Source organism: Aquabacterium soli (assembly GCF_003933735.1).
GTDB classification, from domain to species: Bacteria; Pseudomonadota; Gammaproteobacteria; order Burkholderiales; family Burkholderiaceae_C; genus Aquabacterium; species Aquabacterium soli.
Genome location: NZ_RSED01000010.1, coordinates 170840 through 213934, shown reverse-complemented (window position 1 = coordinate 213934; position 43095 = coordinate 170840). Strand labels below are relative to the sequence as shown.

General features: G+C 67.5%; 41 protein-coding genes and 1 pseudogene. 13 read left to right on the top strand and 29 right to left on the bottom strand.

Going from position 1 to position 43095, the window contains the following annotated elements:
- Positions 1–47 precede the first annotated feature (47 nt).
- The 10 genes from EIP75_RS14510 to EIP75_RS14465 form a co-directional block, all read right to left on the bottom strand.
- A complete protein-coding gene (locus EIP75_RS14510) occupies positions 48–983 on the bottom strand; it encodes an alpha/beta hydrolase (RefSeq protein WP_233584868.1) in 936 nt (311 codons plus the stop codon).
- A 23-nt stretch (positions 984–1006) separates the two neighbouring features.
- Positions 1007–2428 carry an FAD-binding oxidoreductase gene (locus tag EIP75_RS14505; RefSeq protein ID WP_125243991.1) on the bottom strand — a complete coding sequence of 474 codons (1422 nt, stop codon included), beginning with the start codon at positions 2426–2428 and terminating at the stop codon, positions 1007–1009.
- A gap of 105 nt (positions 2429–2533) precedes the next feature.
- Entirely contained in the window at positions 2534–3616 is a 1083-nt protein-coding gene (locus tag EIP75_RS14500; RefSeq protein ID WP_125243990.1) for a porin, read from the bottom strand.
- Between the two features lie 134 nt (positions 3617–3750).
- Entirely contained in the window at positions 3751–5037 is a 1287-nt protein-coding gene (locus EIP75_RS14495) for an MFS transporter (protein WP_125243989.1), read from the bottom strand.
- A 53-nt stretch (positions 5038–5090) separates the two neighbouring features.
- Positions 5091–5861: an enoyl-CoA hydratase-related protein gene (locus EIP75_RS14490; protein ID WP_125243988.1), complete on the bottom strand. Its 771-nt coding sequence runs from the start codon at positions 5859–5861 to the stop codon at positions 5091–5093.
- 18 nt (positions 5862–5879) lie between these two features.
- The gene (locus EIP75_RS14485; protein WP_125243987.1) at positions 5880–6689 is read right to left on the bottom strand and encodes a crotonase/enoyl-CoA hydratase family protein; all 810 of its coding nucleotides are present in this window, start codon (positions 6687–6689) and stop codon (positions 5880–5882) included.
- 13 nt (positions 6690–6702) lie between these two features.
- Positions 6703–7908, bottom strand: coding sequence for a 3-oxoadipyl-CoA thiolase (gene pcaF / locus EIP75_RS14480; RefSeq protein ID WP_125243986.1), 1206 nt, complete (start codon positions 7906–7908; stop codon positions 6703–6705).
- A gap of 136 nt (positions 7909–8044) precedes the next feature.
- Positions 8045–8887, bottom strand: coding sequence for an amidohydrolase family protein (locus EIP75_RS14475; RefSeq protein WP_125243985.1), 843 nt, complete (start codon positions 8885–8887; stop codon positions 8045–8047).
- A gap of 38 nt (positions 8888–8925) precedes the next feature.
- Entirely contained in the window at positions 8926–10599 is a 1674-nt protein-coding gene (locus tag EIP75_RS14470) for a (2,3-dihydroxybenzoyl)adenylate synthase (RefSeq protein WP_125243984.1), read from the bottom strand.
- 19 nt (positions 10600–10618) lie between these two features.
- Positions 10619–11386 carry an SDR family NAD(P)-dependent oxidoreductase gene (locus EIP75_RS14465; RefSeq protein WP_125243983.1) on the bottom strand — a complete coding sequence of 256 codons (768 nt, stop codon included), beginning with the start codon at positions 11384–11386 and terminating at the stop codon, positions 10619–10621.
- A gap of 329 nt (positions 11387–11715) precedes the next feature.
- On the opposite strand from EIP75_RS14465, the gene EIP75_RS14460 reads away from it, so the two are divergent.
- Positions 11716–12621 carry a LysR substrate-binding domain-containing protein gene (locus EIP75_RS14460; protein WP_125243982.1) on the top strand — a complete coding sequence of 302 codons (906 nt, stop codon included), beginning with the start codon at positions 11716–11718 and terminating at the stop codon, positions 12619–12621.
- A 49-nt stretch (positions 12622–12670) separates the two neighbouring features.
- On the opposite strand, the gene EIP75_RS14455 is transcribed toward EIP75_RS14460, so the two are convergent.
- Positions 12671–13741 carry a ProQ/FINO family protein gene (locus tag EIP75_RS14455; protein ID WP_199758595.1) on the bottom strand — a complete coding sequence of 357 codons (1071 nt, stop codon included), beginning with the start codon at positions 13739–13741 and terminating at the stop codon, positions 12671–12673.
- Between the two features lie 72 nt (positions 13742–13813).
- Complete coding sequence (locus EIP75_RS14450) at positions 13814–14068, bottom strand: DUF1289 domain-containing protein (protein WP_125243981.1); 255 nt, start codon at positions 14066–14068, stop codon at positions 13814–13816.
- A gap of 58 nt (positions 14069–14126) precedes the next feature.
- Between EIP75_RS14450 and EIP75_RS14445 the strand changes: the two genes are divergently transcribed.
- Positions 14127–14969, top strand: a complete 843-nt coding sequence (locus EIP75_RS14445) for a hypothetical protein (protein WP_125243980.1) — start codon at positions 14127–14129, stop codon at positions 14967–14969.
- A gap of 584 nt (positions 14970–15553) precedes the next feature.
- Complete coding sequence (fusA, locus tag EIP75_RS14440; RefSeq protein WP_125243979.1) at positions 15554–17617, top strand: elongation factor G; 2064 nt, start codon at positions 15554–15556, stop codon at positions 17615–17617.
- A 72-nt stretch (positions 17618–17689) separates the two neighbouring features.
- Here fusA and EIP75_RS14435 read toward each other — a convergent pair whose 3' ends face one another.
- Positions 17690–18859: an HAF repeat-containing PEP-CTERM protein gene (locus EIP75_RS14435; protein WP_125243978.1), complete on the bottom strand. Its 1170-nt coding sequence runs from the start codon at positions 18857–18859 to the stop codon at positions 17690–17692.
- Between the two features lie 162 nt (positions 18860–19021).
- Positions 19022–19447 (bottom strand): hypothetical protein, encoded by a 426-nt coding sequence (locus EIP75_RS14430; protein ID WP_476561141.1) that lies wholly within the window; start codon positions 19445–19447, stop codon positions 19022–19024.
- Here EIP75_RS14430 and EIP75_RS14425 point away from each other — a divergent pair.
- Positions 19373–19582 (top strand): annotated as a pseudogene (locus EIP75_RS14425) (3-oxoadipyl-CoA thiolase); the annotation flags it as partial. The gene EIP75_RS14430 and the pseudogene EIP75_RS14425 sit on opposite strands and share 75 nt — an antisense overlap.
- Positions 19583–19591: 9 nt before the next feature.
- Here the strand turns inward: EIP75_RS14425 and EIP75_RS14420 are convergent.
- The gene (locus tag EIP75_RS14420) at positions 19592–20926 is read right to left on the bottom strand and encodes a glycerate kinase type-2 family protein (RefSeq protein WP_125243977.1); all 1335 of its coding nucleotides are present in this window, start codon (positions 20924–20926) and stop codon (positions 19592–19594) included.
- 232 nt (positions 20927–21158) lie between these two features.
- On the opposite strand from EIP75_RS14420, the gene EIP75_RS14415 reads away from it, so the two are divergent.
- From EIP75_RS14415 to EIP75_RS14405, 3 genes are all read left to right on the top strand, one after another.
- Entirely contained in the window at positions 21159–23873 is a 2715-nt protein-coding gene (locus EIP75_RS14415) for a hybrid sensor histidine kinase/response regulator (protein ID WP_125243976.1), read from the top strand.
- A gap of 249 nt (positions 23874–24122) precedes the next feature.
- Complete coding sequence (locus EIP75_RS14410) at positions 24123–25913, top strand: lipase family protein (RefSeq protein WP_125243975.1); 1791 nt, start codon at positions 24123–24125, stop codon at positions 25911–25913.
- A 115-nt stretch (positions 25914–26028) separates the two neighbouring features.
- Positions 26029–26709, top strand: coding sequence for a hypothetical protein (locus EIP75_RS14405; RefSeq protein WP_125243974.1), 681 nt, complete (start codon positions 26029–26031; stop codon positions 26707–26709).
- Positions 26710–26723: 14 nt separating this feature from the next.
- On the opposite strand, the gene EIP75_RS14400 is transcribed toward EIP75_RS14405, so the two are convergent.
- The 4 genes from EIP75_RS14400 to EIP75_RS14385 form a co-directional block, all read right to left on the bottom strand.
- The gene (locus tag EIP75_RS14400) at positions 26724–27395 is read right to left on the bottom strand and encodes a DUF799 domain-containing protein (protein WP_125243973.1); all 672 of its coding nucleotides are present in this window, start codon (positions 27393–27395) and stop codon (positions 26724–26726) included.
- A gap of 12 nt (positions 27396–27407) precedes the next feature.
- The gene (locus tag EIP75_RS14395) at positions 27408–27773 is read right to left on the bottom strand and encodes a DUF4810 domain-containing protein (protein WP_125243972.1); all 366 of its coding nucleotides are present in this window, start codon (positions 27771–27773) and stop codon (positions 27408–27410) included.
- A gap of 72 nt (positions 27774–27845) precedes the next feature.
- Positions 27846–28523, bottom strand: coding sequence for a CsgG/HfaB family protein (locus tag EIP75_RS14390; RefSeq protein WP_125243971.1), 678 nt, complete (start codon positions 28521–28523; stop codon positions 27846–27848).
- 94 nt (positions 28524–28617) lie between these two features.
- Complete coding sequence (locus tag EIP75_RS14385; protein WP_125243970.1) at positions 28618–30093, bottom strand: DHA2 family efflux MFS transporter permease subunit; 1476 nt, start codon at positions 30091–30093, stop codon at positions 28618–28620.
- 123 nt (positions 30094–30216) lie between these two features.
- On the opposite strand from EIP75_RS14385, the gene EIP75_RS14380 reads away from it, so the two are divergent.
- The 4 genes from EIP75_RS14380 to EIP75_RS14365 are packed head-to-tail and all read left to right on the top strand — an operon-like array spanning position 30217 to position 31880.
- Positions 30217–30819 (top strand): lipocalin family protein, encoded by a 603-nt coding sequence (locus tag EIP75_RS14380; RefSeq protein ID WP_125243969.1) that lies wholly within the window; start codon positions 30217–30219, stop codon positions 30817–30819.
- A 54-nt stretch (positions 30820–30873) separates the two neighbouring features.
- On the top strand, positions 30874–31245 hold the full coding sequence (locus tag EIP75_RS14375; RefSeq protein ID WP_125243968.1) for an iron chaperone: 372 nt from the start codon (positions 30874–30876) through the stop codon (positions 31243–31245).
- A 21-nt stretch (positions 31246–31266) separates the two neighbouring features.
- Positions 31267–31683 carry a DUF1801 domain-containing protein gene (locus EIP75_RS14370; protein ID WP_125243967.1) on the top strand — a complete coding sequence of 139 codons (417 nt, stop codon included), beginning with the start codon at positions 31267–31269 and terminating at the stop codon, positions 31681–31683.
- A gap of 17 nt (positions 31684–31700) precedes the next feature.
- Entirely contained in the window at positions 31701–31880 is a 180-nt protein-coding gene (locus EIP75_RS14365; RefSeq protein ID WP_125243966.1) for a hypothetical protein, read from the top strand.
- Between the two features lie 269 nt (positions 31881–32149).
- Here the strand turns inward: EIP75_RS14365 and EIP75_RS24885 are convergent, their stop codons facing one another.
- Positions 32150–32278 (bottom strand): hypothetical protein, encoded by a 129-nt coding sequence (locus tag EIP75_RS24885; RefSeq protein ID WP_274379814.1) that lies wholly within the window; start codon positions 32276–32278, stop codon positions 32150–32152.
- A 177-nt stretch (positions 32279–32455) separates the two neighbouring features.
- On the opposite strand from EIP75_RS24885, the gene EIP75_RS14360 reads away from it, so the two are divergent.
- Complete coding sequence (locus tag EIP75_RS14360; RefSeq protein ID WP_125243965.1) at positions 32456–32680, top strand: hypothetical protein; 225 nt, start codon at positions 32456–32458, stop codon at positions 32678–32680.
- A 586-nt stretch (positions 32681–33266) separates the two neighbouring features.
- On the opposite strand, the gene EIP75_RS14355 is transcribed toward EIP75_RS14360, so the two are convergent.
- The 3 genes from EIP75_RS14355 to EIP75_RS14345 all read right to left on the bottom strand — a co-directional run bounded on the left by EIP75_RS14355 (position 33267) and on the right by EIP75_RS14345 (position 36261).
- Positions 33267–33626, bottom strand: coding sequence for a hypothetical protein (locus EIP75_RS14355; RefSeq protein ID WP_125243964.1), 360 nt, complete (start codon positions 33624–33626; stop codon positions 33267–33269).
- 124 nt (positions 33627–33750) lie between these two features.
- A complete protein-coding gene (gene mnmE, locus EIP75_RS14350; RefSeq protein ID WP_125243963.1) occupies positions 33751–35202 on the bottom strand; it encodes a tRNA uridine-5-carboxymethylaminomethyl(34) synthesis GTPase MnmE in 1452 nt (483 codons plus the stop codon).
- Between the two features lie 81 nt (positions 35203–35283).
- A complete protein-coding gene (locus EIP75_RS14345) occupies positions 35284–36261 on the bottom strand; it encodes a sterol desaturase family protein (protein ID WP_125243962.1) in 978 nt (325 codons plus the stop codon).
- Between the two features lie 232 nt (positions 36262–36493).
- On the opposite strand from EIP75_RS14345, the gene EIP75_RS14340 reads away from it, so the two are divergent.
- Positions 36494–37180 carry a PEP-CTERM sorting domain-containing protein gene (locus EIP75_RS14340; protein ID WP_125243961.1) on the top strand — a complete coding sequence of 229 codons (687 nt, stop codon included), beginning with the start codon at positions 36494–36496 and terminating at the stop codon, positions 37178–37180.
- 23 nt (positions 37181–37203) lie between these two features.
- On the opposite strand, the gene EIP75_RS14335 is transcribed toward EIP75_RS14340, so the two are convergent.
- From EIP75_RS14335 to EIP75_RS14310, 6 genes are all read right to left on the bottom strand, one after another.
- Positions 37204–37911 (bottom strand): aspartate/glutamate racemase family protein, encoded by a 708-nt coding sequence (locus EIP75_RS14335; RefSeq protein ID WP_125243960.1) that lies wholly within the window; start codon positions 37909–37911, stop codon positions 37204–37206.
- Between the two features lie 5 nt (positions 37912–37916).
- On the bottom strand, positions 37917–38744 hold the full coding sequence (locus tag EIP75_RS14330; RefSeq protein ID WP_125243959.1) for a GntR family transcriptional regulator: 828 nt from the start codon (positions 38742–38744) through the stop codon (positions 37917–37919).
- 35 nt (positions 38745–38779) lie between these two features.
- Positions 38780–39676 carry an ABC transporter permease gene (locus tag EIP75_RS14325; protein ID WP_125243958.1) on the bottom strand — a complete coding sequence of 299 codons (897 nt, stop codon included), beginning with the start codon at positions 39674–39676 and terminating at the stop codon, positions 38780–38782.
- 1 nt (position 39677) lies between these two features.
- A complete protein-coding gene (locus tag EIP75_RS14320) occupies positions 39678–40544 on the bottom strand; it encodes an ABC transporter permease (RefSeq protein WP_233584867.1) in 867 nt (288 codons plus the stop codon).
- 16 nt (positions 40545–40560) lie between these two features.
- Positions 40561–41583, bottom strand: a complete 1023-nt coding sequence (locus tag EIP75_RS14315) for a porin (protein WP_125243956.1) — start codon at positions 41581–41583, stop codon at positions 40561–40563.
- Between the two features lie 105 nt (positions 41584–41688).
- The gene (locus EIP75_RS14310) at positions 41689–42990 is read right to left on the bottom strand and encodes an ABC transporter substrate-binding protein (RefSeq protein WP_125243955.1); all 1302 of its coding nucleotides are present in this window, start codon (positions 42988–42990) and stop codon (positions 41689–41691) included.
- Positions 42991–43095 lie beyond the last annotated feature (105 nt).

Here is a 43095-nt window from a genome sequence, read left to right as displayed (position 1 = left end):
TTGTCTCCTCCTGGCGCGCAATCCTGTTTGCGCTTTCAACGGGCCCCTCAACGGGGCCCGTTTTTTATGGGCGCCTCGGGCATGGTCTGCACGAAGGCCGCCACGTCGTCGAGCACGGGGGCCATGCGGTGCAGCGGGCGCGAAAAGGCACCGATCAGGGTGAGGTGGTCGACGCCCCCGTAGCGCTTGAACACCACGGGCACGCCCTGGGATTCCAGCCTGGTGGCCAGGTGGCCGCTGTTGGTGTCCGGGTTGACCTGGGCGTCGAAGTCGGCCACGCCCAGGAAGGTGGGCGGCGACTGGGCCGAGACATGGGCAACGGGCTGCGAGTCAGGCGGCACATCGGGGTGATGGAACACCGGCTGAACCGACCTGTCCTTGATGGGAATGAAGTCGTACGGGCCGGCCAGGCCCACCCAGCCGGCGAGTTCGGTGATGTGGTGGCCCTGCTGCGCCAGCCAGCGGTCGTCCAGCGCCACCATGGCCGCGTTGTAGGCGCCGGCACTGTGGCCCATCACCAGCACCTTGCGCGGGTTGCCGCCATGGCGGCCGGCGTGCCCGAGCGCATAGGCCACAGCCCGAGCGCTGTCGGGCAGGAAATCAGGGTAGCGCACCTCGGGGTAGAGGCGGTAGCTGCTGGCCATCAGCACGATGCCGCGCGAGGCCAGCGCCTCGCCCAGGAACTTGTACTGATCGCGCCCGCCCGTCTGCCAGGATCCGCCATGGATGAAGACGACCACCGGCCAGCCGCCTGGAGGCGGCGTGCCGAGCGGGCGGTAGACATCCACCTGGTTGGCCGGCAGGGGCCCGAAGGACACGTCGCGGGTGAGCGCGAAGGTGTCGTCGGGCGTGATGGCGTTGATCAGCTTGACGGGCGAGCAGCCGGCCAGCAGGGCCAGGGCCGCGAGGGCCATGCCCACCGGGGCACGGCGCCAGGCGCCGACATGGTGCTGGAAGCGGGACGGTGTTCTCTGTGAAGGCATGAGCCACAGCGTAGCCGCTGGGCTCAGAGATAGCGCGCCCAAAGGGCATTCGAGAATCGGTTGAAGGGATCGTGCCGGCGCTTGAGTTCGCGAAGGACCGCCGCCTCCGGGTAGGCCTGGTCGAACTGGGCCCGGCTGGCGTGCAGCTGGTAGGGCAGGTAGTAGCGGCCTTCATGTCGCAGCGCCAGGTCGATCAGGCTGCGGGTCCAATCACCCACGGCGCGGCAGGTGGGCTCGCTCGTGCCCTGCTTGTAATAGACGACGAAGGAGAAGACCTCTTCGCGTGCCCACGGGAGCAGGGCGTCCGCATCGGCCGGTGAATGCCGGATCGACACGTTGAGCACCTCGGCACACGGCGTGTGGAGCAAGGGCGCCAAGGCGCGGGTGTAGGCCAGGAAGTGGCGCGGCGGGATGAAGTATTCCTGCAGCACGTAGGTGGCGGCTGCGCGCGAGCGGGGCTCCAGCTCGGCCACATCCAGGCTGGCTTCTCGGTTGCGCCAGATGACGCGCTCGCCGCCCATGCGCAGGGGCTGGACCACACTGCGGCGCAAGGTGCTGCCGCCGGGCAGCTCGGTCATGGCCCAGATCACGCCGCGCTCCAGCGTGTAGCGGCGATCCCGTGGCACCAGGCGTTCCGGATCGGTCAGGGGCTTGTCGCTGCGCCGCCAGGTGACCGCCACAGGCGCGTCGAACAGGGGCGGCATCAGGTCGGCGTTGTGCATCACGGTGCGCGCATGGCCACGCACTTCGCGGTTGAAGAAGTCCACGTAGCCGCTCAGGGGCACGGCGCGAACCTCACGCTCGATGCGGGTGTTGTCGACCAGGTCCAGCTCGACCTCGGTGATGGCGGCGAGCGCACCATAGCCGCCCACGGCGGCACGGAACAGCTCGGCATGGTGCTGGCGGCTGGCCTCGGCCACACGGCCATCGGGCAGCACCAATTGCAGCGCGCGCACCGAGCCGGACACCGGGCCATTGCCCACGTAGCGCCCATGTGCGTTGACCGACACCGCCCCACCCACGGTGAAGCTGGCGTAGCTCTGCATGGTCTTGATGGCCAGGTGGTGCGGATCGACCAGATCCTGCAGATCACGCCAGCGCATGCCGGCCTGCACGCGCACGCGCTTGGCCGCAGGGTCCAGCCACACCAGGCGGTTCAGGCCGCGCATGTCCAAGTGCAGGCCACCTTCGATGGCCACCTGGCCGCCCATGCTGTAGCGGCCGCCACCGACCGACACCTGGCCGGGCCAGCCGGTGACGGCCTTGATCACCTCGGCCGTGTTCTGGGGTGAGGCGATGCGGGCCACGCGCACGTTGTACAGGCGCGTGACATTGGCAATGGCGAGCGAGTCGCTGTTCGGCAAGGCCAGCGCACGCAGTGGCTGGGCCACGGCCAGGCCGGCGGTGAGCAAGGCCTGCTGCAAAACGGTGCGGCGGGTCGGCATGCGGGATGTCCTCTGAATTTTTGAATGTTCAGAGACGCATCCTAGCCGGCCTTGAGGCCGGCATTGCAGCCCGGCGTCGTGCGGCGGGCCATGCCCGCATGCAGGTCAGAACCTGTGCGCCAGGCCCAGGCCCACCGTCGATTGCGACTGTCCCGCCACCGGGGCCAACGCCCCTGCCGCGAACAGCGAGCTCACACGGCTGCCACCCTGGTTGTCCACATAGGTTCCGAACGCGTACAACATCGTGCGCTTGGAGAAGTGGTACTGCGCCACCAGGTGCGAGAGCGTGGGGTGGCCATCGGAATCACTGTAGTCGTAGACACCCGCCTCGCCGATCAGCGTCCAACTGGTGCTGGGACGCCAGCTCACGCCGCCCTGCAGCAGGCGGCCGCGCGGGGTAAGGCGCAGGTCGCCATTGATCCAGGCGGCCTCGCCGAAGAAGGAGACGCTGCTCAGGTCATAACGGGCGGCCAGGGTACTGCGCTTGTCCTGCAAGGACGATTGATTCAGCGCGCTGCTGTAGCTGCCATGCGTAACCTCGTGCGTGACACGGGTCTTGAACGCGCCGCTGGCGTATTCCACCGCGAGGCCTGAGTAGCGGCCCGCCGAGCTGGCCTCGGCGGCCTCCTGGCCGGTGCTGGTCATCAGCGTGGCGCGCACCGGGCCCAGCCGCGGTGTTTCATACTTCACCGCATTGTTGATCTTGAGGTTGACGAAAGGCACGGCACCCAAGGCAGCGATGCCATAGGTGTCCAGGTTGGTGAGGTCATAGCCCAGCACCGTGTAGTCGAAGCCGATGCTGCCCAGGCGGCCCAGGCTGACCGCGCCCCAGCTGTCGCTGCGCAGGCCCAACACGGCAAAGCGGTTGAAGAACGAGCTCGACAGGGACACGGCCCCGGTGTCGGCGTTGAAGCTGTTCTCCAGGCGGAAGAAGGCCTTCAGCCCACCGCCCAGGTCTTCCTGCCCCATCAGGCCCCAGACGGACAATTGATAACCGCCCGAGGCCACGCTGGTGGTCGACTGGCCCTGAGCGTTGGTGTTGCTGGACCAGATCAGCGCGGTGTCGATGTTGCCGTACAGCGTGAGCTGCGATGTGGGCAAGGACTGCGCCTGGGCGCTGGACATGAAGGTGGCCAGGGCCGTCAGCGGCAGCGCCACGCAGGCAGAGAGGACGCGAAACTTCTTCATGGTGTGGGCTCTTGTTTGAAAAGTGCAGGCAAGGCTCCGCCCGTCCACGGCCCGATGCGGGATCGGGGTGGAACGCAACAGAGAAGGGATCGACGAGCCGCCACAGCGGCTCGGGCATCAGCCGATCAAGGTGATCAGGTGGCCATGGACGGCTGCTTGTCAGCCTCCGGCGCCGCACCACCGCGTGCGGGCGCGGGCCGGCTGGCCGGCTGGTAGGTGTAGGGCCCCAGGCGCGCCATCAACAGACACGCCACCACCAGTGCCGCGCTCAACAGCATCAAGGCCGGCTGGTAGCTGTGCAGCTTGGCAAAGCTCTGCCCCATCACGAAGGGCCCCAGGCCCGATCCCAGCATGAAGATGGCGAACAGGTAGCCATAGATCTCGCCGAAGGCCTTCATGCCCAGGTAGCGCGACTGCAGGTAGGCGATCAGGTCGACCTCGGCGCCCAGGCCCAGACCGACCAGCACGGCCGCGGGGATGCCGAAGCTGGCATCGGTCGTGCCCAGCAGCAGGCCGATGCCGATCAGCGGCAGGCTGAAGAAGGCCAGGGCCACGCGCGGGGCATGCACCCGGTCGAGCAGCCAGCCGGCGATCAGGCGGCCCACGACCAGCGCCACGCCCGCCGCCCCCAGGGCCTTGGTGGCCGATGCGGCCGGCACGCCGCGGTCGCTCATCAAGGGCACGATGTGGGCCATGACGCCGGAAGCGGCCAGGGCCACGCAGAAGAAGGCCAGGGCCAAAGCCCAGAAGCAGCCGCTGGTGCGGGCCTGTGCGGCGGTCATGCCGGGCGCGTCCAGCGGCTTGGCCGATGCCTGGCCCGATGCCGTGGCTTGTCGAGCTGCTTCACCGCGCGTCACCAGGCCCGCCATGGCCGGCAAGGCCACGACCAGGGTCAGCAGACCCAGGCCCACGTAGGCGCCCCGCCAGCCCACGCTGCCGATCAGGTGCTGCGCGAACATCGGCATCAGCATGGTGCCCAGGCCCACCCCGGCGGTGGCGATGCCCAGGGCCAGGCCTCGCCGGTCGTCGATCACGGCGGCGATGGCCTTGCTGTAGGGCAGCGGGGTCTGGCCGCTGGCCACGATGCCGCACAGCGCATACATCACGATCAGCGCGGCGGGTGACTGCACCAGCAGGCCCATGGCGGCCATGCCCAGGGCGAACAGCACGATGGCCGGCAGGCTGATGCGGCGGATGCCGTGCCGGTCGATCAGGCGCCCGATGAAGGGCGTGGCGATGCCGGTGGCCACCAGGCCCGCGAGCAGCGCGCCGGAGATCGCCCCGCGGTCGGTGTTCAGCGCCTCGCTCAGGGGTTTGACGAAGACGCCGAAGGTGAATTGCATCACCGGCCCGTTGCCGACCGTCAGGCCCAGCAGCGATCCGACAACGACCCACCAGGGGCTGGACAGGGGCTTGCTCATCTCTGAAATCTCCTCGGTCAGGCACCATCATGAGGTGCTTTTGGGGTGGTCGATCAATCGAAGCGAGGTTCCTGTTTCGCCAGGCGGGCCGCGATGCCGGTGTGCTTGTCCTGTGTGGCGAACAGCAGCTGGAAGGATTTGCGCTCGAACTGCAGGCCCAGCGCCAGCGGACTGCTCATGCTTTCCAGCACGGCCTCCTTGATGAACTGCTGCGCCAGGCGCGGGCCTTGCGCCAGTTCCGCCGCGAGCGTGAGCGCGCGGTCTTCCAGCTCGGCATCGGGCACGACCTCGCTGGCCAGGCCCATCGCGAAGGCCTCGGCCGCGCCGATGCGCTCACCCGTGAGCAGCAGCTTCATCGCGCGGAACTTGCCCACGGCCCGGCTCAGGCGCTGGGTGGCGCCGCCGCCGGGCATCAGGCCCAGGCGCACCTCGGGCTGGCCGAAACCGGCCGTGTCGCCTGCCAGCAGGATGTCGGCGTGCATGGCCAGCTCGCAGCCACCGCCCAGAGCGTGGCCACGCACCGCCGCGATCACCGGCTTGCGGCAGGCACTGATGGCGCCCCACAGCCGGTCCATCTGGCGTCCGATGATCTCGGGCGCCGTGGCATCGAGGTACTCGTTCAGGTCGGCGCCCGCGCAGAAGGCACGCGCGCCGCCGGCCAGCACGATCACGCGCACGGTGTCGTCGGCATCCAGCCGGGCAAAGGCTTCGGCCAGCGCCTGGCGCAGGGCCAGGTTCAGGGCATTGAGCACCTCGGGGCGGTTCAGGCGCAGCACGGACACGCCGGGGTGAGGGCGTTCTTCGAGCAGGATGTCTTGTGTCATGGCGAGGCTCCTGTACGGTCAGCGGCCAGAGAACACCGCGGGGCGCTTCTCGAAGAAGGAGGCCACCGCTTCGGTGTGGTCGGCCGTGTGGTGGGCCAGGCCCTGGAACTGGCCGGCCTGGTCCAGCGCTTCATCCAGTGAGGCATCGCGCGCCTGCTGCAGCAGCTGCTTGGTCCAGCGCAGCACCTGCGGCGGGTTGGCGGCGATGCGGTGGGCCAGCGCGAAGGCTTCGTCCAGCAGCGATTCGGGCGGCGCCACGCGCGTGACCAGGCCGATGCGCAAGGCTTCGTCTGCATCGATGGTGTCGCCCGTGAAGGCCAGCTCCGAGGCCTTGCCCAGGCCCACGATGCGCGGCAGGAACCAGCAACCGCCGTCGCCCGGCACGATGCCGACCTTGACGAAGCTCTCAGCGAAGCGCGCGTTGCTGCTGGCGATGCGGATGTCGCACATGCAGGCCAGGTCGTTGCCCGCGCCCATGGCAGGCCCGTTCACCGCCGCGATGATCGGCACGTGCAAGGTCTGGAAGGCTCGCGGGATGCGCTGGATGCCGGCGCGGTAGTTGGCCACGATCTGCTCGGGCGAGCCGCCGAACATGCCCTGGCGGTCGCGCATCTCGGCCACATTGCCGCCGGAGCAGAAGGCCGTGCCGGCGCCTGTGAGCACGGCAGCGCGGATGTCCAGATCCTCGTTGAGGCGTGCGAACACGGTTTCAAAAGCCGCGAACAGCTCTTCGCCGTCGAGCGCGTTGCGCGTGGCCGGGCGGTTCAGCGTGAGCAGGGCGACATGGCCGCGCCGCTCGATCAGGATGGGGTCGTTGGGGTGGCTCATGGTGTCCTTGAAATCAAACCAGCTCGATGGCCAACGCGATGCCCTGCCCCACGCCGATGCACATGGTGCACAGCGCGCGGCGCCCGCCGGTGCGCTGCAGCTGGCGCACCGCGGTCAGAGCCAGGCGCACGCCGGACATGCCCAGCGGGTGGCCGAAGGCGATGGCACCGCCGTTGGGGTTCACGTGCTCGCCATCGTCGGGCAGGCCGAGCTGGCGCAGCACGGCCAGGCCTTGCGCCGCGAAAGCCTCGTTGAGCTCGACCACATCGAAGTCACTGATCTTCAAGCCCGTTTGCGCCAGCAGCTTGCGCACGGCCGGCACCGGGCCGATGCCCATCACGCGCGGGGCCACGCCAGCGGTGGCGATGCCGATCACGCGGGCCAGCGGCGTGAGGCCGTTGCGCGAGGCACCGGCTTCGCTGGCCAGCAGCAGGGCGGCCGCGCCATCGTTCACGCCCGACGCGTTGCCCGCGGTGACCGTGCCGTTGGGGCGGAAGGCGGGCTTGAGCCTGGCCAGGGTGTCCAGCGTGGTGTCGGGGCGCGGGTGCTCGTCCTGGCTGAACAGGCGCGTCTCGCCCTTCTGGGTGCTGCCGGGCACGGGCACGATCTCGGTGTCGAACAGGCCAGCCGCGATCGCCTTGGCCGCACGCTGCTGGCTGCGCAGCGCGAAGGCATCCTGGTCGGCACGCGAGATGCCGTGCTCGTCGGCCACGTTCTCGGCCGTCTCGCCCATGGCGTCGATGCCGTAGAGCTGTTCCATGCGCGGGTTGACGAAGCGCCAGCCGATGGTGGAATCGTGGATCTCGGCATGGCGGCTGAAGGCGGTGGCGGCCTTGGGCATGACCAGCGGGGCGCGGCTCATGCTTTCCACCCCACCGGCCATCGCCAGATCCAGCTGGCCCAGGGCGATGCCCCGCGCCGCGCTGGCAATGGCCTCCAGGCCCGAGCCGCACAGGCGGTTCACCGTGGCGGCCGCCGCCGTGACGGGCAGGCCGGCCAGCAGCGCGCTCATGCGGGCCACGTTGCGGTTGTCTTCACCGGCCTGGTTGACACAGCCGAAGTACACCTCTTCGAGCTGCCCCCAGTCCAGGCGCGGGTGGCGGGCCATCAGGGCCTGCAGCGGGATGGCGCCCAGGTCATCCGTGCGGATGCCCGAGAGCGCGCCGCCGTAGCGGCCGATGGGCGTGCGCAGGCCGTCAATGATGAACGCTGAGGTCATGCGAAATGGTCTCCAGAGTGAAGCAGAGGTGGCAGCACGCCACACCGATCAAGCGGCTGCCGGGGAGCCGGCTTTGCCGGGCCCAAGGCAGCGCCCCCTTGAGGGGGAGCGGTCCTGGCCGCTGGGGGGTGGGCCGTCACAATCCCAGTACGCGCTCGGCGTTGCCGTGCATGACCTTGTCCATCACCGCATCGCTGTAACCCAGCTCGGCCCATTCGCGCAGGATGCGTTCATACGGCAGGCTGGGGTAATCGCTGCCGAACATGATCTTGTCCTGCAGGCGGCCACGGATGTCGACCTTCAGGTTGCCCGGGAAGTGCTTGGGCGCCCAGCCCGACATCTCCCAGTACACATTGCCCTTGTGCAAAGCCACGGCGGTGGTCTCGTCGACCCAGGGCCAGCCGGGGTGGGCCATGATGATCTTGAGGTTCGGGAAATCCGCCGCCAGGTCGTCGATGGAGCCAGGGTGGGCATGGCGGATGCGTGCACCGTGGCCACCCGCCATGCCCGCGCCCATGCCGGTGGTGCCCACGTCGATCATCACGGCCGCGCCCAGCGCATTGATCTCTTCGAACAGTGGGTAGTAGCGCCGGTCGTTCACCGCGAAGTGCTGCATGATCGGGTGGAAGTGAAAGCCGATGAAGCCCAGCTCGGTCACGGCCTTCTTGACCTGGCGGATGGCGATCTCGCCCTTGGCGGGCTCCACCGCGCCCCAGCATTGCAGGATGCGATCGGGGTGGCGTTTCCAGATGCCATGCACGTACTCGTTGGTGCAGGGCGGGCTGGCCACGGTGGTCTCCAGGTCCAGGGCCACCAGACAGGCTTCGACGCCGGCCGTGGCGAACTCCTTGATCACATCCTCTTCGGCCTTGCCCACCCAGTCACGCTTCCAGTAGGTGGCCAGGGCTTCGGGGTAGGGGCCTTGTGATTCGATCCAGGTCTGTGTGCCGGGATAGCAGTGCAGGTCGATGATGCGCATGGCGTGTGTCGCTTTCGTGATCGGGGTGTGAAGTAAGGTCAGGCGGCCTGGGCGGTCCGGGCCTCGTCGGCCAGCGTGGCGGCGATCTGCTCGCCCAGTGCCTTCTTGGAAACCTTGCCGAAGGTGGACACCGGGAAGTCCGGCAGCAGCTCCAGACGCTCGGGCAGCTTGAAGCGGGCGATCTCGTGCGTGTGCAGAAAGGCCACCAGGGTGGGCAGGTCCAGCGTGGCGCCACGCTTGAGCACGGCGAAGGCGCACATCTTTTCGCCCATGGCCGCGTCGGGCATCGGCACGCAGGCCACGTTCTGCACGGCCGGATGCATCAGGATCAGGTTCTCGACCTCTTCGGCACTGATCTTCTCGCCACCGCGGTTGATCAGGTCCTTCTTGCGGCCTTCGACGATGTAGTTGCCTGAAGGGTGTTTGCGCATCAGGTCGCCCGAGCGGTAGAAGCCATCGGGGGTGAACTGGCGCGCGTTGTACTCGGGCACGCCGAAGTAGCCGCGCAAGGTATAGGGGCCACGGCAGGCCAGCTCGCCCACCTCGCCATCGGGCACCTCGCGGCCGTCGTCGTCGATCAAGCGGACCTCGTCATCGGCACACACAGGGCGGCCGCAGGTTTCCAGCAGCACTTCTTCGTCATCGCCCTGGCGCACGAACATCAGCAGCCCTTCGCTCATGCCGAAGTTCTCCTGCACGAAGGCATTGGGGAACAGCTGGCGCGTGCGGATGCGCACCTCGGGCTGCATGCGCTGGCCGCCGCTCTGGATCTGCAGCACCGAGTCCAGCCTGGCGCCGTCGATGGCCGGGTCGTTGATCAGGCGGATCAGCAGCGCGGGCACCACCTTGATGTGGGTCACGCCATGCTTTTCGATCAGCGCGAACATCTCGGCCGGCCGCGTGTTGGCGTGCAGCACCACCGTGGCGCCGTTGAACAGGAAGCCCTGGATGCCCGGGCAGGCCAGCGGCAGGTTGTGCGCGATGGGCAGCACCAGCAGCAGCACCGAATCGCCGTTGACACCCGCGACCTCGGCCGCCACCTTGGAGTTGTAGGCGTAGTCGTTGTTGGTGCGCGGGATCAGCTTGGGGATGCCGGTGGTACCACCCGAGAGCTGGAAGATGCACGGGTCGGTGGGCTCGATGCGCAGCTCGCTCAGCTTCGATGCGGGCAGATTCGCAGGCTTGTCGATGAGCGCCGTCAGCGAATGCTCGCCAGGGCCGGCCTCGCCCAGCACCAGGCGCAGCTGCAGGCAGGGTTGCTCGGCCTGTACACGGTCGATGATGGGCGCGAAGCGGAACTCGCCGCCCTGCTCGCGCACCGAGGTCGGGTAGACCACGCAGCGCGCCTGCGCCAGGCGCACGAACTGGCTCATCTCCGCATAGCGGTGCGTGACCAGCGCCGCAATCGGGATGCAGCCGATCTTCTGCAGCGCGAAGTACAGCACCACGAACTCGGCCACGTTGGGCAGGGTGGGCACGACGCGGTCCAGCGGCTTGAGGCCCAGCTCGAGCAGGTTGAGCGCCAGGTTGCTGCTGACCTCATCGAGCTGCGCGTAGGTATAGCGGCGCTCGCCGTCGATCAGCGCGGTGCGCTCGGCGTAGCGCTCGAACACATCGGCGAACTCCTGCGCCAGCGACTGGTCGCGCCAGTAGCCCTGGGCGCGGTAGCGCGCGGCGAAATCGTCGGGAAAGGGCACGAATCCTTCCAGCATGGTGATGCTCCTTTGCCGATCAGGTCGAGGCCGTGAAGCCACCGTCGATCACCACCACTTCGCCGGTGACGAAGCGGTTGGCGGTGATCAGGTTGAGCATCACCTCGGCCACGTCGTCGGCCGTGACGCAGCGGCGCAGCGGCGTCTGCTTGGCGCGCTTGCCCATCAGGTCGTCGTACTTGTCGCCCAGCATGCGTTCCATCCACTCACCCTCCATCCAGCCCGGGGCCACGGCGTTCACGCGGATGTCCGGGCCCAGGTTCCAGGCCAGCGTCTTGGTCAGGTTGACGACGGCGGCCTTGCTGGCGGCATAGGGCAGCGGTTGCGGGCCAGGGCGCAGTCCCACGATGCTGGCCGTGTTGACGATGGCGGGGTTCGTGCCCTTCTTGAGCAGCGGCACGGCGGCACGCGCCACCTGGAAGGTGCCGCGCACATTGACGGCGAAGGTGCGGTCCCACTCGGCCATGTCCAGGCTTTCGAGATCCTTCACCTTCCAGGTGGCGGTGGTGCCGGCGTTGTTGACCAGGGCATCGAGGTGGCCGAAGGTCTCGCCGATGGCGGCCATGGTGCGGCGCACAGCGGCATCGTCGCTGACATCGCACTGCAGCAGCAGCGTCTTGGCGCCCAGCGCTTCGGCCTCGCCGGCCACGGCCTGCGCTGCCTTGGCGCTGGAGCCGTAGACGATGGCGATGTCGTAGCCGGCACCGGCCAGGGCCAGCACGGCGCTGCGGCCGATGCCGGTGGCGCCGCCGGTGACGAGGGCCTTCTTGCGGGGGGTGGAACTCATGGCTTGTCCTTGGGTGAAAGCGTGTGACGGTGAGAAACAGTGAGAGACGGAAAGAGGCACCGTGAGCGGCCATGCGGCAGCACAACCTGGGTCACACGGCCCGGTGCGGCATGCGGCAATGGCGGTCTGGAAAGGGCCTGGTCGGCAGACCGGGTATTAACCCGAAGGCCTCGGCAAGATCACGGTGGGCTCTCCTCGTCGGTTGCTGCTTCATCGAGCAGTTGGGTTGACTTTAGGCAGCGGCCGAGGGGGCGGGAAGATGCCAGAATCCGCGAAGTGATACGCGATTGACATCCCGGCGGAAACCCTCGGGCTGTCCACCACCCCTGATGAAACTCACGCAGTTGCGCGACCTGGTCGCGATCGTGGAGCACGGCAGCCTGCGGGCGGCCGCGCGCCAGCTGGACATGGCCCAGCCATTGCTCACGCGCAGCGTGCGCGCACTGGAGAAGGAGCTGGGCGTGGAGCTGTTCGAGCGGCAGGCCCTGGGCATGACGCTCACGCCCGCCGGGCGGCTGTTCCACCAACGCGCCTGCGCCATCGTCAACGAGGTGCGGCGTGCGCGCGATGAGCTTGCGCAGGTGCAAGGCGATGGGGTGGGCACCCTGGTGGCCGGGCTGTCGATCATGCCGCACGCGGGCCTGCTGCCATCGGCCCTGCCGGCGTTTCGCAGGCGCTATCCGCAGGTGCAGCTGCACCTGATCGAAGGCCTGTTCCCAGACATCGAAAGCCGCCTGCGCGAGGGCAGCATCGACTTCTACATGGGGGCCGCGCCACGCCTGCAACCCGCCCCCGGGCTGGTGATGGAGATCCTGTTCAGCAACACGCGTGCGGTGGTGGGCCGCAAGGGCCACCCGATGGCGCAGTTCAATTCGCTCAAGGACCTGGCCTCGGCCGAATGGGCCACCACCTCGATCGACTACAACGCCAGTGAAGACCTGTCGCGCCTGTTCGCACGGCATGATCTGCCGCCGCCGAAGGTGGCCTTGCAGGCGGGCAGTGCACTGTCACTGATGGTGGCCCTGGCCGAGACCGATCTGCTGGCCATGCTGCCGCGGCAGTGGGCCGACTTCCCGCTCACCGCGGGCACGCTGCTGGTGATCCCGGTGCGTGAGCACCTGCCGGCACCGGACATCGTGCTGATCCGGCGGCCCGACCTGCCGCTCACGCCGGCCGGTGAACACCTGGTCGACCTGATGCTGCGCTCCGCGCCGGGGCAGAACGCGGCGGCCTGACATGAAAAAGCCGCGCAGGTGCGCGGCTTCTTTGTTCAGTGCGCCCGGTTCACTCCGGCTTGCCGGGCTCGCTCGGCTTGTTGTCCTGTGGCTTGTTGTTGCCATCGGCAGGCGCGGCGTTGCGAGGGCCACGCGGCTGGCCATCGCGGTTCTGAGGGCGTTGCTGCGCCGAGTTCGGGTTCTGGCCTTGGCGCGGGCGATCACCGCCACGGTGGTCACGGTCGCCACGCGGGCCACCGTCAGGGCGACCACGGCGGTCATCGGCACGGGGGCCACGGGCATCGCGGCGATCACCCGGGCGCTGCTCGCCACCACGTGCCCCACCGGGCCCCCCGCGACGGTCGTCGCGGCGCTGATCGCCATGGTCATGGCGCGGGCGGCCGTGGCCATGAGGCGGACGTCCCTGCGGTGCGGGCGGGCGCTCCAGGGCTTCCTTGCGGGCCAGCGCCAGCAGCTCGGGCAGCTGCTCGGCCGTGACGCCCTTGAGCGCGCAGAAGTTGGCTTCCGTCAGCTTGGTGGTCTCGAAATCGCGCAGCAGCGAGGCACGCTTGCGGCGCCCTTCGTCCTCTTCGCGGCGGGCGGCGTCTTCCTGGGCACGGCGCGCGTCCTGGTTGGCGCGGCGGCGGGTCAGCTCGTCAGCGGCCACCTTGCGGTGCTCTTCCGTCAGCTCACCGGCCGGCTGGCCATCGAGGTCGAAGCGCTGCGTGCCCTTGGACACGGCGATCAGGTAGGAGGTGGCCCCCGTGTGGCGGCGCAGGAAGGCCGACAGCACGGCCTTGGTGAACACGCCGGGGGCGCGCTCCTGGATGTCGGCCTGGATGCGCAGCTTCAGCGGCTTGGCGCCGCCGGTGAACAAGGCCGGAAAAAGCTGCTTGAGCCGATCGCCGGCAGCAGCGGGGCTCATGTCGTCGGCCTTGGCCGGCGAGGCCGCAGGCGCGCTTTCGGCTGCGGCTGCGGTCTGGCCTTCGCTCGGACTCTCAGGGCTGGCGGCCGGATCCAGCGTGGGCGCGCTCACGGCTTCAGCAGCGGCCGCGTTCTCCACGTTGGGGACCGGGGTCGGCACGGTCTCGGGCGAAGCAGCGTTGTCGTGCTCGGGCGAAGGGCTGGTCGAAGAAGACATGAACGGGGCGCGGAAGCAGGGCCTGAAGGCGGAAGGGTTGATTGTGCCTGCAAAGGCAGAGGCCGTGCAGGGTCAGGACCCGGGGGCCTGCTTGACGCCAGACCAGCTCAGTTCACGCTCCTGCCGCCGCTGTGCCGCCCGAGCCACGCACTCGCCGCGCTGGGCATCGCTCATCGTGCCCCACTGGCGGATGTCGTCCAGCGTGCGGCCGCAGCCGATGCACACGTCGTCCTGGTCCAGCGTGCAGCGCCGCACACACGGACTGGCCACTGTCACGGTGGGGGTGGACGGTGCGGGAACAGGAGACGATGGCAACGGCAGGGACATGCGCCCGATTGTGCCGCCACAGCGCGATACTGCGCGCGTCCATTCCCCTTGCACCGCCATGAAGATCGCCAAGTACTGGGAAAAAACGGAAGGCACCGCGCTCAACCGCGATGGGCAGATGTACCGCACCACGTGCTGGGGCGGCTCCAGCGAAAGCACCGAGCAGGCGCTCCAGCTGGCGCGCGCCAAGCTGCGCCACTGGGCGCGCCTGGTGCAGGAGCAGCCCGATCCTTTCGACACCTACGGCTACGAACACGGCGAGATCCGCGAAGAGCTGGTCGAAGAGATCACCGGTGCCAACGGCACATTGATCGGCGCCATCACCCGCAACGGCTATGGTGTGCTAGTGCTCAACACGCCGCGCCTGCTGATCGCCGATGTGGACACCCAGCCCGCCGGCCTGGTGGACCGCCTGAAGGCACGGTTCACCAGCGGCGCCACCCCCAAGGCCAGGCGCGTGGCCGAGATCCAGGCCTTCCATGCGCATCACCCCGAGCTGGCCCTGACCGTGTTCGAAACTTACGCCGGCCTGCGCGTCTTCCTGACCAACCAATGGCACGAGCCCGAGGCCCACACCGCTCGGCAGCTGATGATCGCGCTCGGCGCCGACCCGCTCTACCAGCGCCTGTGCCAGAGCCAGCACTGCTACCGCGCGCGCCTGTCGCCCAAGCCCTGGCGCTGCGGCACCACGCGTCCGCCCAACCGCTATCCGCGCGAGCCCGGCCAAGCCGAGCAGGCCTACACGCGCTGGCTGGCCGGCTACAGCCACCACGCCGCTGGCTATGCGGTGTGCCGGCCGCTGCTCACGCTGGGCCCGGACCAGCAGGACGAAGACACCACCCGCCTGATGGCGCTGCACCAGGCCATGACCGTTCGCCCCGGCGACCTGCCGCTGGCGTGAACTTGAAGCCTGGCCATGAGCCCATACATGCACTGAAGACGCGGTCATTGCAGGCCGCGCGCGCCAGGCGCACAATGGATCCCGCAGCGAAAACGGCTGTTGTCCTCCGTTGTCGTTCAGGCTTTCACCAACGTCTTTCACGCACGTTCCACGTCACCAGGCACCGTCTCATCATGACGATCTTCACCCCCGCGTTCACGGCCGGCCAGCACGCGCTTCGTCACCACGAAGCGGGTCTGCCCGTGGGTGAGCGCACGACGCACGCCTTGCGACGATAGCCTTTCGACATCCCTGTTCGGAAGGCCTGGGCCTTCCGGCACACCGCCCCGGTCGGCCCACGCCCCCGGGGCTTTTGTTTTTCTCGACCGCACTTTTCATCAGGACCACGCCATGCGCACCTACGACAAGTTGATCGCCACGATTCATCTGGCGCAAGCCCGGGCCCACCTGCGCCCGCGCTTTGAGTCGCCCGTCGCTTCGCAGGCGCACGAGGCCTAGCCCCCACCGCATCAGCGCACACGCGCACCAGGCGGATCGCACCGGGGCTGGCTTCTGACCCAAGACCAGTTTTCTGAGAGATCCGTATGAGCCACCGTCACCACACCCCTCCCGCCGCCACCGGCCCCCGGGCCCTGCGCAACATCGGCGTGATCGCGCACGTCGATGCGGGCAAGACCACGACCACCGAACGCATCCTGTTCTACACGGGCGAGAGCCACCGCATGGGCGAAGTCCATGACGGCGCCGCCACGATGGATTTCGATCCACAGGAGCGCCAGCGCGGCATCACCATCAACAGCGCCGCCACCACGGTGTTCTGGAAAGGCGTGCAGATCAACGTGATCGACACACCGGGCCACATCGACTTCAACATCGAGGTCAACCGCTCGCTGCGCGTGTTGGACGGCGCTGTCGTCGTGTTCGACGGCGTGGCCGGCGTGGAGCCGCAGACCGAGACCAACTGGCGCCTGGCCGACCAGTACCGTGTGCCGCGCATCGCCTTCATCAACAAGCTGGACCGCACGGGCGCCGACTTCGCCCGCGTGGTGCGCATGATCGAAGAGCGCCTGGGCGTGCGCACAGCCGTGCTGCACCTGCCGATCGGCGAGGAGGCGGGCTTCCATGGCGTGGTCGACCTGGTCGCGATGCAGGCCCTGTACTGGCCCAGCGACCGCGCCGGCGCGCCCATGGAGATTGGCCCCGTGCCGCCCGAACTGCTGCCCCAGGTGGATGCGGCACGTGCGCGCCTGCTCGACGCCGTGGCCGACCAGGACGAGGCCGCGCTGGAGGCCTACGTGCGCGATGGCGATGTGCCGCAAACGCTGCTGCAATCGGCCTTGCGCCGGGGCACGCTGGCGGGTGCCGTGGTGCCCGTGCTGGCAGGCTCGGCGTTCAAGAACAAGGGCGTCGAGCCCTTGCTGGACGCGGTCAACGCCTACCTGCCGACGCCGGAGGACATCTCGGCCGACAGCGCCCATGGTGAAGGCCAGGGCGCGGATGGCCCGTTCGCCGCACTGGCTTTCAAGCTGGTGCACGACGAGCACGGCGCGATGGTCTTCGTGCGGGTCTACCAGGGCCGCGTGCGCGTGGGTGACGTGGTGCTCAATGCCAGCACTGGGCAGAAGGAACGCATCGGCCGCCTCTACGAGGTGCACGCCGACAAGCGTCTGGAACGCCAGGAGTTGGTGGCGGGCGACATCGCGGCCATCGTGGGTCTCAAGTCCACGCTGACCGGGCACACGCTGAGCGATCCGGCCCACCCGGTGGTGCTGGAGAGCATCACCGTGCCCGAGCCGGTCATCGACGTGGCCGTGGAGCCGCGCACCCAGGCCGACCAGCAGGCACTGTCCAAGGCGCTGCAGGCCCTGGTCCGCGAGGATCCGAGCCTGCACCTGCGGCAGGACCCGGAATCCGGCCAGACGCTGCTGTCCGGCATGGGTGAGCTGCAGCTGGAGGTGTCGCTGGAGAAGCTGCGCGCGCGCCATGGCGTGGAGGTGAACGTGGGCCGGCCCCAGGTGGCCTACCGCGAGACGATCACGCGCACGGCCGAGGTCACTCACCTGCACAAGAAGCAGAGCGGCGGCCCGGGCCAGTTCGCGCAGGTGGTGCTGCGCCTGGAGCCGCTCGAACGCGGCGAGGGCGTGCGCTTCGTCAGCGAGGTGGTCGGCGGCGCGGTGCCGCGCGAGTTCATCCCCGCCGTGGAAGCGGGGGTGCGCCGCGCAGCCCTTGCCGGCGCGGTGGCGGGCTTTGCCTTGGTGGACTTCCAGGCCACCCTGGTGGATGGGGCCTTCCATGAGAAGGACTCGTCGGCGCTGGCCTTCGAGCTTGCGGCGGCGGCGGCCTTCCGCGAGGCGGCCACACAGGCCGGGCCCGTCGTGCTGGAGCCCGTGATGGACGTGGAGGTGGTGACACCGCCCGACCACCTGGGCGACGTCATCGGCGACCTGATGCGCCGGCGCGGCCTGGTGCGTTCGCAGGACACGCGCGGCAACGCCGCCGTGGTGCAGGCGAACGTGCCGCTGGCCGAGATGTTCGGCTACATCGGGCAACTGCGGGCGCTGTCGCACGGGCGGGCGCAGTACGCGATGCAGCTGAGCCACCTGGCGGTGCTGCCGGAGCACCTGGTGGCGCGGGCCGCAGCGCGTTGATGCACGTTGAAGCGCGCGAGCCGATAAGCTCGCGAGAGGCACGGTTTCCGCAAGGAGACCGTGCCTCTTTTTTCAGTGGGTCTCGCCCCTGCGCACTCGCCTCACGGCCATCAACAGCAGCCCACCGCCCAACAGGCTCAGGACCCAGGTCGAAGGCTCCGGCACCGGTGTCAGCACCGCCGTCACCGATCGCCCGTTGAGCTGACCGCTGACCAGGATCTGGCCCGCGTCATTGATGCCGGAAGCGTATGTCAATGTGAGGCCGGCACTCACCAGAGGATCTGCCGTCAGCAGCAGACTATTCAGATCGATCATGCCCTCCTCCCGCGTCCACAGGAAAGGGCTGGTGTACCAGTTCGCCGTGCGGCTGTAGCCCACCGTTGCACCGGATTCGTTGAGGCCAGTGGCGAACGACTCCACATGGCCCGACAGCAGGCCCAGATCCACCATGCCTTCAGCCTGCGTCCACAAAAATGCGCGGGATCCTTCTGCCGTCTGGCTGGTGCCGATCACCTGGCCGGTCCCGTTGATGGCTTTGGCCGTGCTGCTGTTGGCCCCCCCGGCCAAATCCCCCAGATCCTGCATTCCCCCGGCTTCGGTCCACAGGAAAGCCCGGCGGCCTCCGGCCACCTCGCTCACGCCCACCACGCTCCCTGCGTCGTTGATGGCTAACGCGGTGCTGAAGCTGCCCCCTTCCAGCACGCCCAGGTTGCGCATGCCACCGTTGGAGGTCCACAGGAAGGCCCTCAGCCCGTCATCGGTGTAGGACTCACCCACGACCGAGCCAACCCCATTGACGTCCTGCGCATTGCTGCCAGGGCTGTGGGTGCCACCGCGAGTCATCGGCAAGGCGCCCAGATCCTGGATCTGCCCACCCGGTGTCAGCAGGTAGCCATGGACATCGCCCAGCACGGTCGAACTGCGGCCAACGATCTGCCCGGCATTGTTGATGTTGTAGGCGTAGTGGATGCTGCGTCCGACTGCCGAGGGTGCCAGTGTGGGCAAGACACGCCCTTCCCCCTGAAGCGACCAGTATGCTGGCTGACTACCAATCGAGCTAAATGGCTCGACATAGCCGACCACCCCGGCATTGCTGATGGCATAAACATACGTGGTGTACGAGCCTTCAGGCGGCGTCAGCAGCGTGGCCGTGTATTGAGGCGCAGCCTGTGCGTGCAGGGCCACACCGGCGATGCAGGACAGAATCCAACGGCCGAAACCGGAATAATGAGATGACAGCATGGGATGAGAAGACCCGAGGTTTTGCTTATGGATGACAGGCCGTGAAGCCTGTCCCACACTATAGACATCGGGTTACATCAATGCTTGGCCATTGCCCCCCTCGATTCGGGGACACCGATGGGCGCTGCCTTGCCCATGCTTCACGCTGGCAAGCACCACAGGTCAGCGCGGCAGCGTGTACGCAATCACGTAATCTCCCCGATCAGGCGACTGCCGCGCCCCACCGGCCGAGATCACCACGTACTGGCGCCCCGTCTTCGGTGACTGGTAGGTGATCGGCGTACCCTGGCTGCCCACGGGCAGGCGGGCCTTCCACAACTCCTGGCCATTGCCGCTGTCGAAGGCGCGCAGGTAGTAATCCTGCGTGGCCGCGAAGAACACCAGACCACCCTGCGTGGCCAGCGACCCATCGATGGTGGGCATGCCCACCGGCATCGGCAAGCCTGACCGTGCTGCGTGATCTGGGCCTGCGGGATGATGATCCGCGCGTGAACCCCAATGGCGGCGCCNACCGTGCTGCGTGATCTGGGCCTGCGGGATGATGATCCGCGCGTGAACCCCAATGGCGGCGCCATCGCCCTGGGCCACCCGCTGGGGGCCAGTGGTGCACGCCTGGTGACCACGGCCATCAACCAGCTGCACCGCACGGGCGGCCGCTACGCGCTGTGCACCATGTGCATCGGCGTGGGGCAGGGCATCGCGTTGGTCGTCGAGCGGGTCTGAACCACGGCCTCACAGCACCAGCACCGCCCTGAAGTCGTTGACGTTGGTGAACGTGGGGCCCGGCACCACGGCATCGCCGAGCCGCTGGAAGAACTCGCCGGAGGCATGCGCCTTCAGCATCGCGTGCGGGTCCATGCCCGCCTCACGCGCCCGTGCCAGCGTGTCTGGCGAGATCAGCGCACCGGCCGCTTCGCTGGCACCATCGATGCCATCGGTGTCGGCCGCCAGCATCCACACGCCGGGTTCGCCGCGCAGCGCAAGGGCGGCGCCCAGGAGAAATTCCGAACAGCGGCCCCCGCTGGGCTTGAGGTCGTCCGGTGGCTGGTGGGCATCTGCCGCGCCCAGGGTCACCGTCGTCTCGCCTCCCGACAGCAGCACGCAAGGCGGTGTGAAAGGCGACATTGCATCGTCACGCTGGCGCACCGCATGCAGCGCCAGCCCGGCATGCACCGTGCCCACATCACGCGCCTCGCCCTCGATGCGGTCGCTCAGCACATGGGCCGCCAGGCCCAGGCCGCGGGCATGCGCAGCCGCTGCGTGCAGCATCGCCAGCGGCGTGGCGATCACGTGGGCCTCGTCCTGGGCAAAGGCCGGATCACCGGGCTTGGGTGTTTCCAGCCGGCCCTCGCGCAGCCCCTCCAGCAGATCCGCCGGCACGTCCAGCCGGTAGCGCTCGATCACCGCCAGCGCATCCGAGCAGGTGCTCGGATCAGGCACGGTGGGGCCGCTGGCGATGTCGTGCAAGGCGTCGCCCGGCACGTCGGAGATCACCAGGGTCACCAGGCGGGCCGGCCGGCACAGGGCCGCCAGACGGCCACCCTTGAGCGCAGACAGGTGTCGCCGAACGGTGTTCATCTCGGTGATGGAGGCGCCGCAGCGCAGCAGCTGGCGGTTGAGATCCTGCTCGCCCTGCAGGCTCCAGCCCGGCAGGGGCGCGGCCAGCAGGGCCGATCCGCCACCGGACATCAGCGCGATCACCAGGTCGTCCGCACCCAGGCCGTGCAGGGCAGCGATCATCTGTTGCGTGGCGCGCAGGCCGGCGTCGTCGGGCACCGGGTGGGCCGCTTCCAGCAGGGTGATGCGGTCCGGTGGTGCATCCGCAGGCCTTGGCGGCACATGCCCATGCCGGGTGATCACCACCCCTTGCAGTGGGCGATCGGCAGGCCAATGGGCCTGCAGGGCACGCGCCATGGCGGCACTGGCCTTGCCCGCGCCCATCACCACGGTGCGGCCCCGCGGTGGGGGCGGCAGGTACGGTGGCAGCGCCAGGGCCGGCTGGGCGTGGGCCACGGCCGTGTCGTACAGGGCGCGCAGCAGGATGGCGGGGTCGGGAAGGGTGTTCATGTCGGTGGCATCACGCCCGGCCATCCTAAGCCAGCGAGGCCAGCGCCACCCCAGCCGTGCGGATCTCACGCCCAGGGGCAGGGCCGTGCCGCTGTTCGGGCTTTATCTGGCTGCCCGCTTGTGGTCTACTGATCAGCCGGACATGTGCATTTCAGGCGTGTTCGAAGGCAGTACTTCACACGGCCCGGCGATGCCGCCAGGCCCGATGACACAAAGGCCTGAGATTGTCTGGATGACCGCGTTCACCTCCTGGAGTGCCCGCCACCGGCCCGGCGCACATTCCAGCAGCGACTCCGTTGTGGCCGCCCCCGCCCCCTGGCGCATACGCACCAGCCTGGCGGTGCTCGTGGTGGCCTGCCTGCTGCCCGGCCTGCTGCTGTCCAGCTACTTCATCATCTCCGACTACCGCGAGCACCGCGCCCGCGCCGTGCGTGACGTGATCGGTGCCGCCCGCGCGGCCGCCGCGGCCCTGGACCGGGATCTGGCCAGCATCGAGGCCGGCCTGCGCGTGCTGGGCTCGTCGGCCACGCTGGTCGATGGCGACCTGGCCGCCTTCCACGCCCAGGCCCGCAATGCCTTGCCGTTCCAGAACATCAACAACGTCGTGCTGATCGACCCCGAAGGACGACAGCAGGTCAACACCCTGCGCTCCTGGGGCTCGGCACTGCCCACGGTGGGCGGGCCGCCCCAGTTGATGCGCATCTTCGAAACCGCGGGTTCCGTGCTGACCGATGTGTTCACCGGCCCCGTCACGGGCCAGCCCATCGTGGCGCTGGGCGTGCCGATCCAGCACAACGGCACCACGGTCTACAGCCTCAACGCAGGCATCTTCCCCGAGCGCATCGCCGGGGTGCTGGCCGCCCAGCGGCTGCCCCGCGACTGGATCGGCGCCGTGCTCGACAGCCAGGGCCGCATCGTGGCCCGCACGCACGACATGGCGCTGTACGTGGCCAAGCCGGCCGTGCCCCATCTGGTGCAGGCCGCCCGCGAACAACGGGAAGGCGTGATCGAGACCAACACCCTGGAAGACATCCCGGTGGTGACGGCCTTCACCCGCTCGAGCCTGTCGGGCTGGACGGTGGCCGTGGGCCTGCCGCGCGACGAGCTCACCGCGGGCCTGAAGCACTCCCTGGCGCTGCTGCTGGGTTGCAGTGCCGCCTTGTTCGCCCTGGCCCTGGGGCTGGCCTGGCGCATGGCCATGTCTCGCGTGGTGGCCCCCACCGACCGGCTGCTGGCACGCATGGCGCGCATCTCACAGGGCGATGACAAGACCCCCTCCCTGGAACAGGACGGCATCGTGCCCAGCCGCGAGTTCCTGGCGCTGGAGCAGGGTTTCACGGACATGAGCCAGCGCCTGGCCGAGCGCGAGCACGAGCGCGAAGCCTTGCTGCAGCGGCTGACCCACACGCTCGAAAGCATCCACGATGGCTTCTTCCAGCTCGATGACGAAGGTCGCTTTGCCTACGTGAACGGGCGCGCAGCAGCGTTGCTGCGCCAGCCCCGCGACGAACTGCTGGGCCGCACGCCCTGGGATGCCCTGGCGGCGGACGACGCCACCGCCTTGCGCGCCGCGTTCGAAAGCGCGGTGGCACGCCAGCAGCCCGTGCATTTCGAAACCCGGCTGCCCACCCTGGGCCTGTGGCTCGACATCCATGCCTACCCCTCCGGCCAGGGCCTGGGCGTGTACTTCCAGGATGTGGGCGAGCAGCACGCCGCGCGCCAGGCACGCCAGGCCCAGCAGGTGGCCGAGGCCTCCAACCAGGCCAAGACCGAGTTCCTCTCGCGCATGAGCCATGAACTGCGCACGCCGCTCAACGCGGTGCTGGGCTTCGCGCAGGTGCTCAAGCTGGACACGCGCCAGCCCTTGAGCGCCTCCCAGCTGTCCATGGTCGACCAGATCGATTCGTCCGGGCGCCACCTGCTGACCATGATCACCGATGTGCTGGACGTGTCGCGCATCGAGGCCGGCACCATGCACATGGCCATTGGCGATGTGGACGTGGCCGCCCTGGCGCAGGACTGCCTGCACACCCTGCTGACGGAAGCGCGCGCGGCGGGTGTCCGGCCCGCGATCAGCCTGCCGCCCGGCCCTCCGCTGGTCGTGCGGGCCGACCGCACGCGGCTCAAGCAGGTGCTGCTCAACCTGTTGAGCAACGCCATCAAGTACAACCGCCCCGATGGCCACGTGACCCTGAACGTGCGCCAGGAGGCCGATGCCGAGGGCACGCCCATCCGCTTCAGCGTGCAGGACACGGGCATCGGCATGAACGAGGCCCAACTGGCCCACCTGTTCGAGCCCTTCAACCGGCTGGGGCGCGAAACCACCGGCACGCCTGGCACCGGCATCGGCCTGGTGATCTGCCAGCGCCTGGTGGCCCTGATGGGCGGCACCTTGCGCGTGTCCAGCACCTCGGGGCACGGCAGCACCTTCTTCTTCGACCTGCCCGCGGCCCACCCCCCGCACCCCAGCCACGCCACCGACCCCGACATCCCGACGGAGACCGATGCCATGCGCACCACCACGACCACGCCCGGTCAGGCCCCCTACGACACCCGCAAGGTGCTGTACGTGGAAGACAACCTGGCCAACCGCGACATCATGGCTGCCATGCTGGGGCTGCGCCCCCAGATCGATGTGCACCACGAGATGACGGTGCACGCCGGCATGGAGCGCCTGGACACCGAGGGCTTCGACCTGGTGCTGCTGGACATGCACCTGCCCGACGGTAGCGGCCTGGACCTGCTGGCCTGGATGAAGCGCCATGAAGAGTTGCGCGAAGTGCCCGTGGTGGTGGTGTCTGCCGATGTGACGGCGGCCACCATGGCCAAGGCCCGCGCGGCGGGCGCCCTGGCCTACCTGCAAAAGCCGCTGGACCTGCCGCTGGTGCTCGAAGTGGTCGATGCGATCCTGGCCAAGGAGGCCGTGCCGGCCAAGGCGGTGCCCTGAAGGTTGCGGTGCAGGCAGGGACTGCAACCACCGCCAAGGGTTAAACCCCACCCATGTTGACCAATGAACCCCCTCTCTTCGAGGGGGTTCGTCGCTTTTATGCGCCCTTTTCAGGCGCTTCTGCGCGCAAGCACGCGCCTCTGCCCCGGGGACATTTCCCGACAATTCCATGACCCGATCAACGTCAAGCATTAATTCAAACGTCGGTTGATCGAGCTTGGATGTCAACTACAACCCGTGGAGAAACACATGAAAACCCGCTTCCCTTCACACCGCCTGGCCGTGCCCCTGGCCGCCATCGCGCTGGCCGCTTCAAATGCCCATGCCGCCACGCAAGGCCCGGCCGGCATGGCCTTCTACACGCCGCCCGCCGTCATCACCGGCAACCACGGTGACCTGATCTCCTACCGCAGCACCACCGTCAGCCTGGGCACCGATGCCCCGGCCGTCAACGCGTGGAACGTGATGTACCGCTCCACCGATTCACGCGGCGCGGCCAACGTGGTCACCGGCACGGTGCTGGTGCCCAAGGGCATCTGGCTGAGCCTCACCGCCCGCCCCATCGTGTCGTACGCCGTCGGCACGCACGGCCTGGCCCAGAGCTGCGCGCCTTCGCTGCAGATGGCCGCCGGCACCGACTATGAAAACGCCAACATCGTCGCCGCACTGAAGGCCGGCTATGCCGTGCTGGTGTCCGACTACCAGGGCTACACCAACGGCGCCACGCCCACCTACCTGGCCGGCGCCTCGCAGGGCAACGCCGTGCTGGACATCGTCACCGCCGCCCAGAAGATCCCCTTCGGCGGCCTGAGCACCAACGCCAAGGTGGCGGTGTGGGGCTACTCGCAGGGTGGCCAATCGGCCGCCTGGGCGGGCCAGCTGCAACCCACCTATGCCCCCAACATCAAGCTGGTGGGCGTGGCTGCCGGCGGCGTGCCGGGCGATTTCAAGCGCACCGCCCGCTTCCTGGACGGCAGCGCCGGCTCGGGCTTCATGTTCGGCGGCGTGATCGGCCTGGCCCAGCAGTACCCCGACAAGATCCCCCTCGACACCCTGGCCAGCGAGACCGGCAAGGCCGCCATCAACCAGGGCAAGCAGCAGTGCGTGTTCGAGTCGATGTTCACCTTCATGAACCACGAGCTGTCCGAGTACACGGTGAACAACCGCTCGCTCGAATCGCTGATGACCGTGCCCTCGATCAACGAGGCCCTGACCGCGCAGGACCTGGGCGGCAACACCATCACGGCACCGCTGTACCAGTACCACGGCCAGGCCGACGAGTTCATCCCGCTGGACCAGGCCCTGGCGCTCAAGAAGAAGTACTGCGCGCGCGCCACCAGCGTGACCTTCGACCTGTTCCCCAGCGAGCACATCGCCACGCAGTTCCAGGGTGCGCCCTACGTGCTGTCCTGGGTGGCCGACCGCATCGCCGGCAAGACGGCCGCGCCCAACAACTGCGGCAACAACGGCCCTGAGCCGCAATCCACCGCCAACCCCGGCGGCGGCAACTTCGTGGTCTCGCTCAAGGAATGGGGCCTCAACGCCACGGTGGGCCTGAAGACGCTCAAGCAGACCGTGACCCTGCCGGCCACCTCGACCTTCACGGCCGACGCCGACATCACCGCCGGCCGCCTGAACGGTGCCCTCTCGGTGCCTGACTTCAAGCAGACGCTCAGCATCATCGGCATCCCGGCCAACGTGGGCCTGCGCATCACCCCGGTGGGCAGCGCCACCGGCACCGTGTCGCTGGACAACAGCGGGATCCTGAGGATCAAGGGCACGGCCTACGCCGACATCACCGTCACCTCGGTGCTGGGACTGCCGTTCGGTGAGTGCAAGACCGTCACGCCGGTCGCCTTCCCGATCGACTTCCAGGGCCCGGTGTCGTCGATGGGCAATGGCAAGCTGGTGTTCACCGGCACCACCACCTTCCCGCAGATCAAGGGCTGCGCCATCTCGGCCATCCTGTCGACCATGATGTCGGGCAGCGGCCAGACCTACAGCTTCACCGTGTCGCCCCCGGCACCGAAGCGCTTCTGATCCCTTTCAGGGGTCTCGCACCACGCGCGGGTCTGGCGCCCTGAAGGGCCAGGGCACGCGCGTGGTGCTTTTTTCATGGATCATCACGCTGGCTCGCATCGCCTGGAACCCACACATGGCGCTCACACACCGCATTCCGTCGTCCGGCAAGGCCGGGCTGTTCACCCTGGGCGGCATCGCCCTGGCCGCGGCCATCGCCGCGGGCGTGTACTGGTTCGGCACACCGGCCGATCAGGCACCCGCCACGGCGGCCTCGGCCAGCCCTGCATCGCAGGCGTCCTCGCCTGTGCCCATGGCGTCTTCCGCCTCCGTGCCGGCCCTGGCCACCAGTGCCGAGGCGGTGCGCATCGCATCGGCCGACCTGGCCCAGGCCAACCAGGCCCTGGCACAAGACCCGGTGCTCAAACCCATCACCGGCCCCGTCACGGAGCGCCCGCCCTATGTCTCGCCCATGGAGTGGGACATGCTCAAGGGGGTGGCCTCGCAGCACGCCACGCCGGGGCCCGAGCTCACCCGCCTGGTCAACTCGCTGCGCTTCAACAAGCAGTTCGAAACCTGGGAAGCCCTGCCCAGAACGGATGCCAACAGCGCCCAGCGCCAGGCATTGGCCAAGGCCCTGATGGCCGACCTGCCCGAGCGCCTGCGCCACCAGGACATGGGCATCCAGGACGCCCAGAAGGCCATGGCGGCCCTGCTGGCGGACATCGAGCCCGACGAAGCACGGCGCAAGGCGCTGGCCAGGGATGAAGGCCTGCGCCTGCTGGCTGCCGTGCCACGGAACGTGACCGCGCCCTGACCCTTGGCAGGCCCTCAGTCCTTCTCGTAGTTCGGAGAGCGTGGGCCGTAGAGCATGCCGTTGGGCCGCCCGGCCACCAGCAGGCGCTGGCTGGTGATGCCGGCCACGGGGTGGCTGGCATCGGTGACGTTGTTCATGATCTGCTTGACCACCGCCGCCACCAGCAGGCCGACCAGACCACCCTGGTTGTTGTTGCCGCCTTCGCTGTTGGACGCCGTGGCCGACCCCTCCCACAGGGTCGTGCCGCTCTTCAGATCCACCAGCTTGCCCGTGGCGGACACGACTGCCGAGCTGTCGAACACCGTGTAGGTGGCACCGTAGCGCGTGACCGCCACATACAAGGCCGCGTCGGCCCCGAAGATCTCACGCAGCTTCGCGGTCGACACCTCGTGGATCTCACCGGCGTTGTGCAAGCCGTTGTTCTTGAAGGTCTCGCTGACCAGGGCCACCGGCAGCACGTAGTAGCCGGATTCGGCCAGAGGGTAGGTCATCTGGGCCAGCATGCTGGCCGTCGCGTTCACGTCAGGTGACTGGTTCAGCGGCGGCAGCACCAGGATGGACCTGGGGCGGCTTTGCTTGAACGCGCTGTAGTCATAGGCCCGGTTCTGCGTGGCGCAGCCCGTGAACAGGCCTGCCGCCAGCATGACCGTGGCGAGCTTCAACAGTCTTGTGCTTGTCGTGTGCATCACGTCACCCCTTCACTTTTTCTGGGCCTTGGCCAGCAGGAAATCCATGTAGCCGGCCGACTCCGGGAACAGCGCCTTCTCGGTGCGCAGCTCTTGCACGGCCTGGTCGTCCTTGCCGACCTGCAGGTACAGCAATCCCAGGTGGGCGTGGTAGCCCGGCGGCGGCGTGCCGCCTTGGGCACGGATCTTCTGGAAGCCCTGTTCCAGCGCCGCGATCTGGGCCTCCGGCCCCGTGGAGCCCTGGGCGCGCAGGTAGTTGTAGACCTGGGCCTGGTAGCCCTCCCATTGGTACAGGGGCTTGGGCGCGGCGCAACCCACCAGCAAGGCGGCCAATGACATGGCCGTGTACGCGCAGGCCTTCTTCACAAGGTACATCATGTGATTCTTCCGATGAGACAGATCACCGCGGCGTTGCCATACGGGCACCGCCTCGGGCCGAGAACCCAGGCCTTACTTGGCAGGCTTCCAGGCGCCTGAATCGATGGCTGTGACCAGCTTGTTCACGGCCTCGCGCATGGCCAGATCAAGCACCTTGCCGTTGAGCGTGGAGTCGTAGCTGGCCGTGCCGCCGAAGCCGACGATCTCGCGGTTGGACAGGCTGTACTCACCGGCGCCCTGGGTGGAATACACCACCTCGGAGGTCGAGATGTCGACGATGTTCAGCGCGACCTTGGCGTAGGCGATCTGCGACTTGCCGCGGCCCAGGATGCCGAACAGCTGCTGGTCACCCACCTCCTTGCGGCCGAACTCGGTCACGTCACCCGTGACGACATAGTCGGCGCCCTTGGGCTTGCTGGCCTGGCCCTTGAAGCCGGCTTCCTGTTTGATCTCAGCCAAGTTGTCCCGGTCGAGCACGTTGAAGCGGTTGGTCTGCTGCAGATGCGTGACCAGGATGGTCTTGGCCTGGCCACCCAGCCGGTCCACGCCATCGGAAAAGATGCCACGCATGTAGCTGGAACGGTTATCAAACTTGCCGACGGCGATGGGCGAACGCGGACCGCTGTAGGGCTGGCCGGCAGACTGGACCTGGGGCACGACCAGGGCCTGCGACGATTCGGTGGCGCAACCGCCGAGCGCACCAAGCGCCGCCAAGGCGGCCAGGGCCGCCAGCGTGTGGAAGTTCTTCATGATGGATTCCCCCTGAAAAATGGCGGCCTCAACATCTGACCGCTCAGGCCCGCATTATGACCAGCCGGTTGTAGGGCCGGTCTGGCGGATTCCCTCAGACCGGCGAAGCGCCGCCCTCGGCCTTGTCCGCAGCCACCGCCTGCCGCAGCCTGGGCGCGCCATCGCCCTGGCTCACGCTGGCACCGTCTCCGGGCTTGAGGGCCCAGAAGCTCAACGACGACAACACCGTCAGCCCCGCCATCGTCAGGAAGGCGTGGTCCAGCGCGTGCATCACCGCGAAGCGGTCGCTCTGCGCCATGTCGCCCAGGTACCAGCCCACCACCAAGGTGCCGAAGGCCAGGCCGAAGCTCATCGACATCTGCTGCATGGAACTGGCGATGGTGCTGGCCATGCTGGAGTCAGCCGCGTCCACATCGGCATAGGCCATGGTGTTCATGCTGCTGAACTGCAGCGAGTTGAACAGGCCCTGCGCCAGACCCAGCAGCACAATGGCCCAGATCGGCGTGCCCAGCTCGATCAGCGAGAACATGCCGATGGTGATGCCGATCAGCACGGTGTTCACGGTCAGCACCTGGCGGTAACCCAGGCGCTTGAGCAGGCGCCCGGCCACCAGCTTCATGCCCATGGCGCCCAGCGCCGCCGGCATCATCAACAGCCCCGACTGCCACGCCGGCATGCCCAGGCCCAGCTGGTAGAGCAATGGCAGCAGGAAGGGCAGGCCCCCGATGCCCAGCCGCGTCACGAAGCCGCCGACCACCGACACGCGGAAGGTGCGCACCTTGAACAGCGCCAGCTTGAGCAAGGGGAAGGGCTCGCGCAGGGCATGCCAGACATAGGCTCCGAGCAAGGAGAGCGAGAGCACCAGCAGCACCGCTTCCGACGTGACGTCGAGCCGGTGCTCGCCGAACACCTCCAGCAGCCATGACAGCAGGGCCGCGCCCGTGCCGAACAGCACCAGGCCGATGACATCGAGCGGGCGGCGGCGGTCGCCCTTGTAATCGGGCATGTGCTTGTAGATCAGCCACAGCGCCAGCACGCCCACCGGCACGTTGACGAAGAAGATCTCGCGCCACGACAGCCAGTGCACGATCAGGCCGCCCACCGTGGGGCCCAGCAGCGGCCCGATCAGCGCCGGGATGATCACGAAGTTCATCGCGCCCAGCAGCTCGGATTTCGGGAAGGTGCGGATGATGCACAGGCGCCCCACCGGCATCATCATCGCCGCGCCCAGCCCCTGCAGGATGCGCGCGGCCACCAGCATGGGCACGTTCACGGCCAAGCCGCACAGCACCGACGCGATCGTGAAGAGCAGCACCGCCCCGCCGAACACGCGCCGCGTGCCGAAGCGATCTGCCATCCAGCCGCTGACCGGGATGCCCACCGCCAGGCTCAGGATGTAGCTGCTGACCACGGCCTTGAGGCTGAGGGGCGTGGCCTGCAGGCTCACGGCCATCGACGGGATGGCGGTGTTGACGATGGTGGCGTCCAACTGCTCCATGAACAGGGCCGTGGCCACCAGCCAGGGCAGGTACTTCTTGAGCGTCTCGGTGGGCGTGGGCGTGCTGGTCATCGGCCTCCACTATCAGACATCAAGCTTAGGCCGGGCGGCGGCAGGGTCACTACAAGTGCTCACGTCGCGCGCGCTCAAGGCTTGCTAGAACGTGCCATTGCATCGCACCACGGAGACAAGAGCATGACCCCTCGCCTGCCCTCACCCTGGCGCGCCTCGCTCGTCGCCGCCCTGGCCCTGTTCGCCGGCAGCCACGCCCTGGCCGCAGCCGCTGGGCCCCTGCAAAGCGTGCCCTCGGTGGACATCAACCGCTACATGGGCCACTGGTACCAGATCGCCTACTACCCCAACCGCTTCCAGAAGCAGTGCACCAGCGACGTGACCGCCGACTACAAGCTGCTGGCCCATGGCCAGGTGGAAGTGACCAACCGCTGCCGCACAGTCGATGGCAAGGTGGACGACGTGGTGGGCCGTGCCCGCCTGCAGCAAAAGCGCCTGCTGGGCATCCCGCTGGAAGAGCCCGTGAGCACCGCCCGGCTGGAGGTGCGTTTCGCGCCGGCCATCGTCTCGTGGTTCCCGGGCGTGTGGGCCCCGTACTGGGTGGTGCAGCTGGCCGACGACTACCGCTACAGCGTGGTCAGCGAGCCCACGCGTGAATACCTGTGGATCCTGGCGCGCACGCCCACCTTGCCCGCACAAGACCTGGCGGCCATCAAGGCGCGCTTGACCGAGCAAGGCTTCGACGTCAACAAGCTGGTGGCCCTGCCGCCCGCCGAGAGCCGTTAAAGTCCACACACCGCCCCGCGTCCGTGAGGGCATGAGCACGTGAGGGCGGATGACATGGCCAGCAAGCCGACCACCATTGCCGAGTACATCCAGGCCGCGCCTGCTGAAGGCCAGCCCCCGCTTCGGCAGTTGTACGCCTTGCTCAAGAGCGTGGCACCGGACGCGCAAGAGGCGATCAAGTGGGGCACCCCGTTCTTCGTGGAGCCCCGCTTCGTGTTCGCCTTTTCAGCGCACAAGGCCCACTGCAGCTTTGCCCCGCCAGCCGCGGCGCTGGAGGCGTTCCGAGACGAGCTGCCCCCGCGCCAGACCACCAAGGGCACGCTCAAGCTTCCGTACTCTGAGCCCCTGCCGGAGGCACTCATTCGCCAGATCGCCGAGCGCAGCGTGAAGCTGGTGCGTGAGCGTGGCGACGACGGCTTCTGGTGACGAACCTTTTCGGAGGCCTGCATGCCCACCCCTGATTCAAATGATGGCCCCTCGGCCTCGGCATTGATCGACCAGAAGATGGCCGAGCTCGCCGACTGGCGCGGCGAAACCTTGCAAGAGGTGCGTGCACTCATCCATGAGGCGGATCCAGACGTGCTCGAAGAGCTGAAATGGCGCGGCACGCCGGTGTGGTCCCACGATGGCATTCTCTGCACTGGCGAGACCTACAAGTCGGCCGTGAAGCTGACCTTCGCCAAAGGGGCCTCGCTGCCGGATCCCACCGGCCTGTTCAACGCCAGCCTCGACGGCAACACGCGGCGCGCCATCGACATCCATGAAGGGCAGCGCATTGACGAGGCCGCGTTCAAGGCCCTGATCCAGGCGGCTGTGGCGCTCAACACATCTGCCGTCAAGACCAAGCCAGCGCGAAGGAAGTAGCCTGCAGCCCGGGTAACATGACGCTACTCAACGAGGAGCTCCACATGCCAAAAGGCGAACAACGCAGCAACAAGATGTCGAAGAAGCCCAAGAAGGACACCAGTCCGCCAAAGGAATCGTCGAGCACGTCCACCCGGCCCATTGCACCGATGACCTCGGTCGCGCCCAAGGGCAAGCTGAAGAACAAACCTGCCTGAAGCGTCTGGAAAAGAAGCTAAAGCTGCCTGAGAGCCTGAAAGCAGAAGTCAAACCCATCAGGCACTTCATCACTGTCCGCTGCAGAGGCCTGTCGGCAGGGTTCAGATCCTGAGCGCCGGCCACCCAGCCGACGATCTTCAACGACAGTCCTGTTCCACAAGCGGCGTCCGCAATGCCGATGGCTCTGTCGATGATGATCTGGCCCGTCTTGCCATCAGAGAGTGTCGATGGCAAGCCTTGCAGCGCCATCCCTCTCAAGGGGTGGCCGTTACCTGGCCTCAGGGATCGCCATGGCTGGAACGGCGTCTGCCTTGTCCCTTCCGGAGAGCGTCAGAAAGGCAACCAGCGCCATGGCAGCGACGATCACCACGATCAGGAACGGTCTCTTGGGGTTCATTGTGGTCTCCTCAGCGGGGCTCTTGCGGCCCATGAGGCATTAGAGCCCGCCGCGCAGAGGTTGGCTATAGGTCAGAGGCGCGAACGCGCGTCAGTGAGCGCCTACGGCACTTGGGCTTGGCGCTGCCGGGAACGCGCGTTGCTCTGGCCAATGCATCACGAACCTACGGGCACCACCATGGCCAAGTTGAACAACACGATTTTGTCGAAACCGCAGACCGCCGAAATTGCCGCCGGCGCTGGCAAGGCATCGATGCAGGTGAAGGCCCGCGTCACCCCGTCGGGATTGTTGGCGATCGGGGGGTTGGTGAGCGGCATCCTGTTGTCGGTCACCGCCCTTGTGTGGGCATCTACCTCCGTCAAGCGCAAGCATCCGATTGCCTCGGCGCTCGGCAGACGCTGACTGCGCTCAGTGCGAACAACGAGACGGCAGTAGGGCGGTGACTGACTAGAGGGGGATGTAGTGACGCCGCTTGGCGCAAACAAGCTTGCCGTCGCGGTTGACCACATCTGCGCAGGTGGACGGTCCCTGGATCTTGGACTTCTTCAGCTGTCCCCTCTTGTCCTTGCACAGGGCGCTGAGGGTGTCTTTGCTGTTCGTGCACTGATAGTTCACCGACGAGCAGGTCTTGATGAAGCTGCCGGGTGGGAGCCTCTCTTGGCCCGGCGCGTACTGGCAAATGCGTCCGCCACCGGATGAGCCAGCCGGTGCCCGGCCCGAGCCGTGGCCAGAGCCTCCACCAGTGGTGGCGCGGCCACTGGGAGGCCCCTTGGCGCAGCTCACCACAGGGCAACTCGCTCGTGTTGCATCTGCTCTCACGCAACGTGTGGCATCTTGCACGCACCCTGCAGGGCAGCACACCTGCGCCGAGGCGGACCATCCCCAGAGGGCAAAACCAATTCCGATCACGCCAGCGAGCAGCTTGTGCCCGCGCCGGGTACCAGTCTTCATCATGCACTCCTTGAAGGTTGCAATGGCTGTGGGTACTTCAGTGGATCCAGCTGTCAGGACGAACGTCTTCGGGGCACTGCGCCAGCCCGGCGTCGACAAGCCAACGGTCCAACATCACCTTCTGGCCTGTTTGCACATCGACAGCTTCAACGACACGGCTGGTCTTGATGACCAAGGGCTCGTCTTCTGGGCTGCGGCGCACCAGGATCAAGCGCTCCAATGGCACCGCTTCCAGAACATCAACGATGACGCTCTGGAGCTCGCCGTCACGATCAACATGCATGAGCTTCCATCTGGCCAGCGGTTCGAACTGTCGTTGGCTCAGCCGAGCCCAGGCCTGGCTCAAGGCACTGGCGAGTGCATCGAGCCGCGGAACTGCATTGAGGGTGTTGACCATGATCAGCTCCAGGGGGTAAGCCTGGATCGTAGGCCACGACCGGCCGGCTGTAACTCCCGCTGTTGTGGGCACCCAAAGGGGGGCTATATGGCTCTAGCCATCCCCAACATCGGCAGACAAGGATCTACTTGCCAATGCAGAACCTGCTGAAGATTTCTCCCAGCAGGTCATCGGCCGAGAACGCCCCGGTGATGCGGCCCAGCGCGTCATGCGCCAGCCGCAACTCTTCGGCCAGCAGATCCAGCGCCCCATCGGCCTGCGCCGCATGCAGCTGAGCCACTTCCAGGTGGCCACGCGCTTCACGCAGGGCCTGCACATGCCGCTGCCTTGCGATGAACACGCCTTCGGCGTTGTGCTGCCAGCCGGCCAGCGTCAGCAACTCGTGGCGCAGGGGCGCCAGCCCTTCACCCGTGCGCGCTGACAGAGCCACCCGTTCGCCATGCGGCGCCAGGTCGGCCGCCAGATGCGCGGCCACCGCGTCGGCATCTGCCGCATCGGCCTTGTTGAGCACATGCAGCACCGGCACACGCTCGCCCACGGCTTCTGCCAGGCGCTGTGCGATGTCGGCATCGGCCTGCGCATAGGCTTGTTCATGCACCCGCGTCAGGTCGTGCAGGAACAGCACCACATCGGCCTGGCCGATGGCCTCCCAGCTGCGTGCCATGCCGATGCGCTCGACCTCGTCACTGGCCTCGTGCTCGGCCCGCAGGCCGGCGGTGTCGATCACTTTCAGCGGCACGCCTTCGATCTGGATGGTCTCGCTGACCTTGTCGCGCGTGGTGCCCGCAATCGGCGTGACGATGGCCAGCTCGGCCCCGGCCAGCGCGTTGAGCAGCGAGCTCTTGCCCGCATTGGGCTGGCCGGCCAGCACCACCTGCAGGCCTTCGCGCAGCAGGGCGCCCTGGCGGGCGTGGGCCAGCACGCTGTCCACCGCCTCGGCCACCTTGTCCAGGCGCTCGCGGGCGCGGGCTTTCTCCAGGAAGTCGATCTCTTCTTCCGGGAAATCCAGCGTGGCCTCGACCAGCATGCGCAGCTCGATCAGGCGATCGCGCAGGTGGTTGACCTCGCCTGAGAACGCGCCGCCCAGCGAGCGGCTGGCCGAGCGCGCGGCAGCCTCGGTGCTGGCGTCGATCAGGTCGGCAATGGCCTCGGCCTGGGCCAGGTCGATCTTGTCGTTGAGGAAGGCACGCTCGGTGAACTCGCCCGGCTCGGCCAGGCGCAGGCCGGGCAGCAAGGGCTGGCCGGTGAGGCCGTCAAGGCCGGCAGCCGCTTCAAGGCAGCGCGCCACCAGCAGCTGCAGCACCACGGGGCCGCCGTGGGCCTGCAGCTCCAGCACGTCTTCGCCGGTGTAGCTGTTCGGGCCTGGAAAGAAGATGGCCAGGCCGTGGTCGATGGCCTCGCCGCGCGCATCGCGCAGAGGGCCATAGGTGGCATGGCGAGGGGCCAGATCGCGGCCCGTCAGCGCCCGGGCCAGCGGCGCCAGCCCGCGGCCGGACACGCGCACCATGCCCACGGCACCACGCCCGGGGGCCGTGGCCACGGCCACGATGGGGCTGTTTCGATCGGTCCACGCCATCTTGCTGCTCGACTCCTGGAGACCTGCCGCCAGGAAGCGGCGGCCAGGCCTTCATTGTCGGCGATGGGCGCGCCGCGCGGCTCAGACCGCCAGTTGATTGCCCTTGTCCGTCTGCGCCCGCTGCGCGGGCAAGGTGTCGACAAAAGCGGGTTCGGTGGCCACTGCATCCTGCTGGGCCGCGGCTTGGCGGGCCTTCCAGCGTTTCCAGGCGAAGGGGATCAGCAACTGACCCCAGAAGTTGTGCTGCGGGTAGTAGAGCTCGTTGAACAGGCCCATCTTTTCCGGACGCTCCTGGCCCTGGGGCTTGTAGACAAAGGTGCCGAAGAGGTGGTCCCAGATCATCACCACCGAGAAGTTCTTGGCCTCTTCGATCTTGTTGGAGTGGTGCCAGCGGTGCACCTCGTTGGAGCCGAACACGTAGTTCAGCACGCCGAAGCGGAAGTCCACGTTCAGGTGCGTGATCACGGCCAGCACGGCGCCGATGGTGTTGGCCATGATCATGGCGTTGGCGCTCACGCCGGTCTGGTAGGCCACGAACAGCGGCACCAGGCGGCGCCAGATGATATCGACGGGGTGCACCCGGCTGGCGTTGAGGAAGCTCAGCCGGTTGGCGCTGTGGTGCACGCTGTGAAAGCGCCAGAAGAAATCGACCTCGTGCGCGATGCGGTGCGTGACGTAGAACATGAAGTCGAACACCAGCCAGGCCACCAGCACCTGCGCCCACATGGGCAGGTTGTGCGCCGAGAACGACATGGACACCCAGCCCCACTGGAACAGCAGGCCATGCCCGCCCTCTGCCATCCAGTGCACGACGACACCCTGGAAGGCGGTCACCATCAGCAGGCCAATGTTGTTGAGGATGTCTGTCCAGATCTCGCCCGGGGCGAACTCATTGGACTGCTCCGGCCAGAGGTATTGCAGGGCTGTGGCCAAGGCGAAATAGGGGAACAGGTAGTACAGCACAACCTTGTTCTGGTCGTAATCAAGCGCGATGGTGGACCAGATCCCCAACGACACGGCGATACCCAAGAATGCCCAGCTCAACAACAGCCTGCGCATGTGCTTGACCTTTCGGTTTTGCTATCAGCCCCCTGACATTGATAGTTTTACCCTTCATACGTAAAACCGTCAAAAGGGTTTCTACGCGAAATCTTCTGAAAGCCCCTCGTTCACGGGGGTGCAGATCGCACGATACGGCGTTTCACACATGGCGTGGAACGATTTCTTTACACTCCTTCACGCTTGAAGCCTGTCCAGCAAGGAGGGCTCGGTACACACAAGGGAGACACACATGCGATCGATGACGATGCGCGGCCTGGTTCTGGCTGCATCCATGCTGGCAGGCGGCGCCCATGCCGCCTCCGTGAACACCACCATCAGCTGCTCGCAGAGCCTGGCACTCAACGCACTGGGCTCCGGCCTGCGGATCGACTGCCAGGGCGCGCTCAGCATCTCGGGCGGCTCCATCGTGTCCGAGGGGGCCTTGAGCCTCTACAGCGACACCAGCATCACGCTGGCCGATGTCCTGCTCCAGGCCGACTCGCTGGCCTTGTACGCCCCGGTGGTCGACAGCCAGGGCTCGATCCAATTGCAAGGCGACACCGTGGTCATCGAGAGCTGGGACAGCACCACCGGCGCCTTTCCGACACCGGTCAACACCTCTGAGCTGACGCTGCTGCCGGGCAGCGCCGTGGTCTTCAGCCAGCCGTCTTCGCACACCGGCAGCCAACTGACGATCACACAGCCTGCGTCATCCACCACGGTGGGCCTGGACACCAACGGCACCATCTACCTGAGCAATCCGGGTGGCGTGCGCTTCGGCGCCAATGGCACCATCAGCGTCAGCGCCTGGACGGACCTCGGTGCGGCGCCCACGCTGCAACTGCAAGCCGGTGTCGTGCCCGAACCTTCCACCTGGGCCTTGCTGGCCACAGGTCTGGGCATGCTGGCTGTCTCGCGCCACCGCCAGCGGGGCTGAGCGCCTCGGCAAGAGCCCCCGGCTCAGCCCACGCCGTCCGCCACGACATGGTTCGGTTCGGTAGGCTGGCTGAGCACCTGACCCAGCCAGCGCCCGCCCGCTTCCACGTTGTCGATCAGCGGGCAGGGCAGCAGCGGCGCGATCGGCGCGGCCCAGCCGCCCAGCACGGCGCCCCCCAGCACCACCGCCGCCGGGCGCGGTGCGCCCTGCGCCACCATCACGCAGGCATCGCGCAGCAGGGCCGATGCGGCCCCGGGGTCGGCGGCCAGTTCACCGCCACTGGCCTCGACCGTGTGCACCTGCTGCAAGCCCTCCGCACCGCCCAGGCCCAGGCCGCGCGCCAGGCGCTCCAGCATCGGGCCCCAGGCGTGGCCGCCGGTGACCACGGCGAAGGGGCCCAGCGCCTTCGCCTCGCGCATCGCCGCCTCGGCCAGGCCCATCACGGGCACCTCGGGGGCCTCGGCGCGCAGGGCCCACACGGCCGGATCACCGAAGCAGCCCACCAGCACCGCGCGCGGCAGGCCATGCTCGTCCACATGGTGGTGAAAGGCCTCCAGCACGGCGTGGCCAGCCACCACATAGGCCGCCTCGGTGGCGATGTAGGGCTCGCCGAAGCCGGCGGTCAGACCAACCAGTTCAGCCCCCGGCGGACACCAGGGCCGCAACTGATCGAGCAGGCGCACGGTGACTTCGGTGCTGGTGTTGGGATTGATCAGCAGCACATGGGACATGGCATTCAACCCTTGTTGGGCGCCGGCACGGTGCGGCGCGGGCGCCTGCCGCTGGCAGGGGCTTGGCTGAACAAGTCGACCACATCGGCCGAGGGTGCGTCGGGCAGGTTGAAGCACAACCCTGCCTCCATGTCACCCAGGTGCTCGCGCATGCGCTGCTGGGCCTCGCTCAGCCAGGTGGCCACATCGGCCATGCCGGCGCGTGGCCGGCGCGCCTCGCGAAGCGCCGTCAGCACGCCCCGGTGGGCATTGCAGCGGCAGGCGTCCACCCAGCGTGCCGGCACGGCGGCCAGGGCCTGGCGCTCGGACCTGGCCAGCGGCGCATAGCTCATCAGGATCAGCGACGTGCGCGAGATCAGCATGGCCAGCATGCGCGCGAAGGTCTGGTGGCCGGACACCTCGGCGATCATCAGGTGAAAGCGCCCCGACAGGCGCAGCGCCGTGGCATGGTCGCCCTCGCGGCGGGCTTCTTCCTCGGCCTCGATGCATTCCTCCAGGGCCTGCAGATCAGCGGGCGTGGCCCGCTCGATGAAACGGCCCACCAGCACGGCCTCGACCAGGGCACGCGCCTCGAACACCTCGCGCGCATCCTCGATGGAGGGCTGGGCCACGCTGGCACCCTTGTTGGGCTCCAGGGTGACCACCTGCTCCTGCGCCAGCCGGATCAGCACCTGGCGCACCCGCGTGCGCGACACGCCGAAGGCCTGGCCCAGCTTGTCTTCGACCAGCTTGGTGCCGGGCAGCAAACGCTGGTCGATGATGGCCTCGATGAAGCGCTGGTGGATCTCCTCATCGCTGGGCGGCGTGCCGGCCTGCGTTTTCTGCTCGCTCATGTCTTGTCTTTCTCGGTATCCGGCCTCAGGCCCGGTCAATGAGCACGGGCCGTGCCAGCGGTGCGGGCACGCAGCAGCCACACGGCAGCCAACGTGGCGAAGATCACCAGCAGCGACACCACCGTGGTCAGCGTGCCCAATGCGTAGATGGAAGGCGTGGTCACCGTGGTGGTCAGGCCCTGCAGTTCCAGCGGCAAGGTGTTGAGATCGCCGATGGCCTGCGACGAGCGCGCGATCTCGTCCCAGCTGAGGGTGAAGCCGAACATGCCCACGCCCACCAGCGATGGCCCGATCAGGGGCAGCACCACGTGGCGCAACGCCTGCCAGGGCGAGGCGCCCAGGTCGCGCGCGGCTTCTTCATAGGCTGGGTTGAAACGGTTGAACACCGCGAACATGATCAGCATGCCGAAGGGCAGGGTCCAGGTCAGGTGCGCGCCCAGGCCCGAGGTGTACAGGCCCATCAGCGTGGTGTAGGTTTCGAGCAACTCGGTCCATTCCCAGCGCTCGAGCAGGCCTTTCACGATGCCGTCGAACAGACGGAACTGCAGGCCGATGCCCAGCGAGATGATGATGGAGGGCATGATCAGGCTGGCCACCGAGGTGTAGAACAGCAGGCCGCCACCCTTGAGCCCCTTGCGGAAGGCCAGGCCGGCCAGCAGCGAGATCAGCACGGTCAGGCCCATCACCACGGCGCCCAGCGCCAGCGAGCGCCGCAGTGCCGCGCCGATGTCGACCACGCCCAGGCCCTTGAACAGCTCCTGGTACCAGTGCACCGAGGCACCCTGCATCGGGAAGGTCAGGCCCCCATCGGGCCCCTGGAAACTCAGCACGAAGATGGTGATGACCGGGCCGTACAGGAACAGCACGTACAGCCCGAAGATGAGGGCCAGGGGCCAGAAGCCCCGGCCGCGACGCTTGACGGTTCCAGCCATGTCAGAGCTCCTTGCGCAGATCGACCAGGCGGTTCAGCGCCGCGATGATGAGCAGCACCACCGCCAGCAGCACCACCGCGTTGGCCGCGGCCAGTGGGAACTGCAGGTAGGAGGTCTGCACCTGGATGGTCTTGCCGACCGAGGCGATCTGCTGGCCACCCATCACGCCCACGGTGACGAAATCGCCCATCACCAGCGTGATCACGAAGATCGAGCCGATCAGGATGCCCGTGCGGCACAGCGGCACGACCACGTTCCACAGCGTCTGCCAGGCCGTGGCGCCGCAGTCGTCGGCGGCCTCCAGCAGCGAGCGGTCGATCTTCATCATCGAGTTGAAGATCGGCACCATCATGAAGGTGGTGTTGAGGTGCACGAAGGCCAGCACCACCGAGAAATCCGAGTACAGCAGCCAGTCCAGCGGGTGGTCGGTGATGCCCGCGCCCATCAGGCTCTGGTTGACCAGGCCATTGCGCCCCAGCAGCGGGATCCACGAGATCATGCGGATCACGTTGGAGGTCCAGAACGGAATGGTCAGGATGGTGAACAGCACCGTCTGCGCCGCCAGGCTGGGCACGTGGAAGGCCACGAAATAGGCCAGCGTGAAGCCCAGCACCAGCGTGGCGAGCCACACCAGGAAGCAGAACTTCAGGGTGGACAGGTAGGTCTTGACCGTGACGCACAGCTCATCGGTACTGCCGCAGCCGCTGAACAGCGTGGTGTAGTTGTCCAGCGTGAAGCCGGGCTCCAGCGTGTACTCGTTCTGGGGCCAGAAGCTCACGGCCACGATGAGCAGCAGCGGCATCGCGAAGAACAGCAGGAACACCCCGCCCATGGGCAAGGCCTGCAACCAGGAGGGGGGTGATTTCATGCCGTTCTCCGCGGGTTCAGAACGCGTGGGTGATGCCCACGGTGAAGATGGTCTGCTTCTGGCCCGGCGAGCCATCGCCGTACCAGACGAAATCCGCATTGCCCGAGTTCTTCAGGAAGATCAGGTTGCTGTTGAGCGAGGTGCGCTTGGACAGCCTGTAGTAGCCCTGCAGGCGCACGTACTCGGTGTCGTCGTCCGAGCTCTTCACGTCCTTCTTGACGAAATCGGCCGACATGCCCGCCACGTTGCTGAAGGGCACGTCCACGCCCACATCGATCAGGTTGGCCTTGAAGGGCGTGCCGATCTCGACGTCGGTGCGTGCAAAACCGCCACGCAGCTTGACCGGGCCGAAGTTGTAGGCCGCACCCAGGGCCCACATCTCGTCCTTGTTGCCGCTGCCGTCGTCGGCCTTGAGCGTGTCGCCCACCAGGCCTATGCTGAAGGGGCCCGCCGTGTACGTGCCCACCGCCTGCGCGAAGTTGCCGGCCGATCCGCTCACCGTCTTCTCGCCCAGCGCGTAGAACAGGCCGCCCTCGAAGCCGCCGATCTTGGGCGAGCTGTACTTGATCGCGTTGTCGTAGTAGTTGCTCAGCGAGCCGAAGCCGCTGAAGAAGAAGGGCGAGTAGTAGGCGAACACGAAGTAGTTGCCCATCAGGTCATCGGACACGTCCCACTGGTGGCCGATCTTGATCGAGCCGAAGCTGCCGGTCAGGCCGACGAAGGCGCCGCGGTTCCAGTAGGCACTGGTGTTGCCGGCCGTGCCGGTGTCCGGGTGCACGGTGGATTCCAGGCCGAACACGGCGTTCAGGCCACCGCCCAGGTCTTCCGTGCCGCGCAGGCCGATGCGAGAGTTCACGATGGCGTTGTCCTCGATCAGCAGCTGCGATTTCTTGGTGGCGCCGGTGTAGACATTGCTCGCGCTGACCACGTCCAGGCCGAGCGCGCCGTACAGCGTCACGGACGACTGGGCCTGTGCGGCACTGCAGGCCGCCAGCACGGCCATGGCGAGGAGAGGCGAACGAAGGGAAAGGTGCTTCATGGAAAGGTCACTCCAGGATGTGGGGAAACAAGGGATCGACTAAGGGGAGGGATGCGCGGCGCCGGACATGCGCCGCGCGCTTCGGGATCAGGTGCGCGGCCCGCCTCACGCGGCCACGAACTCGTTCCACTTCTGGACCATGTACGTGTTCTCGTCCATGATCGCGTTCCAGCAGGCGATGCCGCCCATGCGGTCTTCGTAGCTGCCGCCATCGCGCTTCTCGCCGGCCTTGGCCAGCACCTGGCCAGTGGGCGACTTGATGTCCTGGCTGGCGGCCTTGCCTTCCATCCAGTAAGCCCACTCATAGGCTTCCATCTTGGCCTTGGCGGTCTCCAGCACGGCGCTGTAGTAGCCCTGGCGGTTCAGGTAGGCGCCGGCCCAGCCGTCGAGGAACCAGTTGATGAACTCGTAGGCTGCATCGAGCTTCTTGCCGCTCAGCGTGGCCGGCACGCCGAAGCCGGCGGCCCAGGCGCGGTAGCCCTCTTTCAACGGCTGGAAAGTGCAGGCAATGCCCTTGGTGCGCACGGCCGTCACGGCGGGCGACCACATCGACTGGATCACCACCTCGCCGGAGGACATCAGGTTCACCGACTCGTTGAAATCCTTCCACAGGCTGCGGAACTGGCCGGCCTTCTTGGCTTCGATCAAGGTCTTGATCGTGAGGTCGATCTCCTTCTTGGTCATGTTGCCCTTGTCGGGGTACTTGTAGATGCCCATGGCCTCGACCACCATCGCCGCGTCCATGATGCCGATGGAGGGGATGTTGAGGATGGCGGCCTTGCCCTTGAACTCGGGGTTCAGCAGCTCCTTCCAGCTGGTGATGGGGCGCTTGATCAGGTCGGGGCGGATGCCCAGCGTGTCGGCGTTGTAGACCGTGGGGATCAGGGTCATGAACTGCGTCGGGCTGGTGGCGAACTTCTTCGACTTCTCGGCTTCGAGGAACATCACCTTCTTGGGCGCGGTGCCCTGGTCGCCCACCTTCTTGCCGGCCACTTCGCCCTTGGTGAACAGCGATGTGATCTTGTCGGCGTTCTTGATGCGCTTGACGTCGATGCCCTTGAGGTTGCCCGTGGGGATGATCTTCTTGAGGCTGAAGTACTCGGTGTCGATCAGGTCGAAGCTGTTGGGCGCGGTCACGGCGCGCTTGGTCACATCGTCCGTGGTCACGGGGATGTACTGCACCTTGATGCCCGTGTCGGCCTCGAATTTCTCGGCGATGGTCTTGTCCTGGTTCACGGCCGTGCCCAGGTAGCGCAGCGTGATCTTGTCGGCCGAGTGCACGGCGGGCGCCAGGCCCGTGGCCAGGATGCCGGTGGCGCCCATCAGGCCGGTCTTGAGCACGGTGCGGCGCGAGGCCTCCAGCGTGGGCAGGGCGTTCTTCAGTGAGTCATCGGTCGAGTGGGACATGGTGCAGGCTCCAGGAAAGAAGGGGTGATGGACGTGGTCGAATGGAAAGAAGAAGGCAACAGAAGGCCAGGGCGTCGCGCCAGGCGCGACACCAGAAAACACAGA

What these genes read in the sequence shown, in the direction of transcription:
- EIP75_RS14510 (WP_233584868.1), bottom strand. Translation starts at nt 983, where the DNA reads ATGCCTTCACAGAGAACACCGTCCCGCTTCCAGCACCATGTCGGCGCC.
- EIP75_RS14505 (WP_125243991.1), bottom strand. Translation starts at nt 2,428, where the DNA reads ATGCCGACCCGCCGCACCGTTTTGCAGCAGGCCTTGCTCACCGCCGGC.
- EIP75_RS14500 (WP_125243990.1), bottom strand. Translation starts at nt 3,616, where the DNA reads ATGAAGAAGTTTCGCGTCCTCTCTGCCTGCGTGGCGCTGCCGCTGACG.
- EIP75_RS14495 (WP_125243989.1), bottom strand. Translation starts at nt 5,037, where the DNA reads ATGAGCAAGCCCCTGTCCAGCCCCTGGTGGGTCGTTGTCGGATCGCTG.
- EIP75_RS14490 (WP_125243988.1), bottom strand. Translation starts at nt 5,861, where the DNA reads ATGACACAAGACATCCTGCTCGAAGAACGCCCTCACCCCGGCGTGTCC.
- EIP75_RS14485 (WP_125243987.1), bottom strand. Translation starts at nt 6,689, where the DNA reads ATGAGCCACCCCAACGACCCCATCCTGATCGAGCGGCGCGGCCATGTC.
- pcaF (WP_125243986.1), bottom strand. Translation starts at nt 7,908, where the DNA reads ATGACCTCAGCGTTCATCATTGACGGCCTGCGCACGCCCATCGGCCGC.
- EIP75_RS14475 (WP_125243985.1), bottom strand. Translation starts at nt 8,887, where the DNA reads ATGCGCATCATCGACCTGCACTGCTATCCCGGCACACAGACCTGGATC.
- EIP75_RS14470 (WP_125243984.1), bottom strand. Translation starts at nt 10,599, where the DNA reads ATGCTGGAAGGATTCGTGCCCTTTCCCGACGATTTCGCCGCGCGCTAC.
- EIP75_RS14465 (WP_125243983.1), bottom strand. Translation starts at nt 11,386, where the DNA reads ATGAGTTCCACCCCCCGCAAGAAGGCCCTCGTCACCGGCGGCGCCACC.
- EIP75_RS14460 (WP_125243982.1), top strand. Translation starts at nt 11,716, where the DNA reads ATGAAACTCACGCAGTTGCGCGACCTGGTCGCGATCGTGGAGCACGGC.
- EIP75_RS14455 (WP_199758595.1), bottom strand. Translation starts at nt 13,741, where the DNA reads ATGTCTTCTTCGACCAGCCCTTCGCCCGAGCACGACAACGCTGCTTCG.
- EIP75_RS14450 (WP_125243981.1), bottom strand. Translation starts at nt 14,068, where the DNA reads ATGTCCCTGCCGTTGCCATCGTCTCCTGTTCCCGCACCGTCCACCCCC.
- EIP75_RS14445 (WP_125243980.1), top strand. Translation starts at nt 14,127, where the DNA reads ATGAAGATCGCCAAGTACTGGGAAAAAACGGAAGGCACCGCGCTCAAC.
- fusA (WP_125243979.1), top strand. Translation starts at nt 15,554, where the DNA reads ATGAGCCACCGTCACCACACCCCTCCCGCCGCCACCGGCCCCCGGGCC.
- EIP75_RS14435 (WP_125243978.1), bottom strand. Translation starts at nt 18,859, where the DNA reads ATGCTGTCATCTCATTATTCCGGTTTCGGCCGTTGGATTCTGTCCTGC.
- EIP75_RS14420 (WP_125243977.1), bottom strand. Translation starts at nt 20,926, where the DNA reads ATGAACACCCTTCCCGACCCCGCCATCCTGCTGCGCGCCCTGTACGAC.
- EIP75_RS14415 (WP_125243976.1), top strand. Translation starts at nt 21,159, where the DNA reads ATGACCGCGTTCACCTCCTGGAGTGCCCGCCACCGGCCCGGCGCACAT.
- EIP75_RS14410 (WP_125243975.1), top strand. Translation starts at nt 24,123, where the DNA reads ATGAAAACCCGCTTCCCTTCACACCGCCTGGCCGTGCCCCTGGCCGCC.
- EIP75_RS14405 (WP_125243974.1), top strand. Translation starts at nt 26,029, where the DNA reads ATGGCGCTCACACACCGCATTCCGTCGTCCGGCAAGGCCGGGCTGTTC.
- EIP75_RS14400 (WP_125243973.1), bottom strand. Translation starts at nt 27,395, where the DNA reads ATGCACACGACAAGCACAAGACTGTTGAAGCTCGCCACGGTCATGCTG.
- EIP75_RS14395 (WP_125243972.1), bottom strand. Translation starts at nt 27,773, where the DNA reads ATGATGTACCTTGTGAAGAAGGCCTGCGCGTACACGGCCATGTCATTG.
- EIP75_RS14390 (WP_125243971.1), bottom strand. Translation starts at nt 28,523, where the DNA reads ATGAAGAACTTCCACACGCTGGCGGCCCTGGCCGCCTTGGCGGCGCTT.
- EIP75_RS14385 (WP_125243970.1), bottom strand. Translation starts at nt 30,093, where the DNA reads ATGACCAGCACGCCCACGCCCACCGAGACGCTCAAGAAGTACCTGCCC.
- EIP75_RS14380 (WP_125243969.1), top strand. Translation starts at nt 30,217, where the DNA reads ATGACCCCTCGCCTGCCCTCACCCTGGCGCGCCTCGCTCGTCGCCGCC.
- EIP75_RS14375 (WP_125243968.1), top strand. Translation starts at nt 30,874, where the DNA reads ATGGCCAGCAAGCCGACCACCATTGCCGAGTACATCCAGGCCGCGCCT.
- EIP75_RS14370 (WP_125243967.1), top strand. Translation starts at nt 31,267, where the DNA reads ATGCCCACCCCTGATTCAAATGATGGCCCCTCGGCCTCGGCATTGATC.
- EIP75_RS14365 (WP_125243966.1), top strand. Translation starts at nt 31,701, where the DNA reads ATGACGCTACTCAACGAGGAGCTCCACATGCCAAAAGGCGAACAACGC.
- EIP75_RS24885 (WP_274379814.1), bottom strand. Translation starts at nt 32,278, where the DNA reads ATGAACCCCAAGAGACCGTTCCTGATCGTGGTGATCGTCGCTGCCATG.
- EIP75_RS14360 (WP_125243965.1), top strand. Translation starts at nt 32,456, where the DNA reads ATGGCCAAGTTGAACAACACGATTTTGTCGAAACCGCAGACCGCCGAA.
- EIP75_RS14355 (WP_125243964.1), bottom strand. Translation starts at nt 33,626, where the DNA reads ATGGTCAACACCCTCAATGCAGTTCCGCGGCTCGATGCACTCGCCAGT.
- mnmE (WP_125243963.1), bottom strand. Translation starts at nt 35,202, where the DNA reads ATGGCGTGGACCGATCGAAACAGCCCCATCGTGGCCGTGGCCACGGCC.
- EIP75_RS14345 (WP_125243962.1), bottom strand. Translation starts at nt 36,261, where the DNA reads ATGCGCAGGCTGTTGTTGAGCTGGGCATTCTTGGGTATCGCCGTGTCG.
- EIP75_RS14340 (WP_125243961.1), top strand. Translation starts at nt 36,494, where the DNA reads ATGCGATCGATGACGATGCGCGGCCTGGTTCTGGCTGCATCCATGCTG.
- EIP75_RS14335 (WP_125243960.1), bottom strand. Translation starts at nt 37,911, where the DNA reads ATGTCCCATGTGCTGCTGATCAATCCCAACACCAGCACCGAAGTCACC.
- EIP75_RS14330 (WP_125243959.1), bottom strand. Translation starts at nt 38,744, where the DNA reads ATGAGCGAGCAGAAAACGCAGGCCGGCACGCCGCCCAGCGATGAGGAG.
- EIP75_RS14325 (WP_125243958.1), bottom strand. Translation starts at nt 39,676, where the DNA reads ATGGCTGGAACCGTCAAGCGTCGCGGCCGGGGCTTCTGGCCCCTGGCC.
- EIP75_RS14320 (WP_233584867.1), bottom strand. Translation starts at nt 40,544, where the DNA reads ATGAAATCACCCCCCTCCTGGTTGCAGGCCTTGCCCATGGGCGGGGTG.
- EIP75_RS14315 (WP_125243956.1), bottom strand. Translation starts at nt 41,583, where the DNA reads ATGAAGCACCTTTCCCTTCGTTCGCCTCTCCTCGCCATGGCCGTGCTG.
- EIP75_RS14310 (WP_125243955.1), bottom strand. Translation starts at nt 42,990, where the DNA reads ATGTCCCACTCGACCGATGACTCACTGAAGAACGCCCTGCCCACGCTG.